At 66.8% G+C, this 57,671-nt stretch carries 40 protein-coding genes and 2 pseudogenes (2 of these 42 running past the window's edge); 29 read left to right on the forward strand and 13 right to left on the reverse strand.

Features of this window, described 5'->3' with window-relative positions; all coding sequences use genetic code 11:
- Positions 1 to 246 carry the beginning of a bifunctional lysylphosphatidylglycerol flippase/synthetase MprF gene (locus ACZZZN_RS01355; RefSeq protein ID WP_463503470.1) on the reverse strand. Its footprint begins 1,830 nt before the window's first position, so the window shows 246 of its 2,076 coding nt (coding positions 1-246); its start codon is at positions 244 to 246; its stop codon lies beyond the left edge, outside the window.
- Between the two features lie 175 nt (positions 247 to 421).
- Here ACZZZN_RS01355 and ACZZZN_RS01360 point away from each other — a divergent pair, with 175 nt between their 5' ends.
- The 4 genes and pseudogenes from ACZZZN_RS01360 to ACZZZN_RS01375 all read left to right on the forward strand — a co-directional run bounded on the left by ACZZZN_RS01360 (position 422) and on the right by ACZZZN_RS01375 (position 4,574).
- Positions 422 to 1,474, forward strand: coding sequence for a PQQ-dependent sugar dehydrogenase (locus tag ACZZZN_RS01360; RefSeq protein ID WP_463503471.1), 1,053 nt, complete (start codon positions 422 to 424; stop codon positions 1,472 to 1,474).
- A gap of 183 nt (positions 1,475 to 1,657) precedes the next feature.
- Entirely contained in the window at positions 1,658 to 2,026 is a 369-nt protein-coding gene (locus tag ACZZZN_RS01365; protein WP_463503472.1) for a PLD nuclease N-terminal domain-containing protein, read from the forward strand.
- A pseudogene (menD, locus tag ACZZZN_RS01370) lies at positions 2,023 to 3,686 on the forward strand (2-succinyl-5-enolpyruvyl-6-hydroxy-3-cyclohexene-1-carboxylic-acid synthase). Before ACZZZN_RS01365 ends, menD begins: the two are co-directional and overlap by 4 nt.
- Before the next feature lie 45 nt (positions 3,687 to 3,731).
- On the forward strand, positions 3,732 to 4,574 hold the full coding sequence (locus ACZZZN_RS01375) for a polyphosphate kinase 2 family protein (protein WP_463503473.1): 843 nt from the start codon (positions 3,732 to 3,734) through the stop codon (positions 4,572 to 4,574).
- A gap of 220 nt (positions 4,575 to 4,794) precedes the next feature.
- Here ACZZZN_RS01375 and ACZZZN_RS01380 read toward each other — a convergent pair.
- Positions 4,795 to 6,050, reverse strand: a pseudogene (locus ACZZZN_RS01380) (isochorismate synthase).
- Between the two features lie 580 nt (positions 6,051 to 6,630).
- Here ACZZZN_RS01380 and ACZZZN_RS01385 point away from each other — a divergent pair.
- The 6 genes from ACZZZN_RS01385 to ACZZZN_RS01410 all read left to right on the forward strand — a co-directional run bounded on the left by ACZZZN_RS01385 (position 6,631) and on the right by ACZZZN_RS01410 (position 12,638).
- Positions 6,631 to 7,194 carry a hypothetical protein gene (locus tag ACZZZN_RS01385; protein WP_463503474.1) on the forward strand — a complete coding sequence of 188 codons (564 nt, stop codon included), beginning with the start codon at positions 6,631 to 6,633 and terminating at the stop codon, positions 7,192 to 7,194.
- A gap of 9 nt (positions 7,195 to 7,203) precedes the next feature.
- Complete coding sequence (locus tag ACZZZN_RS01390; protein ID WP_463503475.1) at positions 7,204 to 7,938, forward strand: class I SAM-dependent methyltransferase; 735 nt, start codon at positions 7,204 to 7,206, stop codon at positions 7,936 to 7,938.
- A gap of 43 nt (positions 7,939 to 7,981) precedes the next feature.
- Positions 7,982 to 9,043, forward strand: coding sequence for a polyprenyl synthetase family protein (locus tag ACZZZN_RS01395; protein ID WP_463503476.1), 1,062 nt, complete (start codon positions 7,982 to 7,984; stop codon positions 9,041 to 9,043).
- A gap of 58 nt (positions 9,044 to 9,101) precedes the next feature.
- Positions 9,102 to 10,496, forward strand: coding sequence for an FAD-dependent oxidoreductase (locus tag ACZZZN_RS01400; protein WP_463503477.1), 1,395 nt, complete (start codon positions 9,102 to 9,104; stop codon positions 10,494 to 10,496).
- A 62-nt stretch (positions 10,497 to 10,558) separates the two neighbouring features.
- Positions 10,559 to 11,602 carry a hypothetical protein gene (locus ACZZZN_RS01405; RefSeq protein ID WP_463503478.1) on the forward strand — a complete coding sequence of 348 codons (1,044 nt, stop codon included), beginning with the start codon at positions 10,559 to 10,561 and terminating at the stop codon, positions 11,600 to 11,602.
- A gap of 28 nt (positions 11,603 to 11,630) precedes the next feature.
- Complete coding sequence (locus ACZZZN_RS01410; RefSeq protein WP_463503479.1) at positions 11,631 to 12,638, forward strand: alpha/beta hydrolase; 1,008 nt, start codon at positions 11,631 to 11,633, stop codon at positions 12,636 to 12,638.
- A gap of 40 nt (positions 12,639 to 12,678) precedes the next feature.
- Here ACZZZN_RS01410 and ACZZZN_RS01415 read toward each other — a convergent pair whose 3' ends face one another.
- A complete protein-coding gene (locus ACZZZN_RS01415; RefSeq protein WP_463503480.1) occupies positions 12,679 to 13,320 on the reverse strand; it encodes a GntR family transcriptional regulator in 642 nt (213 codons plus the stop codon).
- Between the two features lie 438 nt (positions 13,321 to 13,758).
- Here ACZZZN_RS01415 and ACZZZN_RS01420 point away from each other — a divergent pair, with 438 nt between their 5' ends.
- Both ACZZZN_RS01420 and ACZZZN_RS01425 read left to right on the forward strand, forming a co-directional pair.
- Positions 13,759 to 14,448, forward strand: coding sequence for a GntR family transcriptional regulator (locus ACZZZN_RS01420; RefSeq protein ID WP_463503481.1), 690 nt, complete (start codon positions 13,759 to 13,761; stop codon positions 14,446 to 14,448).
- Positions 14,449 to 14,701: 253 nt separating this feature from the next.
- The gene (locus ACZZZN_RS01425) at positions 14,702 to 16,918 is read left to right on the forward strand and encodes a hypothetical protein (protein WP_463503482.1); all 2,217 of its coding nucleotides are present in this window, start codon (positions 14,702 to 14,704) and stop codon (positions 16,916 to 16,918) included.
- A gap of 93 nt (positions 16,919 to 17,011) precedes the next feature.
- On the opposite strand, the gene ACZZZN_RS01430 is transcribed toward ACZZZN_RS01425, so the two are convergent.
- Both ACZZZN_RS01430 and ACZZZN_RS01435 read right to left on the reverse strand, forming a co-directional pair.
- Positions 17,012 to 17,500 carry a YajQ family cyclic di-GMP-binding protein gene (locus ACZZZN_RS01430; protein WP_463503483.1) on the reverse strand — a complete coding sequence of 163 codons (489 nt, stop codon included), beginning with the start codon at positions 17,498 to 17,500 and terminating at the stop codon, positions 17,012 to 17,014.
- Positions 17,501 to 17,567: 67 nt separating this feature from the next.
- The gene (locus tag ACZZZN_RS01435; protein ID WP_463503484.1) at positions 17,568 to 18,020 is read right to left on the reverse strand and encodes a hypothetical protein; all 453 of its coding nucleotides are present in this window, start codon (positions 18,018 to 18,020) and stop codon (positions 17,568 to 17,570) included.
- A 201-nt stretch (positions 18,021 to 18,221) separates the two neighbouring features.
- On the opposite strand from ACZZZN_RS01435, the gene ACZZZN_RS01440 reads away from it, so the two are divergent.
- The 17 genes from ACZZZN_RS01440 to ACZZZN_RS01520 all read left to right on the forward strand — a co-directional run bounded on the left by ACZZZN_RS01440 (position 18,222) and on the right by ACZZZN_RS01520 (position 47,641).
- On the forward strand, positions 18,222 to 19,430 hold the full coding sequence (locus tag ACZZZN_RS01440; protein WP_463503485.1) for a sugar ABC transporter substrate-binding protein: 1,209 nt from the start codon (positions 18,222 to 18,224) through the stop codon (positions 19,428 to 19,430).
- Between the two features lie 67 nt (positions 19,431 to 19,497).
- Positions 19,498 to 21,102, forward strand: a complete 1,605-nt coding sequence (locus ACZZZN_RS01445; protein WP_463503486.1) for an ABC transporter permease subunit — start codon at positions 19,498 to 19,500, stop codon at positions 21,100 to 21,102.
- A gap of 1 nt (position 21,103) precedes the next feature.
- Complete coding sequence (locus ACZZZN_RS01450) at positions 21,104 to 22,033, forward strand: sugar ABC transporter permease (RefSeq protein ID WP_463503487.1); 930 nt, start codon at positions 21,104 to 21,106, stop codon at positions 22,031 to 22,033.
- A gap of 62 nt (positions 22,034 to 22,095) precedes the next feature.
- Positions 22,096 to 22,248, forward strand: coding sequence for a hypothetical protein (locus ACZZZN_RS01455; protein WP_463503488.1), 153 nt, complete (start codon positions 22,096 to 22,098; stop codon positions 22,246 to 22,248).
- Between the two features lie 122 nt (positions 22,249 to 22,370).
- On the forward strand, positions 22,371 to 23,453 hold the full coding sequence (locus ACZZZN_RS01460; RefSeq protein ID WP_463503489.1) for an ABC transporter: 1,083 nt from the start codon (positions 22,371 to 22,373) through the stop codon (positions 23,451 to 23,453).
- 8 nt (positions 23,454 to 23,461) lie between these two features.
- The gene (locus ACZZZN_RS01465; protein ID WP_463503490.1) at positions 23,462 to 23,953 is read left to right on the forward strand and encodes a hypothetical protein; all 492 of its coding nucleotides are present in this window, start codon (positions 23,462 to 23,464) and stop codon (positions 23,951 to 23,953) included.
- A gap of 258 nt (positions 23,954 to 24,211) precedes the next feature.
- Positions 24,212 to 24,859, forward strand: coding sequence for a spermidine/putrescine ABC transporter substrate-binding protein (locus ACZZZN_RS01470; protein ID WP_463503491.1), 648 nt, complete (start codon positions 24,212 to 24,214; stop codon positions 24,857 to 24,859).
- 145 nt (positions 24,860 to 25,004) lie between these two features.
- Entirely contained in the window at positions 25,005 to 25,481 is a 477-nt protein-coding gene (locus ACZZZN_RS01475; RefSeq protein WP_463503492.1) for a DUF2975 domain-containing protein, read from the forward strand.
- Entirely contained in the window at positions 25,481 to 25,702 is a 222-nt protein-coding gene (locus ACZZZN_RS01480) for a helix-turn-helix domain-containing protein (RefSeq protein WP_241796311.1), read from the forward strand. The genes ACZZZN_RS01475 and ACZZZN_RS01480 overlap by 1 nt, the downstream gene beginning before the upstream one ends.
- Entirely contained in the window at positions 25,699 to 29,544 is a 3,846-nt protein-coding gene (locus ACZZZN_RS01485; RefSeq protein WP_463503493.1) for an SCO7613 C-terminal domain-containing membrane protein, read from the forward strand. Before ACZZZN_RS01480 ends, ACZZZN_RS01485 begins: the two co-directional genes overlap by 4 nt.
- Before the next feature lie 209 nt (positions 29,545 to 29,753).
- Positions 29,754 to 30,122: a 30S ribosomal protein S12 gene (gene rpsL, locus ACZZZN_RS01490; RefSeq protein ID WP_056312883.1), complete on the forward strand. Its 369-nt coding sequence runs from the start codon at positions 29,754 to 29,756 to the stop codon at positions 30,120 to 30,122.
- A gap of 5 nt (positions 30,123 to 30,127) precedes the next feature.
- On the forward strand, positions 30,128 to 30,598 hold the full coding sequence (gene rpsG / locus ACZZZN_RS01495) for a 30S ribosomal protein S7 (RefSeq protein ID WP_463503494.1): 471 nt from the start codon (positions 30,128 to 30,130) through the stop codon (positions 30,596 to 30,598).
- An 84-nt stretch (positions 30,599 to 30,682) separates the two neighbouring features.
- Complete coding sequence (gene fusA / locus ACZZZN_RS01500) at positions 30,683 to 32,800, forward strand: elongation factor G (protein ID WP_463503495.1); 2,118 nt, start codon at positions 30,683 to 30,685, stop codon at positions 32,798 to 32,800.
- Between the two features lie 148 nt (positions 32,801 to 32,948).
- A complete protein-coding gene (gene tuf / locus ACZZZN_RS01505) occupies positions 32,949 to 34,139 on the forward strand; it encodes an elongation factor Tu (RefSeq protein WP_201471244.1) in 1,191 nt (396 codons plus the stop codon).
- A gap of 984 nt (positions 34,140 to 35,123) precedes the next feature.
- Entirely contained in the window at positions 35,124 to 44,438 is a 9,315-nt protein-coding gene (locus ACZZZN_RS01510; RefSeq protein WP_463503496.1) for an isopeptide-forming domain-containing fimbrial protein, read from the forward strand.
- A 326-nt stretch (positions 44,439 to 44,764) separates the two neighbouring features.
- The gene (locus ACZZZN_RS01515) at positions 44,765 to 45,424 is read left to right on the forward strand and encodes a VanZ family protein (RefSeq protein WP_463503497.1); all 660 of its coding nucleotides are present in this window, start codon (positions 44,765 to 44,767) and stop codon (positions 45,422 to 45,424) included.
- Between the two features lie 159 nt (positions 45,425 to 45,583).
- Positions 45,584 to 47,641, forward strand: a complete 2,058-nt coding sequence (locus ACZZZN_RS01520) for a cellulase family glycosylhydrolase (RefSeq protein ID WP_463503498.1) — start codon at positions 45,584 to 45,586, stop codon at positions 47,639 to 47,641.
- 126 nt (positions 47,642 to 47,767) lie between these two features.
- On the opposite strand, the gene ACZZZN_RS01525 is transcribed toward ACZZZN_RS01520, so the two are convergent.
- The 8 genes from ACZZZN_RS01525 to ACZZZN_RS01560 form a co-directional block, all read right to left on the reverse strand.
- Positions 47,768 to 49,798 (reverse strand): acyltransferase family protein, encoded by a 2,031-nt coding sequence (locus tag ACZZZN_RS01525; RefSeq protein WP_463503499.1) that lies wholly within the window; start codon positions 49,796 to 49,798, stop codon positions 47,768 to 47,770.
- A gap of 128 nt (positions 49,799 to 49,926) precedes the next feature.
- Entirely contained in the window at positions 49,927 to 51,012 is a 1,086-nt protein-coding gene (locus ACZZZN_RS01530; protein ID WP_463503500.1) for an acyltransferase family protein, read from the reverse strand.
- 74 nt (positions 51,013 to 51,086) lie between these two features.
- Complete coding sequence (locus ACZZZN_RS01535; protein ID WP_463503501.1) at positions 51,087 to 52,178, reverse strand: O-antigen ligase family protein; 1,092 nt, start codon at positions 52,176 to 52,178, stop codon at positions 51,087 to 51,089.
- 283 nt (positions 52,179 to 52,461) lie between these two features.
- Positions 52,462 to 53,721: a polysaccharide biosynthesis protein gene (locus ACZZZN_RS01540; RefSeq protein WP_463503502.1), complete on the reverse strand. Its 1,260-nt coding sequence runs from the start codon at positions 53,719 to 53,721 to the stop codon at positions 52,462 to 52,464.
- Positions 53,718 to 54,785 (reverse strand): polysaccharide pyruvyl transferase family protein, encoded by a 1,068-nt coding sequence (locus ACZZZN_RS01545; protein WP_463503503.1) that lies wholly within the window; start codon positions 54,783 to 54,785, stop codon positions 53,718 to 53,720. Before ACZZZN_RS01545 ends, ACZZZN_RS01540 begins: the two co-directional genes overlap by 4 nt.
- Before the next feature lie 185 nt (positions 54,786 to 54,970).
- Positions 54,971 to 56,059, reverse strand: coding sequence for a polysaccharide pyruvyl transferase family protein (locus tag ACZZZN_RS01550; RefSeq protein WP_463503504.1), 1,089 nt, complete (start codon positions 56,057 to 56,059; stop codon positions 54,971 to 54,973).
- On the reverse strand, positions 56,056 to 57,084 hold the full coding sequence (locus ACZZZN_RS01555; protein ID WP_463503505.1) for a glycosyltransferase family 4 protein: 1,029 nt from the start codon (positions 57,082 to 57,084) through the stop codon (positions 56,056 to 56,058). The genes ACZZZN_RS01550 and ACZZZN_RS01555 overlap by 4 nt, the downstream gene beginning before the upstream one ends.
- 205 nt (positions 57,085 to 57,289) lie before the next feature.
- On the reverse strand, positions 57,290 to 57,671 hold the end of the coding sequence (locus tag ACZZZN_RS01560; RefSeq protein WP_463503506.1) for a glycosyltransferase family 4 protein. The gene runs 638 nt beyond the window's last position; the window shows 382 of its 1,020 coding nt (coding positions 639-1,020); its start codon lies beyond the right edge, outside the window — the gene reads right to left on this strand; it ends in the stop codon at positions 57,290 to 57,292.

The following is a 57,671-nucleotide window of genomic DNA, read 5'->3' on the forward strand; positions in this document are numbered from 1 at the left end:
GAAGAGATAGACCCAGGGTGCGTTGACGAAGAACGTGCCGGTGAGGGGTGTCCACCACTTGCCGTCGAGGAAGTTCGGCAGACCATAGGCCACGGTCGAGAACAGCGGGGTGTCTTCGAATGGGCGCCACAGCCCCTGCCACGCCACGCCGACGATGAGTATCAACGCGACCATCGTGAGCGTCGCGGGAATTCGCCGGACGACGGCGACGACAGGATGCGTTGTGGGGGTCCGCGCCTCGGTCATGCGCTCAGCGTAGCGAGCGTCGGTCTTTTCCCGGAGGGACGGTTCCGGTTGCAGTTCGTGCCGCCTGCTGATTTTCCGGTCGCACTTCGAGCCGCCAACGAGCAGCTCCGGCGGCACAGAGTGCGACCGGAAGGAGGCAGTGGCGGTGCGACTGGACATCATTTTGAATGGAGGCATGCCTGCGAAATCCACACTCCGCGCGTCGGTCGCTGTCGCCGCGGCATCCGCGGTCGCTCTGGTCATCGCATCGTGCTCGGCCGCGCCGGAGCCGGTCTCGACACCCGCTCCCGACTCTGTCGTCGAAGGCCTCGACGCGCCCTGGTCGATCGCCTTCCACGAGGGTGTCGCGCTGGTGAGCGAGCGCGACAGTGCGCGGGTGCTCGAGATCGCCGACGGCGGCGACGCTCGGGAGGTCGCCGTGATCGACGGTGTCGTCCCCGCCGGCGAGGGCGGGCTGCTCGGACTCGCGGTGCACGACGGTGAGCTGTTCACCTACTTCACCGCACAGGACGAGAACCGCGTCGAGCGTCGGACGATCACCGGAGAGGCGGGCGATCTCTCGCTCGGCGAGCCGACGACGGTGATCGACGGCATCCAGGCGGCGGGCAACCACAACGGCGGACGCATCGCGTTCGGGCCCGACGGGATGCTGTACGTCACGACCGGCGACGCGGGCGATCGCGACAGCGCCCAGGACGTGGATGCCCTGTCGGGCAAGATCCTACGACTCACGCCCGAGGGAGACATCCCCGACGACAATCCGTTCGACGACTCGCCCGTCTACAGCTACGGCCACCGCAATCCGCAGGGCATCGCCTGGGATGCCGAGGGCACGATGTACGCGAGCGAGTTCGGTCAGGACACCTGGGACGAGCTCAACGTGATCGAGCCGGGCGGCAACTACGGCTGGCCCGAAGCCGAGGGGATCGCCGGCGACGACGATTTCACCGACCCCGTGCAGCAGTGGTCGCCCGACGACGCGAGCCCGAGCGGCATCGCGGTCACCGGATCCGACATCCTCATCGCCAACCTGCGAGGCGAGCGCCTGCGCGTGGTGCCGCTCGACGATCTGACGACCAGTACCGAGCGTTTCGTGGGCGAGCTGGGCCGCCTGCGCGATGTGGTCGCAGGTCCAGACGGCGCGCCCTGGGTCCTCACGAACAACACCGACGGACGCGGCAGCCCCGGGCCGGGGGACGACCGCATCCTCCGCCTCGAGAGCGACTGACTCGCCCCGCGGCCCCGCAGCCCCGTGCCCCTCAGCCCCGCACCTCTGCGAAACCCGTATTCCTCGTCGAGACCTACGTCCGCACCATGGGTTTCGTGCAGAAGTCCTGGTCTCGCGCCATACCGCGCCCTCGCGACAGCGGGTGGCAGAGCCGGCTCCCGCTGACCCGCCTACACTGGAGGTGTGGCGAGACTGTTGATCGTAGGCGGGTTCCTGGCAGCCATCTTCTGGGTGTACAGCATCGTCGACTGCGCCGTGCAGCCGTCGACGAGGCACCGCGGTGTGCGAAAGGCCGCCTGGGTCGCGATCGTCATCCTCATCCCCGTGATCGGCGGAATCCTCTGGTTCGTCATCGGCCGCCGTCGCGCGAACGACCCGGGCGACGCCATCCGCGTCACCGGTCCCGACGACGACCCGACGTTCCTGCGCACCATCAGCAAGAGCGAGCAGGATGCCCGCATCCGCCGTCTCGAAGAAGAACTCGCCCGCCTCGAAGACGAGACCGACGAGGGCACGGCATCGGACGGCACAGCGCCGGACGCGCGTCCGTGACCGCATCTGCGGCGACGGATGCTGCGGCATCCCTGATCGCCGACCTCGTCGCGCACGGCGTGCGCGACCTCGTGCTCTCACCCGGCTCGCGTTCTCAGGCGCTCGCGCTCGCCGCAGTGCATGCCGCGAACGAGGGGCACCTGCGCGTGCATGTGCGCATCGACGAGCGTGTGGCGGGGTTCACCGCCCTCGGCCTCTCGCGTGAGAGCGGAGTGCCCGCGGCAGTGCTGTGCACCTCGGGAACCGCCGCAGCCAACCTGCTGCCCGCCGCCATGGAGGCCTTCCACTCGGGCGTTCCGCTGGTGCTGCTGACCGCCGATCGTCCGCCCGAGCTCCGCGGCATCGGTGCGAACCAGGCCACGGTGCAGCCCGGAATGTTCGCGCCCTGGGTGCGCGAGCAGATCGATGCTCCCGTGCCGGGCGACGGCGACTGGTCGGGACTCGCGGCCCGTGTCGTCGAGGTCGCGATGGGGGCGGATGCTCCGCACGGTCATCCCGGCGTCGCAGGACCCGTGCACCTGAATCTTCCGTCGCGAGAGCCGCTGTCGGGCGAGGTCCCGACGATCGAGGTCACGCCGGGGAGGCTCCCGTTGCGCTGCTCGCACAGCCTCTCGTGCTCGAGCGGGGACCGCGCACGATCGTGATCGCCGGGGCGGATGCCGGTGCGGACGCAGAAGAGGTCGCACACGCCGGCGGCTGGCCCCTCATAGCGGAGATCGTCAGCGGCGCCCGATTCGGACGTCAGATCGTGCACGGCTACCGCGCGCTCCTCCGCGAGGCCGATCTCGGGGGCCGGATCGAGCGTGCCGTGGTGCTCGGCCACCCGACGCTCAGCCGTGAGGTCGCCCGGCTGCTGTCTCGAGCGGATGTCGAGGTGATCGCCGTCCGCCGCGGCGGCGAGGACCTGAATCTCAACGGACGCACCACGCCCGCGTCATCCGTCTCCGTCGCCGCCGGCCCGGCAGACCGTGAGTGGCTCGGAGCGTGGCTCACCGCATCCGCCGCCCACTCCGTAGACCTCAGTGAGCGCGCTCCCGACCCGGAGGGGCTCGCGTCGACCGACTTCGCCGCGCGTCGGGATGCCGTCAGGGCCGAGCTCGAGGCCGTGCGTCGTCCGCTCGATCGCGCACTGCTCGCCGACGCCGTCTGGCGCGCGACCTGGCCGCACGACCGTCTGATGTTCGGCTCCTCGCGTCTGGTCAGGGTCGCCGACGAGGTGCTCGGCGGCAAGAAGGTGCCGGTGCATGCCAACCGCGGACTCGCGGGAATCGACGGCACCGTCGCCACCGCGACCGGCATCGCTCTCGCCAGCCAGGCGGGTGGCGCTCCCGGTGTCACGCGCGTGCTGCTCGGCGACCTCGCCTTTCTGCATGACGTCGGCGCGCTGCTGCTGCCGCCCGATGAAGACGAACCGCGCCTGCAGGTCATCGTCGGCAACGACGGCGGCGGCACGATCTTCGATGGCCTCGAAGTGGCGACGACCGCGCCCCGTGCCGATCTCGACCGTGCGTTCTACACTCCGCACACGGTGCGACTCGAGCAGCTCGCCCTCGCCTACGGGTGGGAGTATCAGCGCGTCACGACACGCACCGCCCTCGATCAGGCGCTCACCACGCCCGCGGGGGGACGTCAACTGATCGAGGTTCCGCTCGCGCGCTGAATCCGCTTCTCGGTAGGCGGCCGCCTGTGGTGGCAGGATGAACGCATGACAGCGCATGAGTGGGCCAAGACCCTGCAGGTCGGCGACGGCTTCCGTCTCGACGACGTCGATCCGCGAAGCACTCCGGGGTATCACGGCGGCAAGGCCGATGGCGCGCGCGACCTCGAGGCGGGACTCGAGGAACTCAACCAGCTGCAGGAGAGACTTTTCGCCGAGAGCCGGGTGGGCGTGGCGAAGGACTCGGTGCTGCTGGTGCTGCAGGCCATGGACTCGGCGGGCAAGGGCGGCATCGTGCGTCATGTCGTCGGCGGCGTCGACCCGCAGGGCGTCGCGCTCACGGCTTTCAAAGCACCGACCCCCGACGAGCTCCAGCACGATTTCCTCTGGCGCGTCGCGAAGCGACTGCCCGAGCCGGGCTTCATCGGCGTCTTCGACCGCTCGCACTATGAGGATGTGTTGATCGGCCGGGTGCGCTCGCTGGCTCCCGCCGACGAGATCGAACGCCGGTACGACGCGATCAACACCTTCGAGGCCGAGGTCGCGGCATCGGGCACCCGCATCGTCAAGGTCATGCTGCACATCTCGCCCGACGAGCAGAAGGCGCGTCTGATGGAACGCCTCGAACGGCCCGACAAGTACTGGAAGTTCAACCCGGGAGATGTCGACGAGCGGCTGCTGTGGGACGACTATATGGCCGCGTATCAGACCGTGTTCGAGCGCACCTCGACCGCAGCGGCGCCGTGGCACGTGATCCCGGCCGACCGCAAGTGGTACGCCCGCCTCGCGGTGCAGGAGCTGCTGCTCGACGCACTGCAGAGCATCGACCCGCAGTGGCCGGCGGCGACCTTCGACGTCGAGGCCGAGAAGAAGCGCCTCGCCGCGAGCTGAGGGCGCGGGTCGCGGTCGTTGAGCGAGCGCACACCCAGGTCGTTGAGCGAGCGCACACCCCGGTCGTTGAGCGAGCGCACACCCCGGTCGTTGAGCGAGGAGCGAAGCCCCGAGACGAAACGCGGCGAGTGGCCGTCGCGACTCAGGCGAGGGCGCACGCCCCGGTCGTTGAGCGAGGAGCGAAGCCCCGAGACGAAACGCGGCGAGCGGCCCTCGCGACTCAGGCGAGGGCGTCGACCAGCGGGCGGAACTTGACCCGCGTCTCCAGCAGCTCCGACTCGGGATCCGAACCCGCCACGATCCCCGCGCCGGCATAGGCGGTGACGGCGATCGCGGTCTCGGTGGGGAGAACTGCGCGCAGCGCAGGGCGATCGCCCACTCTCCGTTGCCCGCTGCATCGACCCAGCCGACCGGGCCGGCGTAGCGTCCTCGATCGAACGGCTCGAGCTCGCGGATCGCCGCGATCGCCGCAGGAGTCGGGGTGCCTGCGACCGCCGCTGTCGGATGCAGGGCGCCGACCAGGTCGAGTGCCGAGCCGCCGGCGGCGAGCTCGCCCTCGACATCGGTCGCCAGGTGGAACAGATTCGGGAGTTTCAGCAGGAAAGGCTGCTCGCTCGCGGCAAGAGCGCGCGTGTGCGGTCGCAGCGATGCCAGCACGCTCTGCACCGCGTACTCGTGCTCGTCGAGGTCTTTGATGCTCGACGCCAGACGAGAGGATGCCTCGGTGTCGGCATCCGCATCGGCCCCGCGCCCGATCGTTCCGGCGAGCACTCGTGCGGTCACGGTGCGCTCCTGCACGGTGACGAGGGTCTCGGGACTCGCGCCGATGAGTCCGTCGACGGCGAAGGCCCAGGTGTCGGGATAGCCGGTCGACAGTGCGCGCACGAGGCGGCGGAGGTCGGAACCGGCGGGGATGCTGCCGGTGAGGTCGCGCGCCAGCACGACCTTGCTGAGCTCGCCGGCTTCGATGCGGGTGAGACCCTGGCGCACCGAGTCCTGGTATCCCTGGGGGCTCTGCGCGCCGGGGCCGACGGTGCCGGCCCAATGCGGGCCGTACTGCTCGGTCGCGGCGTCTTTCGTCGCGTCCGGCGTCGCCTCGGACGATCGGATGCTGGTGAGCCAGGTGCGCCCGCGGTGTCTCCCGATCACCAGCGTGGGGACGATCAGCACGCTGTCGACGGCGGAGTCCTCATCGAACGTCAACGCGCCGAAGGCCACGAGGCCCGTGCCCGGAAGCGAGAGGGGATCGGTGATCTCCGCATCTCGGGCGAGGTCGCGCCAGGCGTCGGCGATCGCCGCGGATCTCAGCTGGCCGGTGCCTGCGGGAACCCGGATCGTCGCCACGATGCCGCCGTCGACCGCCACGATCCCGTCGCCGCGCCGCAGCCACGCGAGCGGATCGGCCGGGTCGGCATAGGCCAGGAGATCCTCGACCGGATCGATCTCACGGGTCTCCACGACCAGCCTGCTGCTCACTCCTCCAGCCTAGTTGCCCTGCTCCCGACCGGCTTCGCAGCGCCGCGGCGCGCTGTGTCCGGCGGATGCTGCGAGGCGGATGCCACGGCGGGGGCCCGACGGTGCCTGATCGGGTGAGACCGTCTTTTCGTCGTGAGACCCGTGACCATGGCGTGGGTCTCGTGAGGCGACAGTGGTTTCGTGAGGCGGATGCCGCGGCGGCGGGGCGTGGTCGGGTGAGTCCGTCTTTCGTCGTGAGACCCATGACCATGGCGTGGGTCTCGTGAGGCGACAGTGGTTTCGTGAGGCGGATGCCGCGGCGACGGGGCGTGGTCGGGTGAGACCGTCTTTTCGTCGTGAGACCCATGATCATGACGTGGGTCTCGTGAGGCGACAGTGGTTTCGTGAGGCGGATGCCGCGGCGGCGGGGCGTCGTCGGGCGAGACCGTCATTTCGTCGTGAGACCCATGGCCACGACAGGGGTCTCACGACGGAAGGGCGGTCTCGCGCATCCGCTCGCGCATCCGCTCGCGCGCCCACCGCATCCGCCGCCGCATCCCCCACCGCATCCGCCCCCACCCGTGCGGCATACGCTGGGGCCATGAGCGACGTGCGCCCCGCCCCCGGCACCGAGATGGTCTTCCAGTGGACCAAGTGGGACGGATCGCCGCACTGGCGCCATGAATGCGTCTACCTCGGTTCCGACGAGTGGGGTGACTGGGTGGGGCAGCCCGCCGGCTGGCACAGCGCACGTCCGGGTGCGGCTTTCGTCGCAGCGACGCCGAACGTCACCCTCGTCCCGCGTCAGCCCGACTACGCGCTGACGGTCAACCGCGACCATCCGAGGGGCATGCGCATCTACATCGACCTCGGCTGGGACATCGGGTGGTCGGACGATCCGTTGCTCGCGATCGGCATCGACATGGATCTCGACGTCGTGCGCGTGGTCGGAGACCGCGGCACCTGGGTCGACGATCGCGACGAGTGGGCCGAGCACAGCGTGCAGTTCGGCTATCCGGCCGAGATCATGACGAGGCTCGAAGACCTCGCACTCGACCTCGAGCACAGGGTGCGCGCGCAAACCGCCCCGTTCGACGACGCCACTGCCGACGTGTGGCTGGATCGTCTGGATGCTCTGCGGCTGCCGCCCAGGGCTCGCGCCTAGACTGGACACGTGACCCCGAACGAAGCCAACCGCGCCGATCTCGGCAAGGACCCCGCCCGCGTCAGCGGCATGTTCGACCAGGTCGCCGCCGGTTACGACCGTACGAACACGGCGATGACCGTCGGCAACGACGCCCTCTGGCGAGCGGCCACCACCCGCGCCGTCGCCCCGAAGCCGGGGGAGAAGATCCTCGACCTCGGCGCAGGCACCGCCTCGTCGTCGGCATCCCTCGCCCGCAGCGGCGCTGAGGTCGTCGCCGCCGATTTCTCGCCCGGGATGCTCGCCGAGGGGCAGCGTCGTCACGGCCGCATGCGCAACCTGTCGTTCGTGCAGGCGGATGCCACTGATCTGCCCTTCGCCGACGACGAGTTCGACGCGGTCACCATGTCGTACGCACTGCGCAACGTGAACGACCCGAAGAAGGCTCTCAGCGAGCTATTCCGCGTGACGAAGCCCGGCGGACGCCTCGTGATCAACGAGTTCTCCACCCCGCCGAGCGGTCTCTTCCGCGCCGGCTACCGCTTCTACAACTCGCAGGTGCTGCCTCGGGTGGCCCGTGTCGCCGGCACCAACGGCGACGCCTACGACTACCTCAACGAGTCGATCCGCGACTGGCCCGACCAGAAGAAGCTCGCCTCGTGGATCCGCGAGGCCGGCTGGACCGATGTCGCGTACCGCAACCTGTCTTTCGGCATCGTGGCTCTGCACCGCGCGCGCAAGCCCGACGTGAGTGCCTCCGCGTGAGCACGGCGAGAATCGGCATGCCTGACGACGGTAGGGTGAGAGCGTGACTTCGAGCCGCGTAGCCCCGGGTTCGCGACTGGCGAGCCGTCTCGGTTTCAGCGACCGTGTCTTCATCGGCACCGCGGGCCGCCGCGTCGCTCAGGCGATCGAAGACGGTCTCGAGAAGGTCGAGACGGGTCTCGCCGATGACGTGCGCGTGGCAGACCCGCTGGCCGATGCCGCGAGCCGGTATCTGTACGAGGCCGGTGGCAAGCGCATCCGTCCCGTTCTCACGCTGCTCGCAGCCCAGCTCGGCGACGGCAACACCGAACAGGTGATCGACGTCGCCAAGGCGCTCGAGATCACGCACCTCGGCTCGCTGTACCACGACGACGTGATGGACGGTGCTGACCGGCGCCGCGGTGTGCCCGCGGCGCAGACGGTGTGGGGCAACAACATCGCCATTCTCACCGGTGACATCCTGTTCTCGCGTGCGAGCCAGTTGATGTCGCGGTTGGGCGAGCGCGCGATCCGCCTCCAGGCCGACACCTTCGAGCGACTCGTCCTCGGCCAGATGCACGAGACCATCGGTGCACAGCCCGACGACGACCCCATCGAGTTCTACATCCAGGTGCTCGCCGACAAGACCGGCTCGTTGATCGCGGCAGCCACGCAGGGCGGCGTGATCTTCTCGAACGCACCCGCGCAGTACGAAGAGCCGCTACGCGTCTACGGAGAGAAGATCGGCGTCGCGTTCCAGCTGCTCGACGACGTGATCGACCTCTCGGCGAAGCCCGAAGACACCGGCAAGGTGCCGGGCACCGACCTGCGCGCAGGTGTGCCGACCATGCCGTACCTGCTTCTCAAGGCCGAGGGAGATGACGCCTCGATCGACCTCGCGTCTCGCATCGACGACGGAGTCGCGCGCATCGCCGCGGGCGAGGACCCGTCGATCCTCGACGGTCCGCTCACCGAGCTCCGCGATCACGCCGGAACCCAGAAGACCCTCGCGCTCGCGCATTCCTGGACTCAGGATGCCATCGACGCGCTCGCCCCGCTTCCGCGGGGCACCGTGCGCGAGGCGCTCACGCGCTTCGCCGAGACCCTCGTCGAACGCTCCAGCTGACCGCGCCGCGGCGTTGCGCCGCGTGCACGAGACGTGACGGCCCACGAAAGGACCCCCTATGACCAAGCTCAGACTGGCCATCGTCGGAGCGGGCCCGGCAGGCATCTACGCCGCCGACATCCTGCTGAAGGCCGAGCGCAAGTTCGACGTCTCGATCGACCTCTTCGAGCAGCTTCCTGCCCCGTACGGACTCGTGCGGTACGGCGTCGCGCCCGACCATCCGCGCATCAAGGGCATCGTCAACGCGCTGCGTGACGTGCTCGACCGCGGTGACATCCGCCTGTTCGGCAACGTGCGCTTCGGTGAGGACATCACTCTCGACGACCTCAAGAAGCACTACAACGCGGTGATCTTCGCCACCGGCGCGATCCGCGACACGACCCTCGACATCCCCGGCATCGACGCGGTCGCCTCGTACGGCGCGGCCGACTATGTCAGCTGGTTCGACGGGCACCCCGATGTGCCGCGCGAGTGGCCGCTGGATGCCGCATCGGTCGGCGTCCTCGGCAACGGCAACGTCGCCCTCGATGTGGCGCGCATGCTGGCCAAGCACGCCGAAGATCTGCTCGTCACCGAGGTGCCCGACAACGTCTACGAGGGGCTCAAGTCCAGCGCCGTCACCGACGTGCACGTCTTCGGACGACGGGGTCCCGCGCAGGTGAAGTTCACCCCGCTCGAGCTGCGCGAGCTCGGCGAGCTGCGCGACGTCGACATGGTGGTCTACGACGAGGACTTCGACTACGACGAGGCGTCGAAGGATGCGGTGGCCAGCAACAAGCAGGTCATGGTCATCGACCGCATCCTGCAGTCGTGGCGCAAGCGCCCGTCGGTCAACGACGCCAGGGGCGATGCCGACAACGCCGGAGGCACGGCCTCGCGTCGTCTGCACCTGCACTTCTGGGCGCGCCCGGTCGAGGTCCGCAAGGACGAGACCGGACGCGTCGCAGCGCTCGTGTACGAGCGCACGAAGCCCGACGGCCAGGGCGGTGCGGTCGGCACGGGCGAGATGCGCGAGGTGCCGCTGCAGGCGATGTACCGCGCGATCGGCTACTTCGGCTCGCCGCTGCCCGGCGTGCCCTTCGACAAGAAGCACGGCGTGATCCCGAACCGCGAGGGCCAGGTGCTCGCGAAGGACTCGAACCAGCAGGTGACGGGCATCTACGCGACCGGATGGATCAAGCGCGGTCCGGTGGGGCTCATCGGCCACACGAAGTCGGATGCCATGGAGACCGTGCGTCACATCATCAACGACCAGGGTTCGTGGTGGCACCCGGAGGACCCCTCCGAAGAGGCGATCCCCGCACTGCTGCAGGAGCGCGGCGTGCGCTGGACCGACCTCGAGGGCTGGCATCGTCTCGACGAGCACGAGGTCTCCCTTGGCGCGCCGCACGAACGCGCCCGCGTCAAGGTCGTCCCGCGCGAAGACATGGTGCGCGTCTCCCGCGGGGAGTGAGCGTCACAGGATCGTTGTGTGCCCTCCGCATGTCGGAGGGCACACGTCTTTAGGCTGGGCCCATGCGCCTGCGTCCTCTCGCCGTGCTCGGCACCGCCGCTGTGATCCTTCTCACCGGATGCACCGCTCCGCCCGCTCCCGAAGCGACTCCGGCGGCCTCATCATCGGCCACGCCCACGATGACTCCGACCCCGACGGAAGCTCCGATCGTCGCGCCGGATGCGGCCTTCGACGTGACCTGCGACGACGTCGCCGGCGAGATGGCCGCGCTCGTCGGAGAGCCGTCGACGCCGGTCGAGCCGAAGCTGTCGGTCGTGTCGACGATGGGTTGGATACCGGGTCCTGCGCAGCACATGTTCCAGCGTGCGGGTGGCATCGCGTGCTCCGCCGGTGACGAGGCCCGCTGGTGGGAGGTCGCGCTCGTGCCCGACGCTCAGGCCGTGATCGGTGGTGCGACCGAGCGGCAGGGGTACTGGGGCGAGCAGGCGAACTGCGCAGACGGCGTCTGCACGTTCGAGTTCCCCGACGGTGACGTGCTGCTGTCCGCCATCGTGTCGGAACCCGGCATCGGGGCGGCTGACACTGCGCGCATCGAGCAGGCGCTGCGCGCTCTCGTCGCGCGGGCGGAGGCGACCGTGCACGATGTCGAGCAGGTCGAGAGCGACATCGTCGGTCTGCCGTGCGAGCGGTTCATCACCGTGCAGGAGGTCAACGAGCAGCTCGGAGTGTCCGATGCGGCGCTCTACACGGACTTCGGCGGGTGGGGAATCCCCGCAGAGATCTATCACGTCGTGAACGGCTCGGAGATCTGCTTCTTCCGAACGTCCACCAGCGAGTACGAGGGACCGAGCTACCTCATGCTCACGACGCTTCCCGGCGGTGGCTGGGCGTTCGAACGCCAGGACGGTGTGCCGGCGACGGTCGAGGGGGCGGATGCGGCCAAGACGAGCACCGGCGAGTATGGCGAAAGCATCCTCGACGTGCGCGTGGGGGCGGATTGGATCAGGCTCATCACCTACGACGACGGTTCGGGGGCGCCGGACCCCACGCCCCTTGCGCAGCAGGTGGTGCGAAGCCTCACGATCGGCCAGTCTGCTCCGCAGTAGCCGTCCGACGGTGGGCTAGCCTGGCGGCATGGTTGACTGGATCCCGGATGTTCTCGGTGACGAGTTCGAGCAGCTGACGCTCGACCTCGGCGAGGACGACGAGGGGCCCGTGGTCGCGACTCTGGTGCGCGCTCTGCCCGCGGAGCCGAGCTGGTGGGATCGTGTGCGCGGTCGTCGCCGTCCGCTCGACGACGTCGATGTGCTCTATGTGCACGGGTGGTCGGACTACTTCTTCCAGAAGCGCCTCGCTCGATTCTGGACGGGCCGCGGCGCGCGCTTCTTTGCGCTCGATCTGCGCAAGTACGGCCGCAGCCTGCGTGACGGTCAGACCCCCGGGTACATCACGTCTCTGTCGACCTATGACGAAGACATCGCTGCGGCGCTCGATGCCATGGGCCGCGGGTCCGACGGCACGGCGTCCGCGCGACGGCTCGTGCTTCTCGGGCATTCGACCGGTGGACTCACGCTGAGTCTGTGGGCATCGCGACACCAGGGCACGGCGGATGCCGTGGTGTTGAACAGCCCATGGTTGGAGTTCCAGGTCGCGTCGGCCCGGCCGTTGATCGCGCCGGTGGCCGAGCTTCAGGCTCGGTGGGCCCCGCGCGAGGTGGCGCCGCAGGTGGATCTCGGGTTCTACACCCGTGCCCAGCAGGAGGTCGCGGATCCTGATGACCCGGTCGAGATCAACCTCGCCTGGCGCCCGGCCCAGACGATGGCCGTGCACGCGGGGTGGTTCCATGCGATCCTCACCGGCCATGCCTCGGTGGCGGCGGGATTGACGATCGACGTGCCGGTCTGCGTGTTGCTGTCGGCCCGATCGGCCACGCCGACGCGGTGGTCGGAAGACCTCACCCGTACGGACTCGGTGCTCGTCGTCGACGACATCGCCCGTGCTGCGCTGAAGCTCGGTGCTTCGGTGACGGTCGAGCGGATCGACGGGGCCCTGCACGACGTCTTCCTCTCTCGCCATGAGGCGAGAGAGGAAGCGTATCGTCGTCTCGATCGGTGGGTCAGAGGCTGGTCGGCCTCGCGCTGATCGCGGTCAGCCGCCGTATCTCATCACACGTACTACCTCGTCACACGTAGTACATGGCGCGCGCGAGGCGCTCGGCCTCGTCGGCATCGCCTCGCAGAGCAGCGTCGCGGAAGTCGCGGTAGACCTGCAGCATCCGTCCCCTGTCGCCGTCCGGCAGGGTCCATGAGCCCAGATTGCGGAACAACGCCATGCTCGCATCGTTGATCAGCACCTGGTGCTGGATGTTGCGACTGCGATCGCTGAGAAATGAGAACACGGCCCAGCGTGCATCCGACAGCTGCTCGCCGCCGTCATCGTCGATCGCACTGCACATCCTCTCCACGAGAGTCGCGAGCTCTTCGCGCTCGTCCTGCGTCATGCGTCCCACACCCATGCGAGCGGCGACGCCCGCCTGATAGCCGGCGAACTCGAGCGTCTGCTCGACGACCTCGGGCGTCACGGTCGTGACCTCGGTGTACCTGCTCGGATACATCGTGACGAGGCCGAGGCGCTCGAGTCGCTGCAGTGCCTCGCGCACCGGAGTGCGCGATACATGCAGTTCATCGGCGACATCGACATCGCGGATGCGGTGTCCTGGTTCCAGCACGCCGTCGACGATCTGCGCGCCGATGTGCTGGAAAACCTCCTCTGCCAGTAGCTGCTTACTCTCTCGAATACTCGTCATCGAGCCGTTGCTGATCATGGACTTGCCCCCAGTTGCATTACCAGATCCGAGCCCCCCATGCTGTGCCCGGACGCTCACTACATCACGAACGGAGTCGCGATGCCAATAGTCCACAGGTGGATTTCCGGGGGGCCTTCGGGTTCCCGTCGGAGATGAAACCCTCGCGGCTTTCATCGACGCTGACATTATGTGGCCGGCGGGCGTGGGCGCCCGCCGGCCACGAACGATGCCGTGCACGGAGCTGCATCGCGCCCAGTCCCCACAAGGCGGGAACCGCGATCCGCACAGCGAACCGTGGTTCGGCAGCGCGTCATGCACCGACGCATCGTCTGCCGCATCGAGATGCGGCATTTCCCAGTCTCGGGCACCCCTGCCCATATATCGGAATGGGATCCGCGGCGAGGGCAGTCGAGCGTCTCGACTGTAGGAGTCCTCGTGTCCGCTAGCGTGGGGATCGTGGACAAACGGCAGCGAGCTCTCCTGGCACTGCCGTCTGGCGAACTCGCGAACAGCTCCGCATTCCAGGTGTTCGAAGACCTGCTCGCCTCGATCTATGACGGCGAGATCGCACCTGGTGACGCGGTCAGCGAGAATGACATCGCCAAGAAGTACGGCGTCTCGCGGACGCCGGCGCGAGAGGCGATCCAGCGGCTCAGAGAGCTCGGGCTGGTCGAGGCGTCGGCCGGTCGGACTTCTCGAGTCGTACTGGTTTCTGAGCAGACCATCCGCCACGCTCTCGTCGTGTGGGAGGCGCTCATGATGACCGCAGCTGACGAGACGGTCACTCTCATCGACGCTGCTGACCTTGAACTCATGCAAGCGAGCATCGAGGAGTTTCGAGAGGCGGCACGCCTCGGAGACGCGGGAAGGGCTGCGCAGGCGAACTACAATCTGTTCGCCGTGCTCGTCACCAAATCCACCAATCCGCTTCTTGTGAAGAGCGTCGCGCTCACCGTCCACATGATCCGGCTGGGCGGCCTCTCCATGCCCCGGTGGGTGGATACGAACGTGCTCGGCGGCGCGCAGGTCGCACTCGTCGACGCTCTTCGCGCGCGGGATGTCGGCGCCGCGAAGGTGGCTATTCAGTCCGCGGCCAACTTCCGGCTCGCCCCCGATCAGGATCACATCGATCCTCTTCAGCAGTAGCCCGCGATCCCGTTCAGACCCGTGAGTCACATCTCTTGACGACGACGGTGGCGGCACTTGTATACTGGCATACAAGTAGGAATATCGATGCGTATGGGGGCTGGGGTAGCCGATTGCGCGCTTCTGGGGTGATGCCTACTTGCGGGTCTTGCTGGTGAGCTTTTGGGGAAGAGTGTCAGCAAGACCCACAACCCTCCCCGCGATGGTGGTCTGAGGCCCTCGCGGCTCTTCGCTCGGTGAAATCTGGGGACGTATGCTCACTCTTTCGTGGCGCGCGAGCGCAACTGCCGTCATCGCCTCGATCACTCTGTTGGGCGGCCTGTGGGCATCGCCGGCGATGGCCTCGTCCGGGGGGAGCCGTGGCATCGTCGACGCGACGCTGCCCTCCACTGCGACCATTTCGGGCACCGTCACCTCGGACACCGGCGCGCGTATCGACAGCGGCAACTTCGCGTGGGTGTTCGCGATCCCCGTCGGTGCCGGGGGCGATCCGTACGCGCCCGGCGTCGAATCCTGGTGGTCGGTCATCACCGACGGCAGCTACACCATCGCCGACCTCCCGGCCGGCGACTACACCGTGCTGTTCCGGTACGGATGCGACTGCGGCGGACCCGATCAGCTGCCCGGCGCACCCTGGGTGGAGGAGTTCCACCAGAATTCGCTCAGCCTCGCCGGCGCCATTCCTGTGCACGTCGATGCAGATGAGGCCGTGAACGGCATCGACTTCACGCTCACGCCTCGCGTTCAGGGGGAGCGCCCGCGGATCACGGGAGCCCCGGCGGTGGGAAGCACGCTGACCGCGGATCCCCAATGGTGGACGGCCGGCGTCACCTTGTCGTACCGGTGGTATGCCGACGGCATCATCATCGGCGGCGCGACAGCTGCGACATACACGCTCACTGCTGCGCAGGCGGGTAGAGCGATCTCGGTCGCGGTCACCGGGTCCATTCCGGGGTACGTGCCGAACAGCGGTACGTCGCGACCGACGGAGAGGGTCTTGCTCGCAGGTGCCCCGACGATCTCGGGCACGGCAGCGACGGGATCGACGCTGACGGCGAAGCCCGGTACCTGGACCGCCGGCACTGTCTTCGGCTACCAGTGGTATGCCGGCAACGCCGCGATCGCCGGTGCGACGGCTTCCACGTTCATGCCCACGGCCGCGCATGCTGACACGCAGATCTCGGTCACGGTCACAGGAACGCTCGCCGGTTACCCGACCGTCAGCAAGACCTCGGCGAAGACCGCGAAGCTGGCGCGCACCTCAACGCCGACGATCAGCGGCACCGCAGCGGTGGGATACACGCTGACGGCAAAGCCCGGCAGCTGGACCGCAGGAACCGTCTTCAAATACCAGTGGTACGCCGACAGTGCCGCGATCAGCGGAGCGACAGCATCCACCTTCACGCCGCCATCCACACTCGCGGGCACGCAGATCTCTGTGAAGGTCGCAGGCGCTGCCACCGGCTATCCGAGTGCCAGCATGAACTCGGCGAAGACGACGAAGCTGGTGATCGCCCCCACGCCGACGATCAGCGGCACCGCCGTGATGGGCAGCACGCTGACCGCCATGCCTGGCACGTGGGTCACGGGCACCGCCTTCACCTACCAGTGGTACGCCGGCTCCACGGCGATCACCGGTGCCACCGCGAGAACCTACGCACCGACGTCAGCCCAGGCCGGCGCGCAGATCTCGGTGAAGGTCACGGGGCAGCTCGCCGGATATACGACGGTGCCGAGGGTCTCGACCAAGACCCCCAAGGTGCTGCTTGTCGCGACGCCGACCATCAGCGGCACCGCCGCCGTGGGCAGCACGCTGACCGCCAAGCGAGGGACCTGGACCACCGGCGCCGCCGTGACGCACCAGTGGTACGCCGACTCCAGCGCGATCGCCGGCGCGACGGCGGCGACGTTCACCCTGACGTCGGCTCAGGCCGGCAAGCAGATCTCGGTGAAGGTCACGGGCACGCTGACCGGCTATGCGACCGCTTCAACGACCTCGGCCAAGACAGCCAGGACGCTCGTCGTCGCCACACCGACCGTCAGCGGCACCGCCGCCGTGGGCAGCAGGCTGACCGCGAAGCCCGGCACCTGGACGACCAGCACCGTCTTCACATATCAGTGGTACCGCAACGGCGCCGCCATCTCGGGTGCAACAGCCTCCACCTATCTGGTGCGCCCGACCGATGCCTACGCTGCGGTGTCTGTGAGAGTCATCGGCAGTCGCACCGGATACGCGTCGGTGACGAAGTCCAGCGCCTCGACCGCACCGGCGACGGGGAAGGTCTACGCGAACTGCACGCTCCTCAATGCGGACTATCCCGACGGCATCCGCAAGAACGGAGTCACCACCGATAAGAAGTCAGGAGTGGCGAAGCCGCTTGTCGGCAACCCCTACGAATCGACGTCGATGTACAACCGCCAATCGATCGCTCGCGACGCCGATCGTGACGGGATCATGTGCGAGCGCTGAGGCCTCCGGCGCGATGAGAGGGTGAACGCGGCGGCCCGTGCACGACGAAAAGGGGCGGATGCCACGCATCCGCCCCTTTTCGTCGTCTGCGGGTCAGCGGTAGTTGATGAACTGCAGATCGAGGTCGAGATCGGCGCCCTTGAGCAGAGCGATCACGGACTGCAGATCGTCGCGGCTCTTGGACTGCACGCGCAGCTCATCGCCCTGGATCTGGCTCTTCACACCCTTGGGGCCTTCATCGCGGATGAGCTTGTTGATCTTCTTCGCGTTCTCCGACGAGATGCCGTCCTTGAGCGTCGAGACGATGCGGAACTCCTTGCCGCTGGCGAACGGATCGCCGGACTCGAGGCTCTTGAGCGAGATGCTGCGCTTGATCAGCTTGCTCTGGAACACGTCGAGAACAGCCTTCGCGCGCTCTTCGGTGCCGGCGATGATGAGGATCTGTTCGCCGCTCCACGCGATCGAGGCGCCGGTGCCCTTGAAGTCGTAGCGCTGCTCGATCTCCTTGCGCGCCTGGTTCAGGGCGTTCTCGGCCTCCTGGTGATCCACTTTCGAGACGATGTCAAAGGATGAGTCTGCCATCGTGCCAGTCTATGACCAGAGGGTCTGCTGGTCAGGCCCATGAACGGCTGTCTGCCACGTCCGAGGCCTAGCCGGCGCCGGCGGAATACACGTTCTCGGAGATCGCCGTCATCCCGTCCGGAGGATGCCCGCCGTCAGGAATCACGGTGAACGACCCCGCGACGCCGCCCACTCTGAACGGGGCTCCGTCGCCTCCGCATCCGAGTACCCAGGTCTCCTCATCCACGTAGGCGAGAAGGCACGTGCCCCTGTCGTCGCTTGCTCGGGCGAGCCACAAGGAGGTCCCTTCCTTCTCTCCGACGAATCGGGCCGTCGTGGGGTCAGCGTCATCCCACGCGTAGGACGGCAGGTCAGAGGGAACCTCGTCCTCGGGCTGGGCTTCCTGCTCGAGCACGGAGTATGTGTCGCCCGTCGCGGTGCATCCGGCGAGTGCGAATGCGACTGCGGAGAGAGCGACGGTGAGGCCTGTCGCCGTTCGTCTCCTCGTTGCGAGCAGGGTCGGTCGACTGTGAGATCCCATCGGCCCATGCTCTCGCATCGACCCCGAGCGCGACAGATTCCGCGCTGATATGGAAGCGTTTTCACGAGGCGCCTTCGAGCTGTGCCCGGTCACGGATTGGTATCGACGTCTCGATCCATTGCGGAACGGTTCAGAATTTGTGCATACTGTAAGCGCTTGCAGTTTCATGCAGGTCATCAGCACTCAGAGAGGCACACACCAATGAAGGTGAACAAGAGGGGCATCGCCGCCGCCGGCGCCATCGCCATCGTTTCGACTCTTACGCTTGCCGGTTGCTCGACCGGCGGTGCAGGCGACGACGCAGCCGAGAGCGACAGCGGCAGCACGCTGACCGTGTGGGTCGACGCCGAGCGCGTGGACGCGCTGCAGGCCGCAGCCGAGTCGTACGAGGAGAAGACCGGCGTCGCCGTGGAACTCGTCGGCAAGTCCGTCGACGACATGAAGGACGACTTCATCCAGCAGGTGCCGACCGGCAAGGGCCCCGACGTCGTCATGGGTGCGCACGACTGGCTCGGCGAACTGTCGACCAACGGTGTCGTCGCCCCGCTCGAGCTCGGCGACTCCGCCGCCGATTACCTTCCCGTCGCGCTGCAGGCCGCGACCTACGAGGGCACGGTGTACATGCTTCCGTACGCGGTCGAGAACATCGCCGTGCTGCGCAACGCCGATCTGGTTCCCACCGCACCCACCAGCTTCGACGACATGGTGTCGAAGGGCACGTTCGTGGTCGAGCAGGGCACCGAGGGCAACCCGTACCACCTCTACCCGTTCCAGACCGCGTCCGGCGCCCCCGTCTTCGGCACCGACGACTCGGGCAGCTACGACGCCGCCGACCTGCAGCTCGGCAGCGAGGGCGGCTTCGCCTTCGCCGACTGGCTCGCCGCGCAGGGTACAGCCGGCACCCTGAACACCGACATCGACGGTGAGATCGCCAAGCAGCAGTTCCTCGACGGCACCGCCGCCTTCTGGCTGACCGGTCCGTGGAACGTCGGCGCGGCCACCGATGCAGGCATCAACGTCGCCATCGATCCCGTCCCCAGCCCCACCGGAGAGACGGCTTCGCCGTTCGCGGGCGTGAAGGGCTTCTTCGTCAGCTCCGAGTCGAAGAACAAGGTCGCCGCGAATGACTTCCTCGTCAACTACATCGGCACCGAAGAGGTGCAGCTCGAGCTGTTCGAGGCCGGCAACATCCTGCCCGCGCTGACGGCTGCTGCCGACACCGCGGCATCCGACCCGATCATCGCCGGCTTCCAGGCCGTCGGTGCAGACGCGGTCCCGATGCCCGCCATCCCCGCGATGGGTGCCGTCTGGGAGTTCTGGGGTGTCGCCGAGGCGGCCATCATCAACGGCTCCGACCCGACGACGACGTGGCAGAAGCTCGTCGACGACGTGACCGCAGCGATCAAGTAACTCAACTCAGCACGATCCCTGCCGGGGCGGACCTCGTCCGCCCCGGCAGATTCACGACGGGGACGACATGACAGAAACCGCTGAGCCCACGGCTCCATTGAACAAGCGCCAGCGCCAGGCCGCGAAGATCGCCGAGGCGGCCTCCGGGCCGATCGGCTGGATGCTGCTGAAGATCCTGCTGCTGGCCGTGGTCGACGCGATCGCGCTCTATGCCGCGTTCGTGCTCTTCGGTCAGCAGGAATGGCTGGTGCTCGGCCTCCTCGTCGCGGTCACGGTCCTCGTCAACTACATCTACTTCTCGCGCAAGCGGGTCCCCGCCAAATACCTGACGCCGGGCATCATCTTCCTGGTGATCTTCCAGGTGTTCACGCTGCTGTACACCGGCTACATCGGATTCACGAACTACGGAACCGGTCACAACGGCACGAAGGACCAGGCGATCTCGTCGCTGCTCGCCTCGGCGCAGCAGCGGGTCGAGGATTCCGCCACCTATCCGGTGACCGTCGTCGAGCAGTTCGGCACCTACGGTCTGCTCGTGACCGACCCCGACTCGGGCGATGCCCTGCTCGGCACGAGCGAGCAGCCGCTGCAGGAGGTCGACGCCGAGTTCGAGGGTGGCAGGGCCGTCGCCGTCGACGGGTGGACGACGCTCCCTCTCGCGACCGTCTTCACCCTCTCGGAAGAGTTGGAGGCGCTGTCGGTGCCGTTCAGCGACGACCCGAACGACGGCAGCCTCCGCGCACCCGACGGGCAGAGCGGCTACCTGTACGTCTCGACCCTCGAGTACGACGCGGATGCCGACACGATCACCGACACGACGACCGGAGCGGTCTACTCCGACACCGGCGAGGGGGCCTTCACCGCCGATGACGGCGCGACGCTCATGCCGGGCTGGCAGACGACGGTCGGCTTCGACAACTTCATCCGGGCGGTGACCGACGAGAACATCCGCGGCCCGCTCATCTCGGTGACGATCTGGACCTTCGTGTTCGCGCTGCTCTCGGTCGCGACGACGTTCTTCCTCGGCCTGCTGCTGGCACTGGTCTTCAACAACACCCGGATGCGGTTCCGCAACGGCTACCGCATCATCCTGATCCTGCCGTACGCGTTCCCGGCCTTCCTCTCGGCGCTCGTATGGGCGGGCATGATGAACGAGAGCTTCGGCTTCATCAACCAGGTCATCTTCGGGGGAGCGGACATCCCGTGGCTCACCGATCCGACCCTGGCGAAGGTGTCGGTGCTCCTGGTGAACCTGTGGCTCGGGTTCCCCTACATGTTCCTCGTCTGCATGGGGGCGCTGCAGGGCATCCCCGACGAGGTGAACGAGGCGGCCGTGATGGACGGCGCGAACCCCTGGCAGATCTTCCGCCGCATCAAGCTGCCGCTGCTGCTGGTGACGGTGGCCCCGCTGCTGATCTCGTCGTTCGCGTTCAACTTCAACAACTTCAACCTCATCTACATGCTGACCAAGGGCGGACCGCGGTTCGACGATGTGAGCATCCCCGTCGGGCACACCGACATCCTGATCTCGATGGTCTACAAGGTGGCGTTCACGGGCCAGTCCCGCGACTACGGCCTGGCATCCGCCTTCACGATCCTCATCTTCATCGTGGTGGCGACGATCTCGATCATCAGCTTCCGCAAGACCAAGGCCCTCGAGGAGCTGAACTGACATGAGCACCACCGACCTCAGCACCGCCGCCTCCGTCACCGTCGAACCCGGCCGCGCCCCGCGCCGCCGCCGTCGCGGCTTCGCGGCGTGGTTCGCCGACACCGGATGGCGTCACGTCGTCGCGATCGTCGTCAGCGCCTTCGCACTCTTCCCCCTTCTCTACGTCGTCTCGGCGTCGCTGAACCCGAACGGCACGCTGACCGGGTCGAACCAGCTCTTCTCGGCCTTCGGCTTCGACAGCTATGTGCGCATCCTCAGCGACCCGCAGAATCCGTACGGTCTGTGGTTCCTCAACACCCTGCTCGTCGCGGTCGTCACCGGCGCCGTGACCGTCTTCATCGGGGCTCTCGCCGCATATGCCTTCTCGCGCATGCGCTTCGCCGGGCGTCGCATCGGACTCGTCACCATCGTGGTCGTGCAGATGTTCCCGCAACTGCTCGCCGTGGTCGCGATCTTCTTGCTGATGACCACGCTGGGGGACTGGTTCCCCGCCATCGGACTCAACACGCACACGGGCCTGATCCTCGTGTACCTCGGTGGCGCGCTCGGAGTGAACACCTACCTGATGTACGGGTTCTTCAACACGCTCCCGATGGAGCTCGACGAAGCCGCCCGCATCGACGGGGCGGGCCACGCCCGCATCTTCTTCACGATGATCCTGCCGCTGGTGGCACCGATCCTCGCTGTCGTGGCGCTGCTGTCGTTCATCGGCACGGTCAACGAGTACGTGATCGCGAGCGTCATGCTCGTCGACGTCGAGCAGCAGACGCTCGTCGTGGGACTCACGAAGCTCGTCGCGAACCCGCGCTACGCCGACTGGTCGGCATTCTCCGCCGGTGCCGTGATGGCGGCGATCCCGGTGATGATCCTGTTCCTGTTCCTGCAGCGCTACATCGTCGGCGGTCTGACGGCCGGCGCGACGAAGGGCTGAGCTCGCACGTCGTCACGGCGTTGCGAGCGGGCTGCGTCGTGGCGCGGTCGTACGGTTGTCCCATGGCACGGATCGGGGGACGCAATTCAGTGATGAGCTGGATCGCAGGGGTGTTCTGCGTGGGCGTCGTCGCGGCGTTGATCTGGTTCGCGATCCCGATGTTCCCGACGCTTGACGCGTTCGTCGGCGACGCGCTCCGCTCGCTGTTCCCCTGAGACGCCGCGACGGCTCCTGCCGCGTGATCACGCGGTATGGCGACACGTCGGCACGCCTCCGGTCGGCCGCGCATCCGCGGCGGTAACCTCGCAGAGCACATACCCGATGAGAGGCGCACCCCATGAGTGACCCCGAGGTTCCCCAGCCCGAGCGGCCGAAGGACGTCAACGACGTCGTCGACAGCGCGAACGCTGGTCTCGAAGCCGCCGAGGCCGCGCGTGCAGACGTCGCTGCCACTCCGGCCGAGACCACAACGGCGGATGCCGCCACCACGCCCGCAGATCCTGCGGTCGACCCCGATCTCGCGGCCTTCGAGGCCGCAGAGCGCGATCACCCCGGCACGTTCGCGACGCCCGAGTTGAACGATCCCGCTTACCTCGATCCCGAGCCTGCTGTCGACACGACCTCGGATGCCGACACGACGTCGGCTGCGACGGCGGATACTGCCGCGACGACCGCTTTCGACGCGCCCGCCCCGCCGCCCGCGAACAGCACCGCACACGAGGAGTCGGCCATGGCCGGCGCCGCGTATGCCGGAGCAGCGGCCGCCGGAGCATCCGCCGCGGACACCCGCGCCGACACTCGCATCGTCCCGTCGGAGCCCGCACCGGCCGAGACCGTCATCGCCCCCGTGCAGCAGCAGCCCATCTTCGTGCAGGCTCCCGAGCCCCCGCGTGAGCGCGGCAACCGCGGCACGGCCGGAGCCATCGGCCTGCTGGCCACCCTCGCCTTCGCGGTGCTCTACCTCGCGGCGACGCTCGGAGTCGGCGCCTTCGAGGGCGATGTCACCGGCACGAACATCGCGGAGTCGGCGCTCGCGCCGCTCATGACCTGGTCGTACTGGGTTCCGGTCGTCGTGTTCTTCCTGGGCTTCTGGCTGCTCGGCGCGTTCATCAACCGCGGCCGCTGGGGCCTGTGGGTCGTGTTCGGCATCATCGTCGGCGTGATCGCGTACGGCGGACACATCCTCGGTCAGCTGTTCCAGGCGCCGTTCTGGCTGCTCAGTGCAAGCGAGGGCAACGAGCTCGTCGGATCCCAGCTGCTCGCGCCGCTGGCGATCGCCGCGTTCATCTTCGCGCGTGAGCTGACCATCTGGTTCGGAGCCTGGGTCGCCCGCAGCGGCGCCCGAAAGACCGAGCTCAACGCCGAGGCGCAGCGCGAGTACGAGCGCACTCTCGAAGCCGGCCCGACGCTGGCGAGGTAGTCACGGACATGTCGTCGCCGAACCCCCGCGGACCCGAGTCCGCGGGGGTTTCGGCCGTCTTGGCGCTGGTGCTCGCGACCGTCGGGTTCTTCGCCCTCGCGGTCTTCGGGCTGGGCGCGCTGACCGTCGCGACCGACACTGACATCATCGCCGTCGAAGGGCTCGGGCAGCTTCCGGGCGCCGTGGGGATGCTCGTCGCGGTGCTGGCATTCGCGCTCGGCCTCTGGATCGCGCTCCGGCGCGCGCGTCCGTCGTTCCTGTCGGTGCCGGGGATCGCGGTGGGGGTCGGCCTCGCACACCTCGTCGCGGTGTGGATCGGCGTGCTGTTCGGCACCGGCGACCTCGTGGTCGCGACCGCTGTCGCCGGCGATCTCGTGCGCGGTGGCACCAGTCTCGTTCTGCTGCTCGTCGCGGCGGCGGCCGCGTGGAGCGGCATCGCGCTGCGGCGCACCCGCGCGAGCCATCCGCGATGGCCGTGGGAGAACGAAGACGACGAGTAGCTCGGGCCGCTGAGCTTCCTGGGTCGCTGAGCTTCCTGGGCCGCTGAGCTTCCTGGGTCGCTGAGCTTCCTGGGGCGCTGAGCTTCCTGGGTCGCTGAGCTTGTCGAAGCGTCGGGCCCTTCGACGGGCTCAGGCTCCCTGGTCGTCGGGCCCTTCGACAGGCTAAGGGACCCAGGCGCATCGTCCACGGGGACCCGGGTGCAGTATTCCGGCTCGTCAATCGGTGCGCTGCGGGGGTGGTCGTCGTACGCTCTACGTGTGGAGCGCTCGTTGGAGACGCAGGTCGACCAGGCTGTTCAGGCCTGGCTGCGCTGGGTGCCGCGCTGGGAGCCGGCCACCCATCGAGGGCGCGTCGCGCCCTGCCGCCGGTGCCTCGGCTCGCCCATCCTGTCGGCCGCCGGCATCGCGGGCAACACTCCGCACGGCGTGCAGCACGGCCTGTCGACGCGCATCAAGACCATCGTCGATCACGCGGTCGCCGAGTACACCGAGCGCAATCTGCCGATGCTGCAGCGCGAGCTCGACCAGCAGGCTGACCGCAACCGGGCGCGCGCCTACCGGCCGTCTGAAGACCTCGATCCCGAGTTCGACGGGATGCCGCTCGACCCCGATCCGGTTCCCGGAGCGCCTTTCCTCTTCACGATCGCGGGCCTCGCCGACGACGCGGCAGCGGAGCTGCCGCCGCTGCCTCCGCTGAGCGACGAGGAGAAGAGCGCGCTGCGGCAGGAGGTGGGGCTGGCCGACGAGTACGCCAACCTCGTGGGGCGCGAGATCTGCGGCATCCTGCTTCGCCACCGTCTCTACATCCAGGCGGCGATCTCGCAGCACGTCGAACCGCAGATCGAGGCGATGCTCGCCGAGCTGACGCAGTCGCTCGATTCGCCGTTCGAACCCGACTCGCCCTGAGGCGCTCGGACCCGCCCCGGCGATGACTTGTCGGCGGATGACCGACCTGCGTATCCGCTGAGAGACGACGGATGCCGTTGTCGACCCGACTGTGCAGTGGGTATCGTTTTTCGATAGATATCCATTGCTCATCGATAGGGCCACTATGAACCCCCGAGTCTCCCGCGCGCTCAAGGCGCTGATCGTCGTTCTGATCGCGCTGCTGCTCGCCAGCCAGATCCTGGTGATCCCCGAGGTCGCGCGCATCACCGCGCTGCGCAACCCCGACGTGGTGCAGCTCGAGATTCCGGGCATCATCGGGGCGGTCGTGTTCCTCGCGCTCGTCGAGGTCACCTTGGTGTGCGTCTGGTTCCTGCTGTCGCTGGTGCAGACCGACCGCATCTTCCGGGTCGAGGCGTTCCGCTATGTCGACATCATCCTCGGAGCGCTCGTCGCAGCGGGTGTGCTGATCCTCGCCGCGTACTTGGTGATCCTGGCCAATCGGGCGGTGTCCCTCTCGTTGTCGCTGCTCGCGATCCTCGGTGTCGTCGTCAGCGCCGCGCTCGCTCTGCTCGTCGTGGTGCTGCGCGGGCTGCTGCGCAAGGCGCTCGAGCTCGAGCAGGATCTCTCCGAGGTCGTCTGATGCCCATCGTGATCGATCTCGACGTGCAGCTGGCCCGCAAGAAGATGAGCGTGCAGGACTTCGCCGACGCCATCGGCATCACCCCCGCGAACGTCGCCGTGCTGAAGAACGGCCGTGCCAAGGCCGTGCGGTTCACCACCCTCGAGGCGATCTGTCGCGTGCTCGACTGCCAGCCGGGAGACATACTGCGCTGGGTGCCCGACTCCGAGGAGGCATCATGACCGCGCCCGTGACCGTGTCGCAGACCGCTGCATCGACCAGCGCATCGATGTCGCCGCCGACCACCTGGGGCGAGTCGGTCGCCCGCCACCTGCTCGATGAACGCGCCTGCCCGGTGTGCCACGCGGCACTCGAGGGCGGATGCTGCCCGCGGTGCGGATCCGACCTGCGCGGCACGGTCGGGGTCACCGTCTGGGAGTCGTCGCTCGCCGCCGCGACAGCGCTGCGCGCCCGCGAGGCACTGCTGCGCCGCATTCCGACCGTTAGCCATGCATCGGCCGTGCGCGCCGCATCGACAGGCGCCACAGCATCCGCATCCGCTCCGGCATCCGCACGAACCGCGTCGCCGCCGCCCGTGTCGTCTCCGCCCGCACCGCCCCGAGACGCATCGGAGCGCGGGGGAGACGCCGACCCGCAGGGGAGTGCCACGCTGCAGTCGGTGCTCGCCACGGCGGGCGCGGGGCTCTTCGCGGTCGCGGCGATCGTCTTCACGTACTTCAATCCGGATCTCGCCGACCGCGCGCTGCGCAGCGTGATCGTCGGACTCATCACTCTGCTCTTCCTCGGGGGCGCCTGGCTGCTGTCACGCCGAGGACTGCGGTTCTCGGCAGAGGCGGTCGGTGGGCTCGGACTCGTCTTCGCGGGGCTCGACATCCACGCGGTCGCGCAGCTCGCGGCCCCGGGGATCGACCCGTGGCTGACCTCGGCCATCGCGACGGCGGCTGCCGGAGGCGTGATGCTCTGGGCCGGGGCCAGGCGCGGCATCCGCATCTGGCAGTGGACCGCAGTGGTGGCGATCGCGCTCGTGCCGGCCATGCTCGGTGCTGCCGGTGGCACACCGTCGACCGCGGTGCTCGGAGCGATCGGGGTCGCGTTCGCGGGTGCCGCCCTCGTCGAGTGGCTGCGTCTGCCCGCGGCCGAGGCTGTGACCCTCACTGCGCTGCAGCTGATCGCCAGCCTCTCCTCTCTCGTGCTGGTGTGGTCTGTGGGCTCTGCCGATGCCGTGTGGTCGCTGCTCACCATCAGCGCGATGCTGGTGCTGATCGCGATCCACATGGTCGTGGCGGCGCGGCGCCTGCTCGCGGGTCTCTGGGCCTTCGGGGCCGGTGGCGTCGCATCTGTGGCGCTCATCGTCGCGGTCTACGCGGTGACCGCCGGCGCCGTGGTCGAGGGGTCGTTGCTGTTCGAGGATTCCGTGGTGTTCGCCGTCGTGCCGGCATCCGCTGTCCTGGCCCTCGTGTTCATCGGTGCGCTCGTGCCGCTGCCGAAGGCGGTGCCCCGCGCGCCCGTCGTCGCCGGGTCTCTCACGGTGCTCGTCATACCGGCAGTGCTGGTTCTCGCACCGTCGGCGCTCACCGGGCTCTCGACCGTGCGCGAGTTCCTGCGCGTGAACGACGAGGTCGGCCCGGTCGGGATGCCGGGGTGGGGGCTGCCGCTAGGCCTGCTGGCGATGTGCGCGGGGCTCGGCGCGTTCAGCGCGCTCGCCCGGCGTCGCGTCGGCATCCACCGGTTCGCGAACGCGACGGCGCTGGCCTCCCTCTGCTTCGGCGCGCTCGTGGTGCTCGTGGTCGGATGCGGTCCGCTGCTGGTGCTCCCCGCCGCGATCGCCGTGCTGACGGTGCCGGTGATCGTGCTCGCCGCCGCGCTGTGGATCCTGCCGACCCTCCTCGAGGGGCGAGGTCTGCGGATCGTCGCGCTGGTCGCCGCCCACATCTCACTCGTCGCCGCGGCGATGATCGCGTGGCGCGACCCCGCTGTCGTGCCGCTCGCCGGTGCGGGCATACTCGTCGCACTGGCCGCGCTCGTGATCGTGCTGCCGGCCGCCCGGCGCTTCCTCTACGTGGGTGCCGGATTCGGCTATGCGCTGGTGCTCGTGGCGACGGCCCTCGGGCTCGCCGGCGTCGGTGGCGTCGCGCAGCTGTCGCTGACGGTGTCGACCGGACTCGTCGTCGCGATCATCGCGACCTACCTGCCGGCCATCGGCGCACGGGCCTGGCAGGCGGTGCTCGTCGTGTCGGCGGTGCCGTTCGGCATCGGCATCCTGCAGGTTGTGGTCGAGCGCAGCGGGTGGACGGCGCTGTCGACCGGGCTCATGTTCGCTCTCGCCCTCTCTCTCATGCTCACCCGCAGGCCCGGCCTGACCCTCGTGGTGCGTACGGCGGCGGCGGGGATGCTCGTGCCGACGCTCGCCGTGATGATCGTGTGCCTGGGGGCGCAGCTGCTCGCATCGAGCGGATCGCCTGTGGTGCTGCCGATCATCGCGATCCTCGTCGCGCTGGTGCTGCCGTCGACCGCGATCATCCGCGAGTCGCTGCGGTCACGCGGTCATTCCGTGGTGACCGTCGATGCGGCGCGAGTCGCCATCGAGGTCTCGGCGCTGGTGACCGGCGCGATCGCCACCGCGCTTGCGGTGGCGCGTGAAGCGGCGGGCCTCGGCACGTCGTTCCTGGTGCTGCTGATCCTCGGGCTCGGCGCCGCCGCGCAGGCGATGTTCGCGGGGCGCCGCTATGCCTGGGGAGTTGCCGGTGCCGCTTTCACCGGCGCGCTCTGGTGCGTCTGGGGGATGGTCGGCGTCGATGTGCTCGAGGCCTACCTGCTGCCGCCCACGCTGGGCGCCGCTGTGGTGGCGGTGCTGCTCACGCTGCGTGGTCACCGGGTCACGGCCCTGTATGCCGCAGGACTGCTCGTGGCGATCGGGCCGATCGTCGCTCTCGTCGCCGTCATCGAACCGGATGCCGCGGGGCAGGATGCCGCAGGGCAGGGCGTCACCGGGCAGGGGTCACTCGTCGAGGGTGCCGTGATGTGGCGCGTGATCGCCCTCCTGGTCGCGGCGTGGATGCTGCTGGCGCTGGAGGCCCTCGTTCGGCGGGCGACGGCGGGCACGCGGATGCGTCGGCTGCGCGCTCTGCGCATCCCGACCCTGCTCGCCGCGGCCCTCGCGGCGACGGTCGGCGCGGTGCAGGGCATCCGTCTCGGCCTCGGCTGGGACCACCCGTCGCTGCACGGCGCCGGTCTGTTCGTCGCGTGTCTGGGGGTGAGCGCCGTCGGCGCCATCGCGCTCGCGCTCGCGGCCCACGGCATCCGTCGGGCCGCCCGCCCCGAATCGACGCTGCGGGCGAACCGGTGGCTCGGTGCGCCTGCCGCTCTCGCACTGGCGCTCGGCGTGTGGTTCGCGATCGAACGGGACTGGTTCTCGATCTGGGCCATGTGGGCGCTCATGCTCGCCTATCTGGTGATGGTCGTCGTGACGGCATCCCGAGTGCGCCGCGGCGCGACGACCCTGCCGCCCGTGTGGTTCCTGTTCGCGATCGCCTTCGTGACGGCGGTCGTGGCGTGGAGTCCGCGCGACCTACGTGTCGAGTGGTTCTCGCTGCCGCTGGGCGCCTTCCTGCTGCTGGCCGGAGTCATCGTGATGCGAGAGGTCGGGGGTGAGTCCGCCGATGCCGTCGATCGTCGGGCAACGCTCGACAGCTGGCCGGCCGGGTGGAGCGGGTCGTGGGCGCTGCTGGCGCCCGGCCTCGTGGTGATGATGAGCGCCTCGATCGTGTCGACCTTCACCGATCCGCTCACCTGGCGGGCGATCCTGGTGATGGTGCTCGCGCTCGCGGCGATCCTCGTCGGATCCCGCGGCAGGCTGGCCGCGCCGTTCCTCATCGGTCTCATCGTGCTGCCGATCGAGAACGTGTTCGTGTTCTCGGTGCAGATCGGTCGCGGCATCGAATCCATGCCGTGGTGGATCACCCTCGCTGTGATGGGTGCGGTGCTGTTGATCATCGCCGTCACGGCGGAGCGCCGCACGGGAGAGGGCGGTTCGGTCGCGGCGAGGATCAGGGATCTGCGCTGAACCCGACCCCATTTGACCGGCCACGTTACGCGGCATTACACTTGATCAGGTGTGTGCACGTCTTGACGTGCTCGCTGGGCGTCGGCTCCATGGCCGGTCCGCCCCCACGGCATACCCACCACCACAAAGGCTCGTCGATTCCGGCGTGCCGGTGGGTCATGAGGTGAAACCCATCACGCTGTCACCGTGCAGCACTATGAGGAGAGAACGTGCCAACCATTCAGCAGTTGGTTCGCAAGGGTCGCTCGCCGAAGGTCACCAAGACCAAGACGCCTGCCCTGAAGTCGAACCCGCAGCAGGCCGGGGTCTGCACCCGCGTCTACACCACCACCCCGAAGAAGCCGAACTCGGCGATGCGCAAGGTCGCTCGTGTGAAGCTCCGCAACGGGTCCGAGGTCACCGCCTACATCCCGGGTGAGGGTCACAACCTCCAGGAGCACTCGCTGGTGCTCGTCCGCGGCGGTCGTGTCAAGGACCTCCCCGGTGTTCGCTACAAGATCGTCCGCGGCGCCCTGGACACCCAGGCCGTCAAGAACCGTAAGCAGGCTCGCAGCCGCTACGGCGCGAAGAAGGGCTGAGTCCAATGCCTCGTAAGGGTCCCGCCCCGAAGCGTCCCGTCGTCAACGACCCGGTATACGGCGCTCCGATCGTCAGCCAGCTGGTCAACAAGATCCTGGTCGACGGCAAGAAGTCGCTCGCCGAGTCGATCGTCTACGACGCTCTCAAGGGCGTCGAAGCGAAGAACGGTCAGGATGCCGTCGCCACTCTGAAGAAGGCGCTCGACAACGTGCGCCCCACCCTCGAGGTCAAGAGCCGCCGTGTCGGTGGCTCGACCTACCAGGTTCCGATCGAGGTCAAGCCGCACCGCGCGAACACCCTCGCGCTGCGCTGGCTCGTCAGCTACGCGAAGGGTCGTCGTGAGAAGACGATGACCGAGCGTCTGCAGAACGAGATCCTCGACGCGTCGAACGGTCTCGGCGCTGCCGTCAAGCGTCGTGAAGACACGCACAAGATGGCCGAGTCGAACCGCGCGTTCGCTCACTACCGCTGGTAAACAGCTTCGTCCGCCCCCGATCACACATCGGGGGCGGACACCCCCTCTTCGCAGTACGACTGCACAAAAGATAAGGACACTCCTGTGGCACAAGACGTGCTCACCGACCTGAACAAGGTCCGGAACATCGGCATCATGGCTCACATCGATGCTGGCAAGACCACCACGACCGAGCGCATCCTGTTCTACACGGGCGTCAACCACAAGCTCGGCGAGACCCACGACGGTGCATCGACCACCGACTGGATGGAGCAGGAGAAGGAGCGCGGCATCACGATCACGTCTGCCGCCGTGACCTGCTACTGGAACAAGAACCAGATCAACATCATCGACACCCCCGGTCACGTGGACTTCACGGTCGAGGTGGAGCGTTCGCTCCGCGTCCTCGACGGTGCCGTCGCCGTCTTCGACGGCAAGGAGGGCGTCGAGCCCCAGTCCGAGACCGTGTGGCGTCAGGCTGACAAGTACAACGTCCCCCGCATCTGCTTCGTCAACAAGATGGACAAGCTCGGCGCGGACTTCTACTTCACCGTCGACACCATCATCAACCGCCTCGGCGCCAAGCCGCTGGTCATCCAGCTGCCCATCGGTGCGGAGAACGACTTCATCGGCGTCATCGACCTCGTCGAGATGCGTGCGCTCGTCTGGGCGGGTGACTCCAAGGGTGACGTCACCATGGGCGCCTCCTACGAGATCCAGGAGATCCCGGCCGACCTCAAGGACAAGGCCGACGAGTACCGTCAGCAGCTCCTCGAGACCGTCGCCGAGACCGACGACGCGCTGCTCGAGAAGTTCTTCGGTGGCGAAGAGCTGACCGTCGCCGAGATCAAGGGCGCGATCCGCAAGCTCACCGTGGCTTCGGAGATCTACCCGGTGCTCTGCGGTTCGGCGTTCAAGAACCGTGGCGTCCAGCCGATGCTCGACGCGGTCGTCGACTACCTGCCGAACCCGCTCGACGTGGGTTCGATCCAGGCGCACGACCCCAAGGACTACGACACGATCATCGAGCGTCACCCCGACGCGAAGGACCCGTTCGCAGCTCTCGCGTTCAAGGTCGCGGTGCACCCGTTCTTCGGTCGCCTCACCTACGTGCGCGTCTACTCGGGCCAGCTCGACTCCGGTGCCCAGGTCATCAACTCGACCAAGGGCAAGAAGGAGCGCATCGGGAAGATCTTCCAGATGCACGCCAACAAGGAGATCCCTGTTCCCTCGGTCACCGCGGGCAACATCTACGCGGTCATCGGTCTGAAGGACACCACCACCGGTGACACCCTGACCGACCCGACCTCGCCGGTCGTCCTCGAGTCGATGACGTTCCCCGAGCCCGTCATCGAGGTCGCCATCGAGCCGAAGACCAAGGCCGACCAGGAGAAGCTGGGTGTCGCCATCCAGAAGCTCGCTGAAGAGGACCCGACCTTCCGCACGGAGCTCAACCCCGAGACCGGTCAGACGACCATCAAGGGCATGGGCGAGCTGCACCTCGACATCCTCGTCGACCGCATGAAGCGCGAGTTCAACGTCGAGGCCAACGTCGGCAAGCCGCAGGTGGCGTACCGCGAGACGATCCGCAAGGGCGTCGAGAAGCACGACTACACGCACAAGAAGCAGACGGGTGGATCGGGTCAGTTCGCGAAGATCCAGTTCAACATCGAGCCGCTCGACCTCGACGACGAGAAGACGTACGAGTTCGTCAACGCGGTCACCGGTGGTCGTATCCCGCGTGAGTACATCGGCTCGATCGATGCCGGTTTCCAGGATGCGATGAACGTCGGCGTGCTCGCCGGCTACCCGATCGTCGGCGTCAAGGCGACCATCGTCGATGGTGCGGCTCACGATGTCGACTCCTCGGAGATGGCGTTCAAGATCGCAGGGTCGATGGGTATGAAGGAAGCCCTTCGTCGGGCGAGCCCGGCACTGCTCGAGCCGCTCATGGCGGTCGAGGTGCGTACTCCCGAGGAGTACATGGGCGACGTCATCGGCGACCTGAACTCGCGTCGTGGCCAGATCCAGTCGATGGAAGACGCCGCCGGCGTCAAGGTCGTCCGTGCACACGTCCCGCTGTCCGAGATGTTCGGTTACATCGGTGACCTGCGCTCGAAGACTTCGGGTCGCGCCGTCTACTCGATGGAGTTCAACAGCTACGCTGAGGTTCCCCGCGCTGTGGCCGACGAGATCGTCCAGAAGCACCAGGGCGGCGAGTAACAACTTCCTGGGAGCCGGGCTCAGGTCCGGCTCCCAGGTCCCCTACAACTTCACATTCCCTCTCTACTAAACTGAGATTCACACCCGTAGAGAACCGGTCGCAAACCAGTGCCCGGCACCCTCTACATGACGTCCTGAGGAGGACCCAGTGGCTAAGGCCAAGTTCGAGCGGACCAAGCCGCACGTCAACATCGGAACCATCGGTCACGTTGACCACGGCAAGACCACGCTCTCCGCAGCGATCTCGAAGGTGCTTGCTGACAAGTTCCCGTCTGACACCAACGTGCAGCGCGACTTCGCTTCCATCGACTCGGCGCCGGAAGAGCGCCAGCGTGGAATCACCATCAACATCTCGCACATCGAGTACGAGACCCCGAAGCGCCACTACGCGCACGTTGACGCCCCCGGCCACGCCGACTACGTCAAGAACATGATCACCGGTGCTGCTCAGATGGACGGCGCGATCCTCGTGGTCGCCGCCACCGACGGCCCGATGGCTCAGACGCGTGAGCACGTGCTGCTCGCCAAGCAGGTCGGCGTTCCGTACCTGCTGGTCGCGCTGAACAAGTCCGACATGGTCGACGACGAGGAGATCCTGGAGCTCGTCGAGCTCGAGGTCTCCGAGCTGCTCGCATCGCAGGGCTTCGCGGAAGACGCTCCTGTCGTTCGCGTCTCCGCTCTCAAGGCCCTCGAGGGTGACGAGAAGTGGACCCAGGCGATCCTGGACCTCATGGAGGCCGTGGACGAGAACGTTCCCGACCCCGTGCGCGACAAGGACAAGCCGTTCCTGATGCCCGTCGAGGACGTCTTCACGATCACCGGTCGTGGAACCGTCGTCACCGGCCGCGCCGAGCGTGGCACGCTGGCCATCAACTCCGAGGTCGAGATCGTCGGACTCCGTCCGACCGTCAAGACCACGGTCACGGGTATCGAGATGTTCCACAAGCAGCTCGACGAGGCATGGGCCGGCGAGAACTGTGGTCTCCTGCTCCGTGGCACGAAGCGTGAAGACGTGGAGCGCGGTCAGGTCATCGTCAAGCCGGGTTCGGTCACGCCGCACACCGACTTCGCGGGCACCGCGTACATCCTTTCCAAGGATGAGGGTGGGCGTCACAACCCGTTCTACACGAACTACCGCCCGCAGTTCTACTTCCGCACCACCGACGTCACCGGCGTCATCACGCTGCCCGAGGGCACCGAGATGGTCATGCCCGGCGACACCACTGACGTGACGGTCGAGCTGATCCAGCCGATCGCCATGGAAGAGGGCCTCGGCTTCGCCATCCGTGAGGGTGGACGTACCGTCGGCGCTGGTACGGTCACGAAGATCATCAAGTAAGCATCTGCTTTCTGGCACAGGGGTCGGACCTTCGGGTCCGGCCCCTTTGTCGTACCCGGGCCGCGGTGCCGTCGGCCGCTGCCGTGCGGCGTCGGCGGTGGTGTGCGGCGCGAGACCCACATTTCGGGCCGAGACCCGTGTGCTGGCGGTGGGTTTCGTGCGGGAAGGGCGGTTTCGTGGCGGCACGACGGCGTGCGCGCGGCGAAACCCAACTTTCCGGGTGAGACCCGTGTGCTGGGGGTGGGTCTCGTGCGCAAAGCGCGGTCTCGCGGTGTAGCGGGCCGCAGCGGGGGCGAAGCCGGGGTCGAAGCCGGGGGTGGCGGGGGCTGCGGCGGGGGGATGCTGCGGCGAAACCCACCTTTCGGGGTGAGATCCGTGTGCTGGGGGTGGGTCTCGTGCGAGAAGCGCGGTCTCGAGGGGTATTGGGCTGCAGCGGGTCGACGCCGGGGGCGACGGGGGCGGCGGCAGCGGCGGCTGCGGCGGGGGGATGCTGCGGCGAAACCCGAATTCCGGGGCGAGACCCCTGTGCAGGCGATGGGTCTCGTGCGAGAAGCGTGGTCTCGCTGGGTAGCGGGCCGCAGCGGGGAGAAGACGGGATCGAAGCCGGGGTCGAAGCCGAGGGCGACGGCGGCTGCGGCCAAGGACGCTGCGGCGGGGGATGCCGCGGCGAAACCCACATTCCGGCGCGAAACCCCCGCGCAGGCGATGGGTTTGGCGCAGAATCGGCGGTCTCGCGACGGAATCCGCAGCCATGCGGCACGACGCGCCGATGTATGACCTTGAATATAACTTGAAGTGTCGTATATGGTGAGGAACGCTGCGCATACGCAGCACGCAGGCGCGCGCCCGGGGTCAAGGCCGGACGCGAACCGCTGACACTTCAGGATGGCCCCACGCTTCCCTGAACGGCCGTCGACGGTGTCTGCGTCAGGGGAGTACCTGCGCGCCGGGGAGTGGCACGCAGGGTAATAGGGGAGTTTCAGCATGCGTTCGACCCTGCGTCGAAGGACTTTTTCGCGCGCCCGGAGACTGACGGCAATCGCCACCGTCGTCTCACTGATCACGGGAGCGCTCGCTCTCGGGGTCGCCGCGCAGATGGCGACCGCAGCGTCCTGGACGCCCAGCGTCTCGGCCGAGAACGTCGATCCGACCGGTACGGTCAAGGACTTCGTCCTGGCCGGCGAGAACGTCGGGTTCTCGATCGATGTGACCAACCGCAGCGGCGGCGCACAGTTCAACCTGGCGCTCGTGGCGACACTGCCGGCCAACGTCTCGTACGTCTCGGGTGAGGTTCAGGGTGGCGCACTCGCCGCGCCGAAGATCTACGCCGCGGGCGATGTATTGCCCAATCGCGCACGCACGGCGGCCGACGCATCCTGCGTTTCCCTCGGCCTCGTCAACGCCCCCGGGCAGGCGCCGCTCTGCGCCGTGCCCGCCGGACAGCAGATCTGGGTCTGGTCGAACGTGGACGACCTGCCGCAGGGCGGCACCGTCTCACCGACCATCACGGTCGCACCGAACGATGACTATCCGGTCGGCAGCGTGGTCGGCTTCTCGATCGCCGTATACACGTCGAACGATCCGACGCGTCTACCCACGTTCGACGGCTCGCCCAGCGTCTCGCGCTCGACGGCCCACACGTCTGGCGCCGGAGTCGCCACCGACGACGTGCCCGTGCAGGCCGTGCGCATCGTCAAGGATGAGCCGAGCGCCGAGAGCGAGCTGCTGCGCGGCGTACACACCACCATCACGACGTACTCGATGAAGGTCGAGAACACGACGCGCGGCGCGACGAACGACGTCACCGTCACCGACTACCTCCCCGCCGGGCTCGAATACCTCGGTCTGGCACAGGACAACGACAACAGCTCGAGTATCGAGTACGCCGGTGCCCCGGTCATCGAGGGCGGCACGACCGTCGGCGAGTCCGTCGACACCGTGCAGCTGTCGGCATCCGAAGCTGCAGCCCTCGGCCTGCCGGGCGCGGGTATCTACACGAAGATCGTCTGGACGCTGGCTCCGCTCGAGGCCGGCGAGACGCGGGTGATCGAGTATCACGCGGCTGTCCCGCTGTTCGCGAACGCACTGTGGGCAGAGGGCTCCGCCCCCGATGCCGCCACCGGTGCGCAGGCGGCGAATCTCGACAACAACACCGGAGCCTCGACGCGCCACGGCGGCGAGTCGACTCCCGAGGCGGCGCAGACGTTCCGCAACGTCGCGATGGTCGACGGCCAGTACCAGGGCCCCGTCGTGAACGATGACCCGGCCCTGCGTGCCGCGCACGACGACGATGGCGAGATCATCGAAGCCGTCGACGTGCGCGTGCTGAAGCGCGTCGACACGGGCGGCCAGTTCACCACCGGTTCGGTGGCGACGTACTCGATCGACCTCAAGGTCAGCGAATATGTCGATGCGAGCGACATCGTGCTCACCGATGTGATCCCCAACGGACTGTGCCCCGCCTTCCCGGGTTCGCTCGACGGCGTCGATCTCATCATCGGCTCCGAGACCGTGACGCAGCAGACGTGGAACGCGCAGGCCCCCGGCGATGCATGCAACTACCCGACCACGGAGTCCGCGGCCGTGCTGTCGCCCGAACTCCACCTCGTGTCGATCACCTACACCCCGACCGACGGCACCTTCACGGTCGTCGTCGACGTCGACCCCCTGAACGCCGGCGAGCCGTTCACCGCCGAGTACTCCGTGACGCAGCGCCCGAACTACACGGGTGCCGGCGGCGGCACGAGCTCGGGTGACAGCTTCGTCAACAAGGTCTCGGTGACCGCGAAGACCGAGCCGATCGCCGCGATCGCGAACGACCCGACGATGGCCGACCGCGTGGGCGGCGCTCGATACGTCTTCGACGACTCGGCCGCCGTCATCGGCTCGGACCGCACGATCCTCGAGAAGACCGTGCTCGAGCGCGGCACGACACCCGACATGGAGCAGCCGGAGGAGCTGCTGAAGCAGGCCGCCAAGCCCTTCTCCCCGGGGGATGACGTCTGGTATCGCCTGTTCGTGGACTTCGCCGACGGCATCGACAGCCGCAACCCGCTGCTCACCGACTATCTGCCCGAGGGCATCGAGGTGCAGGAGCTTCGCTACGCCTACACCGGCATCCCCGGTTCCACCGATGTGATGGGCCCGGTGGCATACGGCTCCCCGGGATTCCCGACCGCCTACATCCCGAACGTCGCGCCCACCGGCGCCTCGCTGACATGGGAGCTCGGCGCACGCAACCGCGCCTCGAGCGGTGATCGCTTCATGCCCGAGGGCAGCACACTCACCGTCTTCGTCCGTGGCACCGTGAAGGCGCAGTCCGCGTCTCAGGACGAGGTCGACAACCCCCTCAACCAGGCGAAGTACCAGCAGGTCAACGTCGACGGCGTGCTCGACTTCCGTCGATCGGATGCCGGCATCGACCTCGACTGGGGTTCGACCCTCACGAAGGGCATCGTCGCGGTCAACGGGCGCGAGATCGCCGGCTCCTTCGGCGATCGCGACCAGAGCGAGCAGGTCGTGCAGGGCGACCGGGTCGACTACCGCATCGATGTGAAGGCTCCGCAGAACACCACCACCGACTACGTGGTCTGGGATGTGCTGCCGGCCGGTGTGAAGAAGGCCGACGTGTCGGCGCCACTCGCAGAGCTCCACCCGACGGGCGCGCAGCTCGGCGGAGCGGATGCTGTCGCGACGATGTACGACGCGGGGGAGACCCTGCCCGACGGCATCGCGCTGAGCAGCGCCTTCACCGGACGATCGGTGATCGTCTGGAAGATCAGCGCGTCGATCGCCGGTTCCGTCGCCGCAGTGGGGACGACGCCGGAGGCCGTCAGCGGCTTCAGCCTCGGCTACCGCCTCACCGTGCCCAACGGCACCGTCATCGGCGGAGGAGATGCCGCGCAGCTGACGCAGAAGTACACGAACACTGCGGGCATCGTCGACTACGCGGTCGAGAACGCCGGTGGCGGAAAGACCACCGTGGTGCCGCAGCGCGACGGCGGCGGACAGCAGCTGACGACGCGCACCCCGGGTGATGGCGAGGTGTCGGCATCCGACATCGACACCGTCGACAGCGCCGAGGTGCACCTGCCCGACGTGACGATCGAGAAGAACCTGTTCTCGACCGAGGTCGCACCGGGCGTAGGTGCCGCCGGCATGACTGATCTCGGTGACGGCACCCGCAACTCCGCGAGCCAGATCGTGCAGGGCGAGTACGCGACGTTCGAGTACTCCGTGACGATCCCCGCGCGCACGACGGTCAAGGGCGCTGTGCTCTCGGACAACGGGCGGTTCGCCGTGGCGGGCCGCAACCTGCCGTACGAGTACGTGCAGGACAGCGCTCGGTACTTCGGACCGGATGGTGACGCGCTGATCACCGGTGACGGGGCGACGGACTTCAGGGTCGCGCAGACCGAGGGTGCCGCGCACGGTGTGCTGACATTCCCCGACACGTATACGAACGCGACGGAGGACGCGCAGAAGTTCCGCGTTCGGATAACCGTATGGATGAAGGACCGGGATGTGTCGAACCCGGGCGTCGCTGACATCACCGACAGGTCGACCCTGACGAACACGGCGGCCCTCATATTCACCGATCCGAACACCGAGGCGCCCATTCCGGTGGTTCGCACCGACACCGCGAACGCGACGTTCGTGCAGCCCGCCCCGACGCTCAGGAAGACGGCCTCGTCGGCCGAGGTGCGCGCGAACGGCACGGTCGATTTCACCCTGACCGCGAGCAACACCTCGGGGCGCCCGGCACTCTACGACGTGGTCATCATCGACTGCGTGCCGAAGGAGCTTGCGGCGAGCAACCTGCGCACTTCCACGGGCCAGGCGAACGTCCTCGACGAGAACTGCTCGGCCACGAGCGCCGGCGTCATCACGCGCGGTTCAGGCACGGGCACGGTCATCGAGTGGAAGATCCGCATGCTTCCCGGCACGGGTACTGCCCCGACCCTCACCTACACGGGGACGGTCGATGAGCAGGCGGGCGGCGCCTCGCAGTTCGTCAACCGCGCCACGCTGACCGGACACACGCTGCCCGTCGCCGTCGGCGGCGACACCGACACGACCGACCGACGCGGCACCTACACAGTGAACGCGAACGCTGTCGTACGGCTCCCAGATGCGGTGCCGCAGAAGTCGGTCAGTCCTGCATCTGCCGCGGTGGGCGAGCTCGTGACCTACACGGTCACGACCGCGCTCCCCGCCAACACCAACTTCTACGACGTGGTGCTCACCGATGTGCTGCCCACCGGCGTCGAGTTCGTGCCGACGGGTACGCATTCCGAGACGCTGCAGTGGGATGCCGACACGCGCGTCCCCACCATCAGCGCGCCGACGCTCGCCGACGGCAAGCTGTCGTGGAAGATCACGTCGAACGACATCCGCTCGTGGGACAAGCCGCGTGCCATCACTGTGACCTATCAGGCTCGCCTGATGCCGGAGGTGACGTCGAGCAGACCGGTCAACACGGCGAGCTTCTCGTGGAACAAGATCAACGACTCCGCGATCCCCGGTGACCGGGTGACGTTGAACACGACGGCGGAGGTCACGATCGTCGACCCGAAGGTCACGGTCGCGAAGACCGTGCGGGCCACGGGCTCTGCTCCCGATGCCTTCGCATCGAAGGCCACCGGCAACCCCGACCAGTCGTTCGAGTACCGCATCGAGGTGAAGAACACCGGAGCTGTTCCGGCCTACGGCATCGTCGTGACCGACACGGTTCCGGTCGGCATCAGTGTCGACACGACCCAGGAGGCCTTCACGGGCACCAAGTTCGATGACGCTGCGATGCTGCTCGCCGGCGGCGGCGGGACCATCACCTGGACGATCCCGGGCCCGCTGAGTAACGTCGACGGCTCGAACACCCACGAGATCATCTACTACGGCACGTTCGCCGCGTCGAAGGGCATCACCAAGGACACCGTGCTGAAGAACTCCGTGGCGGTGAACGAGTACACCTCGAAACCGAACAACGGATGGACCTATGTGCCGGGCGACAAGAACCGCCCGGCAGGCAAGACTCCGGGTGGGGTGACGCTGACGCCGCAGGTCGCTGAGGCCGACATCGCCCCGCATTTCCCGCAGGTCGAACTCTCGAAGAGCCCCACGAACGATGTGCCGGCCTTCGTCGGCGGGTCGTTCTCGTGGACCCTTCAGGCCACGAACACCGGGGAGGGAGCCGCGCAGACGGTGACCCTGACCGACACCCTGCCCGAGAACTGGGCGTACGACCCGACCGTCGTGCCGGTGCTGCAGGTCGGCGGTCAGCCACCCGTCGAGCTCGGCGAGCCCACGCTCGGCGAAGACGGCGATCGTCAGACGGTCACCTGGCCGCTCGAGGCCGAGGACGGAAACCCGCTGCTGCCCGGAACCATCGATGGGGCGACCGACGCTCAGCGCACGTTGACGGTCACGTTCTCGTCGAAGCCCGAGCTCGGCGCGGCGATGATGACCGATGAGGGACTCGCGTTCGCGCATACCAACGCGGTGAGCGGAGTGGCGACCGACACTGTCGGTGCCGAGGGCAACGCCGACGGACCGTATGCGAGCGACCCGGCCACGGCCGACGCGCACATCGCGCGCGCCGACCTGAAGATGGTCAAGGAGGCCATCGGCGGAAATGCCGAGGGCGACTGGACCGCGGGCGAGAGCCTGCGCGCCGGGTACACCCAGCCGCAGTGGCGTCTCACGGTCACCAACCAGGGGCCGGATGCCGCCAACGGGCCGTTCCGCATCGTCGACGAGGCCGAACTGCCCGAGGGAGTGACCACGGGATCGTTCACCGCGCGCTACTTCGCCGATGCCGACGACACCGAGGGTGAGCCCTTCGCGGTCGCGGGTGCCGGCACGTCATCCGACCCGTTCGTCGTGGGAGACGCGACCCTCGCGCTGAAGGCCGACGGAAGTGACAGCCTCGTGCTCGTCGCCGACGTCACCATCGACGAGTCGGCCGTCGGCTCGGCGAGCAACTCGGCGAGCGTCGCCGGTCGCACCTGGGAGCGCCCGGAAGACCTCCTGGACAACAGCTCGCAGGTGACCAAGCCGCTCGCGAGCGCCGCAGATCTGGTGCTGACCAAGGCCGTCACCACCACCGAGGTCACTGCCGGACGCCCGATCACGTGGAGCATCTCGGTGCGCAACGACGGACCATCTGCGGCATCCACGACCAGCGTCGAGCCGGAGCGCCGCGCTGCGGCGACGCCGATCACGGTCACCGACACGGTGCCTGCGGGTGTCGTCGAGGTGCAGGACCCGTCTGCCGATCTCTCTGAGTGGACGGTCGCGGCCTCTGACGGCTGGCCCGCTTCGGCGGGTGACGTGATCACGTGGACCTACACGGGGTCGCAGATGCCGGTGGGTGCTGCGCAGCAGCTGTTCCTGACGGGAACCGTCGAGGCGTCGTGGACCGATGGTGAGATCACCAACTCCGCGGTCGTCGATTCGCCGGTGACGGTCGACCCGACGCCGGAGAACAACGAGGATGCCGTCACGGTCACCCCGGGCGACCAGACGTCTCTCGCGATCACCAAGACCCGCGTCGTGCTCGACGGCGGGGAGTGGAAGGATGCCGCGCAGCTGGGCGGAGCCCTTCCCGAGGTGGCCGCCGGAGCCACGGCGAGCTACCGCGTCGTCGTGACCAACAACGGACCCGCGGATGCTCGTCAGGTCACGGTCACCGACCAGGCTCCCGAGATGCTGACGTACGTCGAGGTGACGGACGAGAGCGGCGAATGGACGCGCACGACCGGTACTGAGGCTGAGGCCGAGGCCGAGGCCGAGGTTGAGGTTAAGGCCGAAGCCGCGACCGGTGATGTCTTCGCGCTGGCGGGCACCCTGCCCGCCGCGACCGGCGACAACACCAGATCGTTCATCGTGACCTACGCGCTGCCGGCCGAGTTGGAGCCCGGAACCGAGGTGCGCAACGTCGTCGTGGCGGAGGCCGAGAACTCGACCAATGCTCCCGACGACCTCGACACCACGGCATCCGATCGCGTCGCCGATCTCTCGATCGTCAAGCAAGCGATCGATACCGATGGCGCGCCCGTGGCCGACGACGTCGTGTCGCAGGTGACGGCGGGCACGCAGACGCGCTTCCTGCTGACCGTGACCAACAACGGTCCGAGCCTCTCGAGCGCGCCGATCGAGATCGTCGATCAGCTGCCCGCAGGCCTCACCTACGTGTCGTCGACCGTCGATGCGGCGGGTCTCGGTGCGGTGGATGCCGAGCCGACCGTGAGCGACGACGGGCGAGCGATCGCCTGGTCGGTGCTCGACACGGGTGACGTGCTCGCTGTCGGAGCGACGATCGTGATCGAGGTCACGGTCGACGTCGCCCCCGAGGTGCGGCCGCAGCGTCTGGTGAATGCGGCGGATGTCGCCGGCCCCGACGACGCGGATGCCGGCAACAACCACGCCGAAGCGACGGTCGATGTCGTGACCTTCGCAGAGCTCACCATCACCAAGCTCGCAGCTGACGGCCCGTGGGTCGCCGGCACCGAGGTCTCGTACACGCTCACCGTGCGCAACGACGGTCCGTCGTTCGCCGACGCGGCCGTCACCGATTTGCTGCCTGCGGGTCTCACCCCGGTCTCGATCGAGGGCGAGGGGTGGACCTGCGACACGGCTCAGAGCTGTGTGCGCGAGGCGCACCCGCTGGGCGACAGCGTGCTCACGGTCGTCGCTCGGATCGACGCGAACGTGCCCACCGGCACGGCGCTGACCAACACGGCGACAGTGTCGTGGACCGACAGTCGCGCCGCCGAGCCGCACCAGGTCAGCGACGATGCGGCGATCGACGTCACGACAGAGGCCGACCTGCGTCTCGTCAAGACGGCGATCGACGCCGAGGGTGCGGAGACGGCATCCGCTGTCGCAGGTGAGAGCGCGCGCTATCGCATCGAGGTCTCGAACCTCGGTTCGAGCGATGCGATCGGCCCGATCACCGTCGTCGATCAGCTGCCGGCAGGTGTGCGCTTCACCGGTCTCGTCGGGGACGCGGCGATCGGATGGTCGGCGCGTGCCGATGATGCCGATCCGCAGAGCGTGACGTTCACGGTGGCTCCGGCCTCGCTCGGTCTCGCGGCCGGGGGAGTCGCGCCCGCGATCGAGTTCGACGTGCTCGTCGACTCGGCCGTCGCACACGGTGCGGTGCTCACCAACTCGGCCACAGTCACCTCGGGCACGCCTGATGCGAATCCCGAGAACGACACCGACACGGCCGATCTGACCGTCGCCCGCGAGGTCGACCTGTCGATCACGAAGAGCCATGTCGCAGATGCCGTGCGCATCGGCGATGAGCTGCCCTTCGCGATCTCGGTGCGCAATGCAGGAGCATCCGAGGCCACCGATGTGGTCGTCACCGACACCGTGCCCGCAGGGCTCGAGGTCGTCTCGGCCGCCGGAACCACGGCGGACGGGTGGACGATCGAGTCGGTCGCACCGGTCGATGCTGCGGATGCTGCGGCCGGAACCCTCGTCGTCGCCCGGTACGCCGGTGCGCTCGCGCCGGGGGAGTCGACGAGCATCCTGGTCGTCGAGACGCGCGTGCTCGCAGGTGCCTATCCCGAGGTGGTCAACGTCGCAGACGTGACCGCCGCCGAGATCACCGACGAGCACCCCGACCGCACACCCGACGACAACCGGGCGGAAGACGCCGTGACCGTGCCGCCGATGGCGACTCTGGTCGTGGAGAAGAGCGCCGTCGGTGCCTTCCAGGTCGGTGGCGCGGGCGAGTTCGAGATCACCGTGCGCAACGACGGACCGACGGCGGATGCCGGCCCCATCGTGGTCACGGATGCTCTGCCCGAGGGACTCTCGTTCGTGTCGTCGCCCGATGACGGAGTGCGGGTCGACGGCCAGGTCGTGATCTGGACGCTCGCGGAGGGACTCGACGTCGACGAGCAGGTCACGCTGAGTGTGGTCGTGAGCATCGGCCAGGCGGCATACCCGTCGGTGACCAACACCGTCACCGTCGAGTCGCCGACAGAGCAGACCGACGATGCCCAGCTGGTCGACGATGCGACGGCACCTGTCACGCCCGCTGTTCCCGTGGTGATCACACCGGAGGATCCGGTGGTGGTGACGCCCGGCGGACCGGTCGTGATCACACCCGGCGGTCCGGTCGTGATCACACCCGGGGGACCGGTGGTGATCACACCCGGTGGCGCGCTGGCCACCACGGGTGCAGAGTTCAACGCGTGGCTGCTCGCTGTGGCACTGCTGCTGATGCTCTCGGGCGGACTGTTCGTGGGCTACCACCGCAGCCGTGAGGTGATCGCCGCCGAATGACGGATGCTCGGGACCCAGGGATTCACTCCCTGGGTCCCGAGCCGTTCATGGCTCTCTCAGCCGAACTGGGTCCCTGAGCCTGTCGAAGGGTCTTGAGCCGACTGGGTCTCTGAGCCCCACTGGGTCCCTGAGCCTGTCGAAGGGCCCCGAGCCACATTGGTCGCCTGAGCCGCATTGGTCGCCTGAGCCCCACTGGGTCCCTGAGCCTGTCGAAGGGCCCTCCCGGCATCCTCCCGGTCACCCGTGACCTGCTCTCGGTAGCATGGCTCGAGCTCGCACCCCAGAGCCAGCCGTCGCCCGACCTCGGGCAGGAGAGGAACGCGACCATGTCACAGATCCATGTGGGTCCGCCGCCGCCGCGCAGCTATGCGCGGCTGTGGGTCTCGACGCTGCTGCTCATCGTGTACACCGGGTTCGTGCTGGCGGTGACGATGTGGCCGCAGCCCGAGCAGCTCGAGTTCGGCAGCATCGCCTCGCGCGTGCTCCGCGCGCTGCACAACCTGGGCGTGCCCGAGTCGTTCGACTACAACGAGATCGAGTTCGTGGCGAACATCGGCATGTTCGTGCCACTCGGCTTCCTGCTCGGACTCGCCCTCGCCCGCAAGGCGTGGTGGGTGGCGATCTTCCTGCTTCCCGCGTTCTCGGGGGCGATCGAGTTCACCCAGGGCATCGCACTCGACGAGCGGGTCTCGACCGTGCTCGACGTGCTGTCGAACACCATCGGCGGATACCTGGGTCTGCTGCTCGCGATGATCCTGCGCGCGATGATCCACGTCAGGGACCGCACCAAGATCGAACGCGAACTCTGGGAGCGCCGCGCCGCCGCCGCCGAACTGCAGCGCCAGAACGCCGCACGTGCCGCAGCTCGCGCGCCGCAGGGAGCCCCTGCATACGCACGGGTCGAAGAACCCGACCCCGTCACGCGGGTGTTGGATGCCGACTTCTGGGAGACCGGGGATGCTCCGACGGTGCGGATCCCGGTGTGATGTGACGTGAGACGGCGGGGTCAACCGAACTACCCCCGTAGGATCGTAGAGATGCCCGGTCGAAAGGACACTCGAATCCCCATGCCCCAGAAGTTCCGCTTCTCTCGCAAGACCGTGATCATCATCGCTTCGGCGGTGATCGTGCTCGGAGGTGCCGGCGTGGCCGCCGCCTTCGCGATCAACAACATGAACGCGGCGGAGGCGCCGCAGGCCGAAGAACGGTCCACGCCGAAGCCGACCCCCACTCCCACACCTACGCCTACCCCCGCGGTCGTGCAGGCCGCGGCTATCGCGCAGGGTGCGGCCCTGAACTGGTCTGTCGCACCGCGCACCACGCTGGCGGGTGTGCTGCCGCGAGTGGGGGACGCCGCAGACGGCGAGACGTCGATCTCGATTGACGCTCCTGTTGTTCCGGGGCCCACAACCGCGCTTGCATCGACGGTGGCGGTGCTGCCGGCCACTGAGTACACGTTCTCCGCCCAGGTGCGAGTCCCGGAGGAGATGCCCGTAGATGTGCCGGCCGAAATCAGGGTCGGGGCGACGGTGCTTCCCATGCCCGAGCTCGATGCTGACTGGCAAGAGGTCTCGGTCGAGTACACGACCGGTGCGGCGGAGACGGCGGTAGACCTCAGCGTCGTCGTGAATGGAGCGGTGCGCGGGCTCTCGGTCGACAAGGTGAGCCTTGTGGACGAAGCCGGCACCGAAGCCGTGGTGAACGGCTCATTCGAAGAGATCGATGCGCCGAACGGCATCCGGAACGACTCGCTGATCTTGCAGCAGAGCACTGCCACGCTCGCTGTGAAGCTCGCGCCGGGCGCAGCCACATGGGTGGCCCGGACCGCAGACGGTGCTGATGTCGCGTCCGGAGCGGCTACTCTCACTGACCGACTGACGCCGGTACGACTCGAAGGACTTGCCCAGGGCTATTACGAGGTGACGGTCACAGACGCGGCGGGCGGAACTATCGCTGCACCTGTCGGCCTGATCGACATGCCTGACCTTTACGTCCCGGTCGACACGCGTTTCGGTACGCATGTGCATGCAGCGAAGGAGTTTGCCCGGGATGCAACGCCGTCGGCCGCAGCCGTCGGAATCGGTCTCATCCGTCTCGGTGACAACTGGCAGACGACCGAGCCGAGCAGAGGACAGTACTTCTGGAACGAGCCGTTCGCCCAGGCGATGGGTGAAGCCACCGTGAACGGCATGGACAAGATGATCGTCGTCGGCCGCAACAACAAGGCATACGACAACGGTAAGCCACCGCGCACGGACGAGGGGCGAGCCGCCTACACGCGATACGCCGCAGCTCTCGTCGAGCACTATGACCTTGACGCTGTCGAGGTGTACAACGAGTGGAACATCCCGTCATTCAACGGCGGGTGCCGCACGGGGACATGCTACGAACCTGTGCTCAGAGCAGCTTTCGAGGGCATTAAGTCGGTGGACCCGAATATGCCGGTCGTCGGGGGCGTGACTGGCAACTTCGATCGCCAGTTCTTCCTCGATCTCTGGGCCGCCGGTGGAATGAACTACCTCGATGTGGTCAGCTACCACCCGTACACGACGATGGCGGCCCCGGAGACTCTCGCAGGTCAGATCGCAGAGTCCGAGAGCGACATGAGCGGCTACGGAACTCCGAAGCCGACGTGGATCACGGAAATGGGATGGAGCTCCAAGACGGGCGATGTGTCTCTCGAGGGTCAGGGCGACATGCTCGTTCGATCCGAGATCACCGCCTTCGCCCATGGTGTCGAGCGCTACTTCTGGTACGACTTGGTGAATGACAAGGTTGATCGTGCCGATCACGAAGGTAACTTCGGTTTGTTCACGCAGCGAGTCGAAGGTCTCGCAGCATATCCACCGAAGCCTGCTGCCTTCACGCAGGCGCTCCTTGTGTCAAAGCTCAACGGTGGTGGATACGTTTCGGCGGACGACGTCGCTGGCGTCCTCTCCTATGTCTTCGGCACCGAGGGGGCGAACGAAACGCGCGTCGTATGGTCGATCGATGGCACGACCAGTGCCGACTACGCCGCGGTCGGAACGATAACCGCTACCAACACCCGTGGTCAGACCGTGACGTACGAGCCTGTCGACGGCCGCGTGACTGTGGCAGTCAGTGCGGAACCCTTGATCCTTGAGGGCGAGTTCAACGCCGATCCGGCGGCCCCGTCTCCGTCCCCTTCTGCGTCTCCCTCTGAAGGAGACGAGACGGACTGAGGGTCGGCGCGGGTGATCGACTCGGCCTCGTGGGCGTGTCGATCACCCACCCGACCGCTTCATCACGTCGGGCTTCGCGGCCTCAGGTCTTCCCTCAACCGAGAGGAGACCTGGCTCACGTACGAATTAGGGAAGCGACTGGAGGATGTCCGACCGAATGGCGGGCAAAGCCTGTTCCAGGAACGGCTGGCCGGGGTGAACGAGGTCAGATCGCGTCACTAAGCCCTCGACGAAGGACGGGCATGCCTGGTCGTAGCAGAACCACTGTTCCGAGCTCACGTAGGTCAGGGTGTCCGACTCCGCCGCCATCTCCGCCACAGCCTCATCTGACAGCATCCAAGTCTCGTTCACGTGCGACACGCACGCTGCAGGGCTCGAAATGCTGCTGTAGCAGGAGTCAAGTGCCTTCTGATAGGGCGGTGGTGCGATGTAGACGGTGGGGGCCGTGATGCGGCCGAGCGCCTCGCTCGCCCCGCTCCACCAGTCATCGAAGGGGACGGCCTTCGGCTGACCGAGAACTCGATGCGTCGCCCATTGGCTGCTGACGAACACGACATCGGGATTCATGGCCTGAGTCGCGGCAATCGCCTCTTCGATTCGAGCGGGACACAGGGGCGCCGAGCGCTCGGATGCGAGAATCATCTCGTTGAACTCGCATCCGTTCAGAGTCAGCTGCACCACTGTCCAGCCTTCGGGTACGAGGATGTCCCGAAGTATCGGGACATAGGAGTTCGCTACGGAGTCACCGACGACGAGAGCGAGCTTGTCTCCGTCGCCCCATGTGCAACCGCCGGGTGCCATCGTGGCGGGATCAGCACAGGCTCGCACTTCTGGATCCCAGTCGGCCGACTCCGACACCTGCGCAGCGATATCCTCAGGCCACTCACTTTCATTCAGAGCATCCACGATTTGCCCTGTGAGCGCTGCTTGATCTGAGCTGCGGGAGCCGTCGTCGGTGTACTCTGTCGCTGCGACCGGGCCCGACTGCGGCAGGACTACTGCCGTCACGAGCGCCGCTACGGTGATGACTGCTGCCGCTCCACCGAGCAGAGCCGGGCGGCGGTTCTTCGCACGCCATGCTGCCCACGCGTTGGCCTGGCGGCGCGGAGCCCACAGCGGCATGGTGTGCAGAGGCTTCTCCAGAGCGTGGTAAGCAGCGGACGCCAGAGCAAAACCCACAGCGAAAGTCGTCAGGTACCCGAGCGGGCCGGTGTCGGGAAACAAAGTGGCTGCGAAGACGATGACCGGGAAGTGCCACAAGTACAAGCTGTAGGAGATGTCGCCAATGTAGACCATGACCGGGTTGCGGAGCCACGGGTTGAAACGTGCTTCCGTCCCGATACCCGACGCGATTACGAGCGTGGTGGCGAGAACCGGAAGAAGAGCCCATGGCGCAGGCCATGTCGTTGCGGGATCGATCAAGAACATCGATGCCGCGATGCCAGCCATTCCGCCATACGCGAGGACTATACGGATGAGCTGCGGGATGCGTTCGAACCAAGGGCTCGCGATCGCGAGGAGAGCGCCGATGCCGAGCTCCCACGCGCGCGTGAACGTGGAGAAGTATGCAGTACCTGGCGACGCGATCGATTGCGCGAGCGCCCAGGAGAAGGACGCAACAACGATCAATGCCATTGCGATTCCAGCGATTGTGCGCACTCGGACCCGCCCGACCATTCGTGCAGCGAGCACGAGCAGCCCCAGCAAGAGCCACGGCCACACGAAGTAGAACTGTTCTTCGACGGAGAGCGACCAGAAATGCTGAAGAGGAGACACCGCCGCGTCTTGCTGGAAGTAGTCAGTGCCCTTGGCCGCGAAGTTCCAGTTCGCACCGAAGAAGAAGGCCCAGAACGCATCCCACGCCACGGAGACAGCGCGTGGTTGAGCAAAGAACGCAAAGGCAGCAACCGCTGTCGAGATCAGGACCAACGTCGCTGCTGGGAGTATGCGCTTCGTCCGGCTCGCATAGAAACGAGCGAAGGAGATCGACCCGGTCTTCTCATACTCCCGGAGGAGGATTCCGGTAATGAGGAAGCCGGAGATCACGAAGAAGATGTCGACGCCGGCGAAACCACCGGACGGCCATGCGATGAGGTGATCGGCGACCACAACGAGAACCGCGACTGCTCGGAGCCCCTGGATGTCGAGACGCTTCACCTTGGCTGGACTATCCGCCACAGTTGCTCCCCTGTTGTTCAGAACCTGTCAAGACTACCGAGTCCAGCATCACAAGCCGACTCGAATGGGATGCCTCCGCATGCGAGCTGACGATCCGGTCGGCGCTGCTATGTGGACTGAGACCGCGCCTGCGACTCGTGATTGCGGCCCTCCTGCTTTGGCAACAAGAACTGAGGAGGGTCGAAGAGGAAACCGGCCCCCACCTTGCGTGCAAGGAATTCGAACGCGAGCGAACCCCCTGCGAGGAAGATAACTCCGAACACAGGCCAGAGGGCCTCAAGTCCGACCGGCGTGAGAATCGCCTCGACCGCGGGCACATTGAGAACGAGCCAAAGCAGCGGCAGATGGCACACGAAGAGTGAAAGAGTACGTCGGCCCACGAATGCCAACGCCCGACCGAGGGGCTCCCACCAGCAGATGACAACGAAAAGACTAACGAAGAGGGCGATCGCGACGACGCTCCGCACCGTGACGAGCGTGGAGGCAACAATGCGATCGACGTCCTCAACTTCGGTGAGGCGGTTCATGACCATGTATAGAACGATCAGCGCGGCCGCCTTGATTAGCACATCGCTCTGCAACATTGTCATTGCATAGCGTCGACCGTACACGCCGAGTGCGAAGTAGATGCCGTAGATCAACACTGGTACGACGCGCGAAGGGAGATCTGCACGAGTCAGATCGGCGAGCATCCCGGTGAAGAAGAAGAGCGCGAGCACGAGTGGCGGTGGAAGCCGCTTCAGCAGGATGAACGCGAACGCCCAGAATCCAAGAGCCCAGATGAACCAGAGGTTAGTACCGGGGCTGACGATGTGCAGGGCCCACTCACCGATGGAATGGATCTCGCCGGGGCTCTCCTGTACAAGGAGAAAGCTGATGAGGAAGTAGACCGTCGTCCAGACAGCGTTCAGGTAGAACGAGGAGATTCCGCGCGCGGCGGCGGGGGCGTGCTCGCGGCTGAGGAGCTTGCGAGACGCGAGCATCCCCGACATGAACAGTAGTAGCGGCATCCGCACGGGCTGCAGCTGAGTGGTGATCCACGTCCAGATCACCGCAATACCCTGAGGGTTCGGATTCTCGACCTGGATCACATACGCGTCGTAGTGCAACAGCAAGACGGCGAGGACCGCAAAAGCGCGGGCAGCGTCGATCCACAGGATTCGGTTCGTATGCGCTCTGGGTTCGGAACTCACTCTGTCGCGCCTGGGTCTGCGCGGCAGCATCGACGTCAATGAGCCGGCGACGCGCTTGTGAAGTCCTGTCATTATCAGCTTGGAGTCGTCATCGTGTTGTCGGCCTCAGCGCGTTGCTCCTGCTTGCCTTCGATTGGGGTCTGATGAAGAACCACGCTCGACAGCAGAGCGAGCATCGCCCAGATTGGCATGAACGTCCACGATGATTGCGTGGCGAATCCGATAGCCACGAAGATCACAAGCGCGAGCGCACCCCGCCCAATGAAGAACACGCGGTATGCGGTCCAAAGGATCAGCGCTACGAATGCGCAGAAGGCGATGAGGCCGAGCTCGGACCCGATATGCATGTAGCCGTTCTCGGTGATCGGACGCATATTGGTCTGGTAGTAGTAACCGGGTAGATCATAGTCACCGGAGTAGTCGTGGAAGAGTGCGGAATACCTTCCAGGACCGGCGCCGAGGATGGGGTTGTCCCACATCATCCGCCAACCGATCTCGGTCTTGATGCCCCGAATATCGAGCGATTGAAGCGCATTTACCCCGTCAGGAGCCTCTGCGAGCCCGAGCTTCGCCAACTGGAACAGAACAGCATCACGAATCGGTGGAACGAAAGCGGTGACCAGGACGCCGATCGCGGCGAGTGATCCGATCGCGATGAGACCCACCTTGGTGGGGCGGAGCAGCAAGGTCAGTAGTACGGCTATGCCGGCAGCAAGGAGCCCGGTCGTCGACTGCGAGTAGACCATGCACAGTGCCGCTGCGGCAGTGGCGACATAACGGCGCGAGAACAGGGCGATCACGAACAGCGCACCGCCATAGAATCCGAGGTGCTGTCCTTCGAGGAAGGGGCCGCACCGTGCCAGCTGCTCGCCCAACCATTCCTGCCCACGCCGTCGCATGTCGAAACCGAGGGCTTCAAGCGGCTGAGGCAGATTGACGAGCAGCATGACCGCCTGAGCGATGACGGCGGCTGTACACAGCCACAGTGACTGAATGAGCACATCGCGAATCAGTGTGACGCTTAGCCGGCGCACCAGGAACCAGTAGATGATCACCATCAGCGCATACGCGCCGTAGAGCAGTAGATCGAGTACGAGAGATCGACGAACGCCCTGCACCTCTGCCGTAGGGTCGAGGGAAATGAGCGCTCGGACAGTGGAGAGCACGGCGAAGCCAGCGAGCGTTATGACGAGGAAACCATCAGTCCGAGGCCCATCGAGCCGCCATCGTCGCTCGATGATGGCGCTTACTAGGGCTGCAGCCAGTAGTAGCTCACTGATTTTGAGGGGGAACCCGACATCAATGGTCAGGGCATATTGGAAGGGGAGGAACAGGAGCGACAGAGCGAGCAGTCGATCCGTCCAGCTCGATGCCCAGAACTCCTCAGATCTGATCCCTCTACCGTGTGGGGACCTCGCGATGCGGCTCCATCTCGTTCCCGGACGAAGGTTATCTGTCTGCATCATGCGCCTTTGATGTCTCGACGGGGGCCCGACGCAGCTCTGCAGCGACGACGAAGCTCTGATAGATCACGACTACGGACTCCGCGATGGCGAAAGCCCAGAACATCCCGGATGCGCCGAAAAGCAGGCCGAGGCTGACTGAAGACGCGACCAGGAGGACGAGCGCAACGAGCCCGGCGGAGAAAACCTGATTGAGTCTGCCGAACATCACCAGCACTGAATTGCCCGTGATGCCAGCCACGAAGATCATCATCGCTGCGATACCGATCGGGATGGCAGACTCGAACGGGATCACGATCTGTCCGTGCGAGAGCGGCCCGCTCAGGTATCTGACGACGAAGACGGTGACGATGCCCAGAATCAGGCCACCACTCCACGCCAAGATCAGAGCGAGTCGCGCACGCCGACGTATTCCGCCTCCAAGGCGAGGGATGCGCGCCAGCAACGTCTGCATTATCGGCGTCATCGCGGTGTTCGCCCATCGGAAGAACTTGTCTCCGAGTGCCACAGTCGGCGTTGCTGATGGGGCGATGAACGGAGCTGCGAGTACCGAGAAGCTGATTCGCATGACCATCACGAGCACGCTTCCGACGATCGGGAGTCCTCGACGTAGAGCGGCGATGGCTTCGCGGAACGAGCCCAGAGCGATCTTCACCCCATTCGGCTTCGCCCGCCGTGCAGCGAGGGCGAAGGGCAGACACACCGCGAGCAGGGACCCCACGATGTTCACCCAGCCGTAAATGGCGGGGCTAGGGATCGCGAGGAGCAGAAGGCTTGCTATCAGAATCGAAGCCGCGCGCGGCAGGGCGTCAAACAGGACGAACTTGAGCGGTTCGCCGTTGGAGATCAGCAGCCAGCCACCGGTGAGGCCGTAGATTGCTCCGGCGAACGACATCCGCAGCGCGGAACCGGGGTCGGCGCTGGGGATCGCGAACGAGCCGACAGTGATTGCGAATGCCACGACGACGAAAATCATCACTCGGGGCAGGATCGACGCGAAGTAGTAGCGCAGCTTTTCGGCGGGTGACATCGGGGCCACGATGGTGATCCCGATCGAGTTCCAACCCCAGACGACAAGCGCGCGGGCGATCTCTCCGATCGCTTGGCCGATCGTGATGCTCACCCAGATCTGAGGTCCCAGAGTTCCAAGGATGATTGGAACGCTGATGAAAGTCGCGACGCTGATCAGGATCGGCGACAGGCCGAGTAATCCCGCCGACGTACCGAACCTCAGAAGACGCTTCAAGCGTCCTCCGCGACGGTGTTGACGTAGGGGAAGTTCTGGTGTGCGAGCGTCTTGACAGCGGGCAGTTTCTCTCGGATGTTCGCAGTCACGGCTTCACGCCCATCGAGGTTGGCGTCGACTACGCGAACGAGTTCGTCACCACATCCGGGCCGGGGCTCGACCACGGAATCGGGGAGACCGAAGAACTCAAAAAGACCTTCAACCTTCCCTCGGGTCGCAAGACACACGACCGGGATCTCCTGCCCCAGCGAGAGGATCGCCAGATGCATGCGTCCTGACACCGTGAGATGCGCTCCAGATGCCAATTCGCGGACCTGAGCGGGCGTGAGAAGGCGGTCGATCACGAGATCATCTTCGCGTCCCGCAAGAGCGTGGAGCTTTCGGGCCATGGTGAAGTCGTCGTCCCAGTCCCGGTGGACATGAGACGTGAAGACGACCCGGATACCGCGCGAGTGCAGGCGGGCGATCACAGTCGCGTAGTCGCTCAACAGATCATGATGCCGGTTGATGAGACCGCTTGCATTGAAGAGGGCGTACGGTGCGCCGTCTTCGCGAGCGGAATCGACGAAGCCCTGAAGCTCGGGATAGAGGGGCTCTTTGCGGTCGCTGGCGAAGGCCAGGTCCGCTACCTGCACGGTTTTCGAGACCCCGCTCGCATTCAAGCGTCGATTGCTCAGAGGGTCGCGTGGGCAGATCGTGGTGCCCGCGTCTCCGAGTTCACGCACGCTTTGGAGGACTGTCGGAGCAACTCCGTCCATCCAGCTGAAACCCTGGAGAACCGTGGGGATCGAAGCTTTGACTCCCATCGCGATGAGACTCAATCGTGCGAGGCTGCCGTGTGGATGCGCTCCATCGACAGTATCGGCGCCGGGAGCCACGAGCCTGTCCGCGCCCTTGACGAGCGTTCCGAACCGGCGCGCAGCGGTGAAGCGCGCAAACGGGGGGCGGTGGATCAAGCCGGGAATCACATGCAGCTCAACGCGCCTGGCCTCTTCGCCGCGAGGCAGCACGAAGTTCTCACCAGTTATCACGGTGACGATGCGCCCGGGGGTGTTCTCGATCACGGAGTCGAACATCGCTTGGTCGCCGATGTTCTCTCCGGTCGGCGGCGCGAGGAACAGCGTGTACGGTTCGCCCGAACGCGTCGGTGTCTTCGCGCTTCGTAGGGCGACGTGGTCCATGCCGAACAGAACCCAGCGATAAGGCCGTGAACGCCAGATCCCTCGGACGACGTTCTTCAGCTTCTCTTTCACTTTTCCCCGCTCTTCATTCTCTTTCGAGGGTCGTCGCTCTTGCTGTTCTGCAATGTCGCGACGATCCTCGCACGTGATTCAGCCATCTTGCCGCCCGCCGCGGCGATTCTGTCGTCGTAGTCGGCGCGCACTGAAGGGTCTTCGAGCAACGCCTTCACCTGCGTGGCGACGACATCAGGGTCGAAGGTGTTGACCGAGTGCACCCAGGGCGAGATACCGAGGTCGCCGAAGGCCCCGAACCCCTTGCGCTCGTACGCGAGGTGCACGACGTAGTGGCCCGCTGCCAGCGCCATCAACGCTGCGTGAAGCCGCACCGCGACGATCACTCGCGGGCTACCTCCGGGTGTCATCAGCACTGAGCGCTCGAGGGTGGAGCGGGGCGACAGCGTGGCGGACGCAGGGCGGTCGTCATTCCCGCCCACCGTGCTCTGGATGTACCCGTCGTAATCACCCAGCGTCTTCGACAGCACGTAGATGTCGGGGTTGATCTTGCCGCGAACCGATCGGATCGACAGCACAGGCGTTCCTTCGACGGCGGCCCCCGGCTGACGGCCTCCGGCGACCGAAGCGGTGGCGAGATCAGGAACACGGATCATCGACGGACCACCGACCTCATCGATGGTGCGGTCGTCACGCGCCATCACGACGTCGAGCTTGCCCAGGGTCTTGCGGAACCACCCGCGCGTGCCGAAGCGGGCCGGTCCGATGCTCTGTGGCAGGTAGACGGTGGGGGTGCTGCTGCGTGCTGCAGCACGGAGCTGCGGTCCTTGAACCAACAGCGTCTTCGCGGCCTCGACAGGTGTGCCGGTGCGAAGGTAGCCGCCACCCACCCCGATGGCGAGATCGTAGTCGTCGATGCTCTTCAGAATGCGACGGGTCTCAGGATCCCACCCGCGCTTCGTCGGTACGGTCGGATAGACGGCCGGCACCAGATCGCGGAAGGTGTCGGGACGAGACGCCAACAGCGTCACGTCGACGTCCGCTCCGAACGCTTCCTGCAGAAGCGCGAGCGTCTCCCGTACCAAGAGCCCGTCGCCCGCGTTCTCAGCCGAGTACGCGTGCAGCACCAGTACGCGAAGCGTCATCCGAGAACCTTCTTGTAGACCTCGACGTGTTTGTCGACGCTCGCGTCCCACGTGAAGTGAGACGCCCATGCCAGGCCCGCATCGAGGCAGGCTGCTCGCGCCTGCTCGTCGGTGATCGCCGTGACCAGTCCGGACGCGATGCCTTCAGGGGTGAGCGAATCGAAGCGGATGGAAGGCCCGGCGACTTCTTCGAGCGATCCGCGACTCGACGTCACGACGACAGCGCCGGCAGCGAGTGCCTCGACGACAGGGAACCCGAATCCTTCGTACAGGCTCGGGAAGGCGAACGCCACGCATGACTGCATGAGCGCTCGTCTGTCATCATCCGAGACGAAACCGAGCCGGATGACGTCGGGGGACGCGTCGATGGCAGCGAGGGATTCTTCCGAGTTCCATGCTGCTTTGCCGGCGATCACCAGCTTCACCCCCAGTGCGCGCACCTCCGGCAGGGCGAAGGCCTCGACCAACGGGAGCAGGTTCTTTCGGGGCTCGATGTTTCCGAGGTACAGCACGAACTGGTCGGGCACCTGCGCGCGGACCTCATCGGAGAGCTCAGTGGGGGTCGAGAAAAGAGGAACGTCGATGCCGTGCTCGATCGTGGTCAGTCGCGAGTGCTCGACGCCGAAGACCTCGTGCACGTCGTTCGCGCTCGAATTCGAGACCGTGATCACGTGATCGGTCGAGTCGATGGCGCGCTGGACGCGCGTGCGCCAGATCTTCTCCTGGCGTGAGTTGCGCGCATCCGAGATCCAGCGGCTGGCGACCCCATGCACCGAGACGATCGACGGTCGCTTGGTGCGCACGAGTGGCCCGGTGTCTGCCGTGTAGTGGAGAAGATCGCCCTCGGTGCCGCGCTGGAGGCCGGTCGCAGTCTCCTGGAGCATCGTGAGCACGGGGTGCGACCGCGCAGGGATGCGACCCACGGGAATACCGCGCCGGGTGAGGCCGTCGGCGATGTGGCGAGCGTACGTGGTGTTCCCGCCAGTATGTCTGTCGAGAATGCGGCTCGGCATCAGGATGCGCACGTGGGTCTCCGTCAAAAGTGGTTTCGGGGCTGCTACTCGCAGAACGGCGAGAGCGTGGCAGCCGGGGCGCACGCTTCCGCGTAGTTACCTGCGGTGGCATGCCTTCCCCGTGGAACGAGAGTGCCGAAATTCCGGAACTTTCGATCCCAACGCCAGCTCCAGGCTAGCAAAGCGCGCCAGCCAGCCTGAATCGCCGAGCGAAGAGCTACGCGTTCACGCGGTACGGGGCCAGGAGGCGACTGAGCGCGTCACGTTGGACCTGCTCGCTCATGCTGTCGTTGAGGAAGACAGCTGCCCGCTCCGCTCGCTGCCGCTCCACATCATCGTCGAGGATGCGTTCGATGAGCATCGCCGCCTCATGGACGTTGTCGGCCTGGGGGATCGGCAAACCGGCGTAGGCAGGAATGCTTCTCACGGCGATCGCGTGCTCGAAGGCTGCTGCGTCAAGGATGCTCAGCGGAAAACCTTCGTATCGTGCCGAGTGGAAGTAGAGCGCCGGCTGCGCCAGGATCTCAGCGAGCTGGTCCCCGGACACCCATCCGGTCACCTCTACTCCTGCATCCTCGAGGACCTCGCGCAGCACGGGG

The organism is Microbacterium sp. AC145 (assembly GCF_979258505.1).

Coding starts and splice junctions, on each gene's coding strand:
- ACZZZN_RS01360 (WP_463503471.1), top strand. CDS start 422: ATGCCTGCGAAATCCACACTCCGCGCGTCGGTCGCTGTCGCCGCGGCA.
- ACZZZN_RS01375 (WP_463503473.1), top strand. CDS start 3,732: ATGACAGCGCATGAGTGGGCCAAGACCCTGCAGGTCGGCGACGGCTTC.
- ACZZZN_RS01385 (WP_463503474.1), top strand. CDS start 6,631: ATGAGCGACGTGCGCCCCGCCCCCGGCACCGAGATGGTCTTCCAGTGG.
- ACZZZN_RS01400 (WP_463503477.1), top strand. CDS start 9,102: ATGACCAAGCTCAGACTGGCCATCGTCGGAGCGGGCCCGGCAGGCATC.
- ACZZZN_RS01405 (WP_463503478.1), top strand. CDS start 10,559: ATGCGCCTGCGTCCTCTCGCCGTGCTCGGCACCGCCGCTGTGATCCTT.
- ACZZZN_RS01410 (WP_463503479.1), top strand. CDS start 11,631: ATGGTTGACTGGATCCCGGATGTTCTCGGTGACGAGTTCGAGCAGCTG.
- ACZZZN_RS01415 (WP_463503480.1), bottom strand. CDS start 13,320: ATGATCAGCAACGGCTCGATGACGAGTATTCGAGAGAGTAAGCAGCTA.
- ACZZZN_RS01425 (WP_463503482.1), top strand. CDS start 14,702: ATGCTCACTCTTTCGTGGCGCGCGAGCGCAACTGCCGTCATCGCCTCG.
- ACZZZN_RS01430 (WP_463503483.1), bottom strand. CDS start 17,500: ATGGCAGACTCATCCTTTGACATCGTCTCGAAAGTGGATCACCAGGAG.
- ACZZZN_RS01435 (WP_463503484.1), bottom strand. CDS start 18,020: ATGGGATCTCACAGTCGACCGACCCTGCTCGCAACGAGGAGACGAACG.
- ACZZZN_RS01440 (WP_463503485.1), top strand. CDS start 18,222: ATGAAGGTGAACAAGAGGGGCATCGCCGCCGCCGGCGCCATCGCCATC.
- ACZZZN_RS01445 (WP_463503486.1), top strand. CDS start 19,498: ATGACAGAAACCGCTGAGCCCACGGCTCCATTGAACAAGCGCCAGCGC.
- ACZZZN_RS01450 (WP_463503487.1), top strand. CDS start 21,104: ATGAGCACCACCGACCTCAGCACCGCCGCCTCCGTCACCGTCGAACCC.
- ACZZZN_RS01455 (WP_463503488.1), top strand. CDS start 22,096: ATGGCACGGATCGGGGGACGCAATTCAGTGATGAGCTGGATCGCAGGG.
- ACZZZN_RS01460 (WP_463503489.1), top strand. CDS start 22,371: ATGAGTGACCCCGAGGTTCCCCAGCCCGAGCGGCCGAAGGACGTCAAC.
- ACZZZN_RS01465 (WP_463503490.1), top strand. CDS start 23,462: ATGTCGTCGCCGAACCCCCGCGGACCCGAGTCCGCGGGGGTTTCGGCC.
- ACZZZN_RS01475 (WP_463503492.1), top strand. CDS start 25,005: ATGAACCCCCGAGTCTCCCGCGCGCTCAAGGCGCTGATCGTCGTTCTG.
- ACZZZN_RS01480 (WP_241796311.1), top strand. CDS start 25,481: ATGCCCATCGTGATCGATCTCGACGTGCAGCTGGCCCGCAAGAAGATG.
- ACZZZN_RS01485 (WP_463503493.1), top strand. CDS start 25,699: ATGACCGCGCCCGTGACCGTGTCGCAGACCGCTGCATCGACCAGCGCA.
- rpsG (WP_463503494.1), top strand. CDS start 30,128: ATGCCTCGTAAGGGTCCCGCCCCGAAGCGTCCCGTCGTCAACGACCCG.
- ACZZZN_RS01510 (WP_463503496.1), top strand. CDS start 35,124: ATGCGTTCGACCCTGCGTCGAAGGACTTTTTCGCGCGCCCGGAGACTG.
- ACZZZN_RS01515 (WP_463503497.1), top strand. CDS start 44,765: ATGTCACAGATCCATGTGGGTCCGCCGCCGCCGCGCAGCTATGCGCGG.
- ACZZZN_RS01550 (WP_463503504.1), bottom strand. CDS start 56,059: ATGACGCTTCGCGTACTGGTGCTGCACGCGTACTCGGCTGAGAACGCG.